This is a genomic window from Nitrosomonas oligotropha, from assembly GCF_900106555.1.
Taxonomy (GTDB): domain Bacteria; phylum Pseudomonadota; class Gammaproteobacteria; order Burkholderiales; family Nitrosomonadaceae; genus Nitrosomonas; species Nitrosomonas oligotropha_A.
Genome location: NZ_FNOE01000021.1, coordinates 1 through 49,168, shown reverse-complemented (window position 1 = coordinate 49,168; position 49,168 = coordinate 1). Strand labels below are relative to the sequence as shown.

The following is a 49,168-nucleotide window of genomic DNA, read 5'->3' as shown; positions in this document are numbered from 1 at the left end:
TCTTACCCGGGCGAGCTCGTTCATTTCGATACCAAGCGGCTTCCCTTCTTGAAAGGGCAATCCGCCAATGAACCTCGCGAGTATCTATTTGTGGCAATCGATGATTTCTCCAGGGAGCTGTATGCCGATATTCTTCCCGATAAAACCCAGCATAGTGCAGCTTGCTTTCTCACAAGCACTGTTGCCCAATGTTCTTACCAGATCGACTATGCTTATTCTGACAACGGCAAAGAATTTAAAGGAACTGACGGCCACGCTTTCGTCAAAGTTTGCAGGCAGCACGGTATCGGTCAGAAGTTTACCCGTATCAATCGTCCGCAAACCAACGGTAAAGCTGAGCGGGTTATCCGCACCCTGATGGATATGTGGCACAGCAAGATTCACTTTAAAGACTGCGCCGATCGGCACATTCAGCTTCTCCGTTTGATTAATTTCTACAATACCGTTAAGCCTCATAAGAGTTTGAATAATGCCACTCCTTATGAAATACTCACCGCTTATTTCAATCAACCTATCTGTAAACAACTCTGAGATTTCTTGCAGTCAAGTTAACCACCGGACGAATCGCAAAGTTAAAATGCGAAGAAGGAAAGACGCGCACTTATCTTTGGGATAGCGAGGATAAAGGCTTGGGTGTTATTGTCACAGCCTCGGGATCAAAATCATTCATATTCCAGGCCAAAATATACGGAAAATCTGCACGCATAACGATTTGTGATGTAAATAAGAAGAGCATTGAATATGCACGAAAAGAAGCGCGCCGCCTTAAATCTCTTATAGATCAAGGCTACGATCCCCGGCAAGTTACAGCCGACAATAAGGCAGCACAGCAAGCCGCCGTCGCTGCCAAGAAAGCACAAGAAACCCGTGAAATCGTAACAGTACGTCAAGCATGGGAAGAATATGTGACTGCCCGCAAGCCGCTATGGTCAGAACTACATATCCGTGACCATGAAAAAGTTATGCAGGCTGGCGGCGATCCACGCAAACGAAGTAAGAAACTGACAGAACCCGGATTACTCACGCCATTAGCGTCAGTCCGACTGGTAGATTTAACGCCGGAATTGGTGACCGAATGGGCAAGAAATGAAGCATTGATCCGGCCAACACGCGCCCGCCTTGCTCTCAGGTTATTGCGAGCATTTCTTTCATGGTGTGGCAGACACTCAACCTACAAAGCGATTGTGACAAGCAATCCAGCACAGAATAATGATGCTAGAGAGAGTCTAGGAAAAGCTAAAGTTAAACATGACGTATTACAGCGCGAGCAATTGCCCGCATGGTTTAAGACAATCAAACAAATTCAGAATCCAGTCATATCCGCATATCTGCAAACTCTTTTACTGACCGGTGCACGCCGCGAAGAAATCGCTTCTTTACGCTGGCGGGATATAGATTTTCAATGGAACAGTTTAACGATCAATGACAAAGTTGATGATTTTAGAATCATCCCGTTAACGCCCTATGTGACCAACCTGCTATCCACCCTCACCCGCCGCAATGAATGGGTATTTTCAAGCCCTACCGCTGCAAGTGGCCGCTTAACCGATCCATCCATAGCCCACCGGAAAGCCTGCACAATTGCTGGATTGGATTTAACTTTGCATGGACTACGGCGATCTTTTGCCAGTCTTTGTGAATGGATAGAAATGCCTGCCGGTATCGCCGCCCAAATTCAAGGGCACAAGCCGCAAGGTGTGCGAGAACAAAACTACATACGCCGCCCGCTTGATTTGCTTCGAGTATGGCACGTTAAGATTGAAGCTTGGATACTGCAAGAAGCTGGGATTAATTTTGCACCAACACAGGCAGGGTTACACGTTATAAAGAAATAAACATAACTACAAATAATTCTTGACTCCAATAATAAACGTAACTACATTAATATATGAAAGTGATTTGCGATGCTACCAAGGATGCAATAAACAAGGAAAAGCATGGCGTATCACTGACCGATGCAGCGCTTATTGATTGGGATTTCGCATTGACATGGCAAGACACACGGCGGAATTATGGGGAAATCCGCATGATCGCCTTAGCACCAATTGGCGAAAGATTATATTGCGCGGTTTATGTCGACCGTGAAGATGAACGGCGAATAATCAGCTTACGCAAAGCTAACCATAGAGAATTTGACTTTTATGAGCAAGAAATTAATTAGACCAACCGAAGCAGAAAACGCGCAGATTACAGCCGCCGCGCTTACCGATCCGGATAATTTACCTTTAGCGAATGAAGAATTGCGGCAATTCAGGAAAGCACGCGGAAGGCCACAAGGAAGCGGAAAAAAGGAACAGGTAACACTTCGCCTGGATACGGACATATTGGAGCAATTCAAGGCAACCGGCAATGGCTGGCAAACACGCATTAATGACGCGTTACGGGATTGGATAAAGCAGCATTAAGCTTAACAGAGCAATACCACCCCTAGCCCCGATCAGGCGAAAAGCGGAGACCTTCACCGCTTGGGGTGGAACTTCATGAAGGGCATTTTGAAGGGAATGCGTATGGATCAAGATGAACTGGCAAAAAAAACATTAACTGAAGTCATTCGCTCGAATGCGAAACAGCCAAGCAACAAAGACAATCCATCAAATCCCACAAGTCTTTTAGATCAATGGTACGCATTGAAATTATTGGATAAACTTCAGTCTCAGTATGAGAAAGGAGACAATCTTGGCTTAATGCGGGCCGTTCAAGTGTGTGCCCGCCATCGCTTGATCATGCCACAATGGGCTGCGCAACAACTTATTCACGGCATAGATAAAATATTGAGCTTCGAGTCAAAAGATTGGAATGATGTTCTAGGTAGTCCTTTTCCAAAAAACACGCAATTAGCCGCAAATAAGAAAAAAGAATTTATGAAATTTGCGGTATTTCAAGAAGCTAAAAACATGCTTGAGAATGATCCTACGCAACCAATTGATTCTGGTTTTTACGAAAAGGCAGGGGAAAAAATCGGAATAGGTAAAACCTTGTCAGAAGAATATTGCCATGATGTTGAGGTGATCACGGGCGGAACTTTAAGCCAATACAAAAAAATCTTGCTTGCTATTGCACGCGGTAATGATCTGCCGAAAATTACGATAACTTTTTATTAATCGATTTATTAAAAATCCCGCTAATTTACCCAAAAACTGCGGGATTACTTTCAAAAGACTTACGCGTAATCTCAAATCAATCTGCTTAAACAGCAATCCCGCTGACGGCAGCTTGATAATGAGGTTGCAATGAATCATCAAAACATACCACACCAGTTGGCAGAACTCGCGAGTCATCGCGATTTTATCCAGACCGCAGAAATTGCGCTAGTGACGAATCACAAACCCCAAACAGTTAGGAAAGCATACTGCCTGACCGGTGAATATTTCGGCATTCGACCTAAAAAACTTGGGAATCGTCTTTTATGGCCTGTCGCTGACGTTGCAAGACTGTTAAATGGAGGCGCAGCGTAATGGAAAATTTAAAATCCGCCCGATCCGCACACGCCGAATTGCTCACACGTCGCAGCAAGTTTCAAGACAAAAAGCAATCATGCGACAGTATGACCGCGGAAATACACGCGAAGCTTGCCAACCTTGAACATGCTCACATCCTTTTGGAGCGGCGCTACATTTGCGACGAGGCAAATATGCAGCAGGTGCAAGCTTCACGCGCAGAGATTGAATCAGAACGCGCAAAACTTGCTGAAGCTGAAAGGTTGAAAACGCTTGCGCAGGACGCAGTCAGGGAAATTGATCAGCAGATTCTACAAGCGGAACTGGCAACGGCAGCAGCGCAACGCGAATTTTGCGCAGAACAACGAAATGCTGCGATTGCAAAGATCAAGGATGACACAACGCTGCGCAAAAATCTAATTGCAGCAATGGTTGCGAACGCTGGAAGCGGAGCGCCTTACAGTTTTCAGGCGGCTGCATTCGCGGGACAGTTTATTCATCAATTGTTGCCTCAAATTTCCGAAGCCGAAGTGCGGGCAGAGCTAGACAGGTTCAAATCATCAAACAAACTTGAGTGACAAAAAAGCCGCCGGGAGAGTATTCCCGGACGGCTTTCCCATGACTACTTTTGGAGTTTTGCGAGATGAATCTTAACACAAAATTGCAGCACGATGGCGGCAGCTTGCATGAAATTATTGGCAGATTAACGAAAGCTAGACGAATTGGCGAGGGGCGTTATGTCGCTTGCTGCCCTGTTCACCAGGATCGGACGCCGAGCCTTGCCGTAACGCAAAAAACTGATGGAATTATCTTGGTTCACTGCTTTGGCTGCAACGCCGGTGGCGTTGATATTTGTAATGCACTGGGTATTGATCCTAGCACCCTATTCCCGCCGACCGACAATCCAAAGTACGAAAAACAAAGCCGCGGCGGTTTTTTCAGCGTGGCAAATGTTTCATGTCTTGCGTGGCGATTTGATCCGGCTATTAGTGGTTGCGAACGATCTGAAAAAGCTGAATGCGCTGTCTAGTGATGACAGGGATTTTGTTGCTGAAATTATTTTGCGCCTCAACGATGGTTTGACGTATTTGGAGGGTGCGCGATGAACTTACGCCAAAAAGCTGAAGCCGCGATAGACCCCACTGAGCCTAGTGCACTGATACCCGAACCGCTACCCGAATTGCCGGAAGTGAAACCGTTCGATTACTGTTTCTTACCGGCAAGCATTCGCGGTTACGTTGAAGATATTTCAGAGCGGATGCAATGCCCGCCCGATTTTGCGGCCGTAAATACCTACTTAATGTTTAGTGCTGTAACCGGCTGCAAAATTGGGATAAGACCAAAGAGGCGTGATAACTGGGTAATTGTTCCAAATCTTTGGGGCGCGGTAATCGGCGGTTCCGGTGTAATGAAATCGCCAAATCGTAACGAAGTTCTGAAACCACTAAAACAATTGCAAATAGAGATTGCGCAAGAAATCCATCAACGTAACGCCCAATTGATGAATTCAGGGGAAGAATCGAAGCTTCGACAAGCTGCCAAGAAGTCACAGGCAAGAAAGGCGCTAAAAAATGATCCCGATGCTGATATTTCAGGATTCTTGAAAAGCGAATCCGATACTTTGCCACAGACAGAAACAGCCCCAAGACTCATAACCAATGACGCAACGGCGGAAGCACTTGGTCAATTAATGATTGAGAATCCCAACGGGATTTTATTCGAGGCCGATGAGCTTATTGGATTGCTTAAAAGCCTTGATAAGCAAGGGCAGGAAGGCGCGCGAGCTTTTTATTTAACGGCAGCGGATGGCAATCAATCCTACACAATCGACAGGATCATGCGTGGTACTAATTTGCATATCGAATCCGCTTGTTTATCGATTATTGGCGGAATACAGCCGGGGTGTTGGCTGAATACGTGAGAGAAGCACTTGCAGGCGGCGCGGGCGCTGATGGCTTGCTGCAACGCTTTGGGCTGATGGTTTATCCTGATATATCGCCAAAGTATGAATACATTGACAGATTCCCGGATAAGCTGGTAAGGGATACCGTTAATGATCTTGTTAGAAAGCTTCATAGCCTTGACGCTGTAGCAATAGCCACCATTGGCGAATACTGCAAGACACCATATCTTCATTTTGATGATAGCGCACAAGAAGTTTTTATTGAGTGGCTGTGCAATCTCGAAAAGCGGTTACGATCCGATGAGGATCATCCAGCCATAGTGTCGCACCTGTCAAAGTATCGAAAGCTGGTTCCCGCATTGGCGTTAATCAATCACTTGTGTAACAGCGAGGAAAAGAGCGTATCAGAATCGTCTTTGCTACGCGCCTTAGCCTATTGCGAGTATCTGGAATCACACGCGCGGCGGGTATACAGCTACGGAACTCAGCCCGGCATTGATGCTGCAAAATCAGTTTTAACGAAACTGAAGAAAGGCAAACTAAATAGCCCGTTCACGGTTCGAGATATTTACCGGAAGTGCTGGGCTGGTATCGACACACCAAAGAAAGCTGAAGCCGCGATTAATGTTTTATTGGATTACAACCACCTGGCAAAAGTTGAGACTTTCACCGAGGGCAGACCAACAACATTATTACATTGGGTGCAATCATGAGCGGTTATCTTTCCAGATTGAAACAAATCGAAAATGAAAAAAATTTTCATAATTCCCCTGAAAGTGAACTGACAAAACCGCCAAAAGATGCTTCTGTCAGCTTTGTCAGTTCAAATTCAAGAAAAAGTGAAAAAAAATTTAATGATCCGCCAGATTCATCAAAAGAATCGGGATTACCTTCTGTCAGTTTTGCCAGTTCTATTTCAGAAGAAAACAAAAAAAATTCTGATATTCAATTACTGCAAATCGAAATGGTCCGGGCATGGCTTTTCAAGATTTGTGAACCTGAAACAGATCATTATCTGGTAATTGATAAATGCAAGGCTGATCCTGAAGTATTGGAATATTTCCTGAAACAAGCGCATGGGGGATTTGAATGAGCAACGCTATCAAAAAGGAGGTGCCAACTATCAGATAAATCTAAACCAATCCGCAAATTCATTTTAACGTTAAAACAGGAGTAGCAAATATGGGAGTTATAAACCTTCGGGCAGAAAAAAGAGAAATATCGGAATATTTGGCGACACAATTGGGCATGGCCAACGAGAGCGACAGGGAAACATTGATAACGGCTCTCAAAAGGGATAGCAACTCTTGGGTTAATTATCTGAACAGCGCACGAAAAGCAAAGCGGGTGAACTAGGAAAAGCCGGGACTGTGTAGACAGTGCCCGGTTACGCTGAATCAATTAATTTTATGGGATGTATGGAATTACTGTACCCACGATTACACCAGCCACGTAGGCACCAAGAGCAACCGCAACCGGATGGGAGTGATATGCAACTTGCCGTTGAAGAATTGAAGGTGAATAATGATTTTATGCGTGACTGACCTTGTACAAACAATTCCTTAATGTTAGTAACGAGTAATATCAAGAGAAAGTCTGGCTCTAATTGGAAAGTCTGAATGATTAATTAAAATAGGAGATTCAAATCATGAATTACGAGAAGAAAGAATGGCCTAGCAAATTAGATATCTCATCAAGAGATAGGTATACGAAGAAACATGGGGGTGTAATATGGAAAATCTCATCAGTTGACTTCATTCAAGATCATATATGCCTAGTAACCGTTAATAATGAAGAGCATAAAGAGACCGAAACTTGGACTGGAACAGGTCATGCGTTTATAGAAAAGTTTACACAGATCGAATGGCATGAATAAAATGGGTCCTGGGAAAGACTTTTTTTAATGAGGGCAATTCTGCTCCCAATCAAATTCTAGTCGACCAAAATTAGAGATGGGTTTCTTAAATGGAGTGACATAACAATAAAAACCAAAGAGATTGCGGGGTTTCTTGGCATCAGCCAGCAGATGTGCAACCGGCTTAAGAAGCGCGGGATGCCTTGTGATTCCTTGCAAGGCGCGATTGAGTGGCGCAAGCGGAATCTTGACGTAACACAAACTAAGTCATGGAGAATAGACGGAAACCAGAGAGCGAAACCGGTTTCAATTGAAATTCTAGGAGGTGATCGAGCGTTTGATAGTGAAACCGCTCGCAGAGCATTAACACATACCGTACCCGATTTGTGGTTTAACCAAGTTAACCGCTTGGACACAGCACTAAAAGAGCATGGCGTTACCTTATCAGCGGAAAAATTGCTTGAAGTGCAAGCGACACTATTTTTGCTTTATCAGATCGAAACAGATCGTTACCTGAAAATTGAAGCGGTTTATCAAATGCCAGATATTTTTATGATCAGACCCGAACACGAAAATTACGGCGCAATGATTAAGTCACTGGAACAATGCTTGAACAGACCCGCAGCGACAGGATAATTTAGAGAGAAGTAATTAAAAAGCTATGTATGTTACCGAACAGACATAGGTGAGATTTGCGATCATTATTATTAGTCGTATTAAACTACTTAAAAGGTGAAAAATCATGATTCAAAGAAAAACTTTAACGGTAGCGATTATTTTTTGTGCAGTTTTTTTCGCAAGCAATGCATTAGCTTCCGATGAATCTTTTCATCCGAACCATAAATTTGTTGATAGAGAGAGTATTGGTCCAAATTTTAAAACCGGCTTTGTTATTGATAAAGAGAAGGCAGAAAAAGTAAAAACTGCAGAAGAAGAGATGCAGCTTCCTTCAGGAATAGTTCCAAGTGATCCTTCCCCAAAGAATTCCAATATTCCTACTGGATCAGCTCGTCGGTTGACGCCGCCCTTTTAGTGGATCTTCACTGCTTATTTATACAGCTACGCTTGAATTACACAAACCCGCTTCGGCGGGTTTTTTATTGCTTGGCGTTGAAAGTTGGCGGTGACATTCTGGTGACATACAAAATAGAAACAAAAAAGCACTTAGGATTCTATTCACTAAGCGCTTGATTTTATTGGTGGCCAAGGGCGGAATCGAACCACCGACACAAGGATTTTCAGTCCTCTGCTCTACCGACTGAGCTACTTGGCCATTTGGAAAACGGCAGTAAACAGACAGATCCATTTACTGGCAGTTGTAATAGATATTCGATGAAATGAATGGCGCGCCCGGCAGGATTCGAACCCACGACCCCTTGGTTCGTAGCCAAGTACTCTATCCAACTGAGCTACGGGCGCTTTGTACAATCTAATTACTTCCAGCTTGTTTAAGCAACCGGGAGATTATATCAGATTGAAGCAATCACGGGATTCGAACTTATGTTTTTGCTGCTGTATTCGATGCCTTCAAACTGCAATCGGTCAAGCCGATTTTTCTATCAATCATCACAATTACTTTTTGCGGGGGCGATGATCGTGTATTTGGCCAGTCTTGTCAAGATTAAACTGCATCCGGGCGCAATTTCCGCTACATATCTTCTTCCGGTTCCGGGTCTTCTTTGCATGGCGCTTGCGCTGCCGGTACAGCACTTGATGCACCATTCACGCTAGCGGGAATTTTCGGTGTTTTACAATTCACATCGGCATTTTGCGCGCGATGCCGCAAAGCATGATCCATCAATACCAAAGCAAGCATAGCTTCGACAATCGGCGTAGCGCGAATGCCAACGCAGGGATCGTGCCGTCCATGCGTTTCGACGATAACCGGAGCGCCATTTTTATCAATTGAATGCCGTCCGAGGCGGATGCTGGACGTCGGTTTGATGGCGACATGCGCAACGATATCTTGTCCGGTAGAAATACCGCCCAGAATGCCGCCCGCGTTATTACTCAAGAAACCGTCCGGCGTCATTTCGTCGGAATGCTCCGTGCCTTTCTGCGTCACGCTGGCGAATCCAGCGCCGATTTCCACGCCCTTCACCGCGTTGATATTCATCATGGCGTAAGCGATTTCGGCATCGAGCCGGTCATAGACCGGTTCACCCCAGCCGACCGGCACGCCTTGCGCCACCACGCTGATTTTTGCACCGACCGAATCGCCGGATTTACGCAATTGATCCATGAACGTTTCCAGTTGATCGGTATAGCTGCTGTCAGCGACGAAAAACGGGTTTTGCTGGACATCGTCCCATTGCTTAAAAGGAATCTGAATGGGGCCCAGTTGCGCCATATAGCCGCGAATGACAATGCCATATTTTTCATGTAGCCATTTCTTCGCAATCGCGCCTGCCGCGACCCGGACCGCCGTTTCACGCGCTGATGCGCGTCCACCGCCACGGTAATCGCGGATACCGTATTTTTGCCAGTAGGTGTAATCCGCATGACCGGGACGGAACGTGTCCATGATTTTGCTGTAATCCTTGCTGCGCTGATCTTCGTTGCGGATCAGCAAAGCAATCGGCGTACCGGTGGTTTGCCCTTCAAACACGCCAGACAGGATTTCCACGGTATCGGATTCGCGCCGCTGCGTAACATGGCGCGACGTGCCCGGTTTGCGCCGGTCCAGTTCGAGTTGAATCTCTTCGGTGCTAATGGCTAACCCCGGCGGACAGCCGTCAACAATGCAGCCGATTGCGGGACCGTGCGATTCGCCAAACGAAGTGACGGTAAAAAGCGTGCCAAGTGTATTGCCAGACATATGATGCTATTTGGGTATTAAAAAAGATTGTGCGAGTCTATCATACGTACCCCTGCTTTTTGGCAATTTGCTGATCGCCTAACGGCGGTAACCATCAGTCACAAACTTGAGGCGTATCAACAATGAAATGCCATCATCATGCTATACCTGCGCTAAAATGCGGTTATTGTCCGGCACAGGCGAGTTTTGAGCCATTTTCATATCATTAGAACCAGGAGTTTGCATGAATACACCCCAAGTGAAAGAGTTTCTTATCAGTTTGCAGGACAGCATCGTCAAAGGGATAGAGCAGGTCGATGGCAAGCCATTCAAGCGCGATCAATGGGATCGTCCGGAAGGCGGCGGCGGCATGAGCAGCGTGGTCGAAGAAGGCAATGTGCTGGAGCGCGGCGGCGTTAATTTCTCCCATGTATATGGCGCGGGATTGCCCGCATCGGCTACCGCGGCTCGCCCGGAACTGGCTGGACGTTCGTTTGAGGCGATGGGCGTCTCGCTGGTGCTGCATCCACGCAATCCTTACGCGCCGACAGTGCATATGAACGTGCGTTTTTTCGAGGCACGCAAGGAAGGCGCTGACCCTGTGTGGTGGTTCGGCGGCGGCATGGATCTGACGCCCTATTACGGCTATGCGGAAGATGCGATCCATTTTCATCAAACCTGCAAGAATGCGTTACAACCGTTTGGGGACGATACCTATCCGCGCCTGAAAAAATGGTGCGATGACTATTTCTTCCTGAAACACCGCAAAGAGCCGCGCGGAATCGGCGGTGTTTTCTTTGACGATTTGAATCAGCCGGATTTCGATACCTGTTTCAAACTCACACGCAACGTCGGCGAAAACTTCCTCAACGCGTACCGCCCTATTCTGGAACGCCGCAAGGACACGCCGTACGGCGAACGCGAGCGCGATTTTCAAGCGTACCGGCGCGGGCGTTATGTAGAATTCAACTTGGTGTGGGATCGCGGCACGTTGTTCGGCTTGCAAACAGGCGGACGCACTGAGTCCATCCTGATGTCATTGCCACCGATCGTGAAATGGCGCTACGACTGGAAACCGGCGGCCGATACTCCGGAAGGCAAATTGTACACAGACTTTCTAATCGGAAAAGACTGGGTGTAAACCGCCTGTGAACAAGTTATCACTCAACAATCAGATTCTGCTCGGCGCACTTTTGGGCGTTCTGTTCGGTTTATGGTTCTCGATGCTGGAGCAGGAATCCGAGATCAGCCAGAGCGGATTGTATGCCGCAAAACTGGCTGGCACCTTGTTTACCGATTTATTGCGCATGGTTTTGATACCACTGGTTTTCACATCGATCGTGGTCGGTGTCGCGAATCTGCGTTCACACCAGCAAATGAATCGCGTCTGGCAAGTCACGCTGATTTTCTTTATGTCGACCATGGCGTGTGCGGTCGTGCTCGGCTTAACGGCTGCCAATATTTTCCGGCCAGGCAGCGAATTGCAGATCGCGATGTTTCAAGATGCGATGCAGGATTTTCAGGCCACCCAGATGTCGCTGCCGGAATTCTTCGCGCATTTCCTGCATTCATTGTTCCAAAACCCAATTGCCGCGCTGGCGCAAGGTAACGTGCTGGCGGTGGTGATATTTGCTTTATTGCTGGGTATTGCTCTGGTCATAGGCGGTGAACGCTACCGCAATATCCTGACCTTGATGCAGGAATTCCTGGAATTGATCATGATGCTGGTGGGCTGGATCATGCGGCTGGCGCCATTCGGTATCATGGCATTGGTGCTGCAACTGGTGGCCACGCAGGATACCGGTCTGTTAACCGTCATGATCAAGTTTGTGGCGGTTGTATTAGGCACCACGCTGTTGCACGGTGTGGTCGTGCTGCCATTAATCCTTTACCTGATGACCGGCGTCACACCGTATAAATTCTGGCTGGGTGGGCGTGAAGCATTGATCACTGCAATTGCCACCAGCTCAAGTGCAGCAACATTACCCGTTACGTTGCGCTGCGCCGAGCAGCACTTGCATGTCAAACGCGATGTCGCGGGATTTGTCATCCCGCTCGGCGCCACCGTCAACATGGATGGCACGGCGCTGTACGAAGCGATTGCTGCATTGTTCATCGCCAATCTGGTGGGCGTTGAACTCAGTTTGATGCAGCAGATGATCGTATTCGTCACCGCGATGCTGGCAGCCATGGGTGCGCCGGGCATCCCTAGCGCCGGCATGGTAACGATGGTGATGGTACTACAATCGGTTGGTCTGCCGGCCGAAGCCATCGCCATTTTGCTACCGATTGACCGGATACTCGATACTTTCCGCACCATGGTGAATGTAGAGGGCGATCTGGTGGGAAGTTTGGTGGTACAGCACTGGATCAAACGCGGCGGTTCCAGCACATAAATTTTTCCGCTTTTTGTCTTTACATCAAATCGATATCGCGAAAGCGCTGCTGTATTTCCAGCACTTTCGCGGCATTATTGATCAATGCTTCGACGCAATCCTGATCCAGCTTGGAATTGGACATTTGCCGCAACATGCCGAACGCTTTTTCATTACTCCACGGTGCTTTGTACGATCGCCGTGATGTCAGTGCATCGAAGACATCGGCTACCGCACTGATGCGGGCTTCGATCGGGATCTCCTCGCCTTTCAAACCATTCGGGTAACCACTGCCGTCGACCGCTTCATGATGAAACTCGGCGATATTGCGCAATATATTGGTGTGACCAAACGCGCCCAAACCAAAATCTTCCAGCACGGAATCGATGATCTCGCGCCCCTTCGCCGGATGCGTTTTCATGATATCGAATTCTGCTTCGTTCAGCCTGCTGGGTTTGCGCAGGATATTATCCGGAATGCCGATTTTGCCGACATCGTGCATCGGTGAAAACAAAAAAATATGTTCGATCTGTTCATCGGAGATACCATAACTCGGTGCAAGTTCGCGTGCGATCAGGCGAGCGTAGTGTGCGGTCCGGTCGATGTGCGAACCGGTTTCAAGATCGCGGTAATGCGTCATGCTGCGCGCCGCACGCACGGCGGCAAGTAAGGTGCGTATGGCGGAAAGCTCATTGATCACCATCAACGCAATCAAGTGGCCGTAAATATCGATCTGGCGCAGCGCTTTCGGTTCAAAGGGGTGTTCTTGCAGCGAATTAAAGAACAAAAAACCGACAAAAGCGCCGCTTTGGTACAGTGGCATGGTATAGCTGGATTTATAACCTGTGGCGGCTACCCGTTTGGTGTGTTCGTGCGTGCCTTTGGCAAAAATAGCCAGATCCTGCACCAAGCGCGGACGGCGGTGTTCGATGATGGCCAATAACGATGGTGCAGCGCTCAGCGGGGCCTCGTAGGTGGTCACCGGACTATCGTTGCCTTCGGTACTGTGCGTATACGTTTTGAGCATTTCCGTTTTTTCGTCGAACAATGCGATCGCCAAACGATCGACAAAGGGAAAATCCTGGCGGATGATTTGATGCAGAAAACGCAATTTCTCGGTTAACGGAAAATTTTCATGCAAATTCGCCAGCGTATCCTGGTGGGTAAACAAATCTTCTTCGGATTGCATAAACTTCTCCCAGAGAATGGTGAAGGCAATAACCATAACGCTGCCGCCCGGAATTTTCGAGATATGGCGGCTAAGCTATCTATTCCCGCGCTATTCTAAACGATTTAGCGTGAACTCGTAGCGCTGGTTTTTTCATAGAATTGATGAAATTAGAAGAAATTTTCCGTATCCCATTTTGCGATTGTTATGTGGCAATTTGCCGCGCGACAATATGCCACATTCCAAAAAGAAATCATTCTTCCTACAATTTGCTTAACGTGGTTACTCCGAATCAGGTGAGTATCGATAGCCGCGGCGAGAATAGCACATTAATTACATTATCCTCAGGAGGATGACAAGCGCATCGTAACAACATGCGCCGGCATAAACCCTATGAAAACACCTAAACGACTAGAACCATTGATTGAAGAAGGTTTGATTGACAGCGTGATTTGCCAGCTCATGAGCGGTAAAGAAGCGATGATTTATATGGTGCGCAGTGGTGAACAAATCCGCTGCGCCAAAGTATACAAAGAAAGCAACAAGTGCAATTTCCATCAACGCGCCTGCTACACCGAAGGACGCAAAGTTAAAAACAGCCGCCGCGCCCGTGCGATAGAGAACGGCAGTCATTATGGCCGTAGTGCGCGCGAAGAATCCTGGCAAAGTACCGAAGTCGACATGCTCTGCCGTTTGGGAATGGCGGGTATTCGCGTACCGAAATTCTATAACTTTTTCTCCGGCGTGCTCTTGATGGAGCTGGTTACCGATGCGGGCGGAAATGTAGCACCGCGATTGAATGATCTAATACTGACACCGAAACAAGCGCGCACCTATCACAAAATTTTAATCGAGCAAATTGTCACCATGCTGTGCTCCGGGATCGTTCACGGCGACTTATCGCCATACAATGTACTGGTCGATAGCCAAGGTCCGGTAATCATTGACCTGCCCCAGGCCGTTAACGCAGCCAGTAATTTCCAAGCGCGCCATATGATCAAACGCGACATCGATAACCTGACGACATTTTTGAGCCGCTTTGCACCGGAATTAGCACAATCCGACTATGCGGCGGAAATATGGTCATACTATCAACGCGGAAAGTTACCTCAGGCGCGCCTAACCGGAACCGTTAAACAACAAAACAAACCTGTTAACGTTGGCAATGTCCTGCAAATTATTGATACCGCCATCAAAAAAGAAATTGCCTGGCAGCGGCATAAACAAACCCGATGGAACAATCATTTGTCGCAGTGTTGAATTAAATTCTCCCAATCTAAAAAGACTGCAATCAATGTTCATTGACCTGCCCGTGTTTGCTTGTGCTATAATCCCGCTCCTGACGCGGGGTGGAGCAGTCTGGCAGCTCGTCGGGCTCATAACCCGAAGGTCGTAGGTTCAAATCCTGCCCCCGCAACCAGATATATCAAGCACTTAGCGAATAAAATCCTAAGTGCTTTTTTGTTTTATAAGTACGATGAAAGCTGATGCAAGCGTTTATGCTTTGCATCCATAGCAAACTCACCGCTTCAGGTTGTGTCCTATTCAAAAAACACTATCTTACTAACACTCATTGAATGAGCATTGATTTTACTTAGGACAAGAATCCTAGTAAATCAGGAGAAGTGATCTATTGTGTTCGATTGCTCCCGCGGTTATTGTTAGCGCCAGCAGGAAGATGTGTTGATTGTTCGATGGATAGAAGTGACACAAGACGACCTGATTTAAGAATTTTCTGGGAGGTAGTAAAAATGATGTTAAAAAAACTGGCACTGTCCATTATCACAACAGGTGCTTTTGTTATCGGAAGCGGTGCTCAAGCAGCAACCTACCATTTTGGGAACCTGCTATCCGGTGGCGGCCCCGCAGCGGTGCACCTTGCAGATTTGGATATTAATGATCTTGGTGGCGGACACTGGTCATTCTTTCTCCACAATATTAATTTAAGTGCATTTGGCTCTGGTGCGTTCGTTGGTGCAATGGCAGTTGATGGCTTAACGCCAAGCTCTGTAACAGTAGTACCCGGCGGCGGTGTGAGTACTGTTAGCAAAAACCCCGGTGGCGGCCCCGGCGGTAGCTTTGATTTTAGATATGATTTTGGCCGTGGAAGCGATAAGCTTAAAACTGGGGAAACAGTTTCATGGGATGCTTTTGGATTAGGCAGCTCGCATCTCCCAATTAACGGAGAGCTGGCTTTGCATGTGCAAGGCACAAGCTTCTCGCCAAATTCTGCTTGGTACGTCTCGCCCGTTCCAGAACCAGAAACCTACGCTATGTTGCTGATTGGTTTGGGTCTGCTAGGATTCTCGGCACGTCGCAGAAAATAATTGGCAAGATAATTATTTCGATTCCATTCAAAACGGGAGCCTAAGCTCCCGTTTTGTTTTCCATGGATTTGCAGTTGAATCACAGTAAAAACATAATCCCGCTGTTAAATCCAGTCAAACCAGAAAAGTGGTTTGCTAAACCGTATACGCAAAAATCCAGAACGTGTATGTACTTCTTCTCCAAGCTGAAACGAACAATATACGTTAGTTAAAAATCACCGCCCCATCCGCCAACCGTAATATTCCGATTCTTTCGAGAAATCATCCCAGACAAACAGCGGATCCGGAATCGGATAAGTGGGCAACCAGAAAGTCACCAGATCCAATGCACCATTGCCCGTACGGCCAACCGTATGAAAAACACCCCATAGCAATCCTTCAGTAACACCAATCAATGCATTTTGATCTCTTTGGCTCCATAAAGAGATATTTTTCGGCAATTCCATCCACCCGGTAGCTACATTAGCAACACCGCTTAGAATCTTCGTGCCGGCCCTGTTAAAATAAACATCAGCAGTTATTGCTTCACGCGCATGCGCTTGAAACGAAAAAAGTAATGACAGAACAACAAGCAAGGCAAATTTGGATATTGTGTGCATCATTAAAAATATTCCTTTGAAATTTTTAAACTATCATACTGTTAATTATTCAATTTAAAAAGGCTTCAACATTAATCGTCATATAATAAAAAACCGCTCCATATTTCAGTATGAAGCCTCAAATCGCCAATCCGATACTTGATCCAACTAGGGATGATTTTCTTTATGAATAAAAGACTCGCTATTACAGTAATAGCAACAGTCCTAATACTGAGTGGATGTAGCGCAGTAAAAGATAATCGCATCCGGCAGGAAGTATTAGCAGACAGCAATCTGCCGGAAGAAATACGCAGAGCGATCGATCTTAAAGAACTTGCCGTAGGCATGACACAAGAACAGGTCATCGCTTCCTGGGGATCTCCTTGCAAGTGGTGTTATAGAACCCGCAAAAGTTCGAGTGGAGACACCTGGGAATATCATATTCCCGGGGCGGACTCCGTCATTGTTGGATCTGATTTCGTTGGCATTGGAACCGGAACTTACTTGTACTTCGATAAAGACAGAATACTCAAATACTGGTCCAATCAGTAATATCCCAAGCTGCTAATACATAATCACCTTACAGCACCAATTGAGCGGCACTGGCGGCAATCATTTCGTCTTCTCACTTGAGAAAAGGATTTAATCCGTTACGCTCTTTCATTCAACCCTAACCGCTCCATCCGGTAACGCAGCGAGCGCACTGTAATCCCCAGAGTCTTGGCCGCTTTTGTGCGGTTGTACCGGTTTTCATTCAATGCTTTGACGATGGAATCTTTCTCCAGTCTATCGAGAAAATCCTGCAGCGGCAGGCTCTGCTCCAGATCGGTGGGGAGCCTGATCGTGGCAATTTGTGGAGTCTCTTTTGCTTTATGCGGTAACTGCAAATCTTCTTTTCCGATTTCCGTGTCAAAACACAGCGCAAGTGTTCGCTCCAGTATATTTTCAAGCTCACGCACATTGCCTGGATAATCGTAGCTCTTGAGCAAAGCCAGCGCATCTTTCTTCAAACTACAAGCTGACCGCCCCGCTTCCCGGCATAGCTTGACCAGCACAGCTTCCGCAATCAGCGGAATATCTTCGCGCATTTCCCGTAGCACCGGCATATTCAACTCAATCACATTCAGCCGGTAGTACAAATCCTGGCGGAATTGCCCGGTTTCGACGCACAGGTTGAGTTTTTTATGTGTGGCGCTAATGATGCGCACATCGACACTTTTCTCTTGTGTCTCACCGATTCTCCTGACTTGCTTTTCCTGTATCACCCTGAGCAGTTTGACCTGCATCGTCAATGGCAAATCGGCGACCTCATCCAAAAACAGAGTACCGCCATTCGCTGCCAGAAAAAAACCGTCATGATCTTTTTCCGCACCGGTAAAGGCACCCTTCTTATAGCCGAAAAACTCGCTTTCCATCAAATTCTCCGGGATCGCACCGCAATTGACGGCGACAAAAGGCTGTGTGTGACGCGCACTCCTCTCATGAATCATTCTGGCCGCCAGTTCCTTTCCGCTACCGGATTCACCGCTGATGTAAACCGCAGCCTGACTTCGGGAAAGTTTATCAATCGTTGCGCGCAGCTGAAGCATTGGCGCGGATTCACCTAATAACACACGCTGACTGACTTGCACTGCCGATTCAGTCTGCATCGGCGGCAGGCTCAAGGCCGATTTGACCAGATCCCGCAATTGTTTTAACGAAACCGGTTTGGGCAAATAATCAAAAGCACCAGCTTTAAGCGCAGCCACGGCATTTTCCGTGGTGCCATGTGCAGTGATCACGGCGACCGGCAAGTCCGCGCAATGCTGTGCAATATATTTAACCAACTCCAGCCCATCTCCGTCCGGCAAACGCATATCGGTCAAACATAACTGAAACTGCCGGGATTGCAGCAACTGCTTGGCGTCGCCAATACACTGCGCACTGGAAACATCCATTCCCATGCGAGCCAGCGTTAATTCAAGCAACTCGATAATATCGGGTTCGTCATCCACAATCAGAATATGCGGAGAAGCGGTTTTTCTATGGGAATTGACAGATCGTTCGCTATCTACAGACATGATTGATTACTTTGGCAAATAATACGGAAATGTCCGCCGCTGGGACCCTCAATGTAATCCAATGAGGCTTGATTGGTTTCGCACAATTCACGCGCAATGTATAAACCCAGACCGGTACCTCCGGCAGCCGTGGTAAAAAACGGCTCAAAAATCTGCTTCACCTGCTGCGGATCGATACCTGGACCATCATCCACGATATCCAAGTAGACATTATTTTCATTGGCCGCTACGGATAATTCGATGCGAACGCTATCCGCCTGTTTGCAGCAGTGTCTCCACGCATTGCGGCATAAATTCCAGAGCACCTGATTCAAGTGATCGCGATCAAAACTTACCCAGTGATGGTTGAGACTTCTCAACACGAACGCATTTCTGTCCATTCTTTCCGCATGACAAAACTCTTCCAGAAATTTTCCCATAAACTCATGCAAATCAATCAAATCAGGCTTTGCAATATTACGGCGGTTTAGCTGCAGCACATCCTGGACGATCTTGTTTAAACGCCGGGTATTATCACAAATGATGCGTACAAGGCGCGGATCTGTATTGCTCTCAAGCTGCTCTTCTTCCAGCAGTTCAGCCGCGTGATTGATAGCGGACAGCGGATTACGGATTTCATGCGCGATGTTAGCGGTCAAGCGCCCTAAGGCAGCAAGTTTTAATTGCTGTAACTGCGCCTGTATGCGCCCCATATCCTCGAGGAAAATAACAACACCGTTGCGGGAATCCGCTTGTATTGGAAGAAAACGCGTCCGCACCAGGGCATTACTATGGGCTAAGCGCAGCAAATCGAAACTGATACTGCTGTCACCCTGCCAGCTGGTAAGCCGGTTGGCCAACTCGGGTATACAATCGGATAATTTGAGCCGTTCCGCTTTATCCGCAGATGAATTCAGATCAAATAACCGCTCCGCATAGGCATTGCGCTGCCGGATATAACCATATTGATCGACAACCAATACCCCTTCCTGCAAGTCTTGAATAACCAATTGATTGACTTGCGCCATATTCGCCAGATCGATGCCGCGTTCTTTGGCCAGCTGCTCACTGGCCAAGGTATATTTGGCCAATCGATGCGCCAGCCAAGCAACGGCAAAATACGCCATGCTCAGTAAGCCGGCCTGCGAATATTGCGCAGCGTAATGATCGATCGTCCATAAGGAGTACGTTTCCTGCAGCAGCAGACTGATAGTCGCAATAGAAGCAAAAAACAGCGCCAAGCGCCCCCGGCTGATAAGACCCGCTCCAGCCAGCGACACCAGTAATAAAACACCCAAACCACTTTGCAAGCCGCCACTGGCATAAAGCATCAGCGAGAAAAACGCGATATCGCTGATGACCTGAATCGCCAGTTGCCGGTTAAAACCAGGCAATCGCAATCTGATCAGCAGCATGAACAGGCCACTGAAAAGCACATGGCCAATGCCGGCATATAAAAACAGCTGATAGTGGTAGGAACCAAGGCTAGCGAATTCGGATTGCCATGAAACAATCAATAGACCGCTGCCGATCGCAAAGCGAAAGCAATTGAAATAATAGAGAGAACGCCAGTATTGACCGGTAAAATCCGCCGCCGTTATGCCTGATTCAAGCGGCAAAGATAATGAATGTTTATGTAGTGATGGGTATAGTGAAGTTGACACAAAAATCAGCTCAAGTTGAAGATTTCATATACAAGTTACAATGTTCGTGACTACAAAAATATTTAGTATGGCTATGGATAGCTTCACTTTTCGGCAGATAAACACCGCATTGCGCACAATTCACCATATCCTCAACAGCTTCCGATGAAGCTTCATGCTCTTCCTGCTTGGGCCGGCGGCTTTTGATTATCCAATAAATCAGCAGTGCGATCAGCACGTAAAAAATTAATTTACCCATATTGATTTCTGATACTTCCTGTATGGCATCAATCTGATTTATTGAGTATATTACATTCGCATTGCAGCGTATTAATCACATACCAATCGGGATTTAATTGCCACAGCCGGATCAGCATAGCAATTTTTTACCGTGGCAAATGATCGATTAACCGGGGTTTTATTCCCTATCAATGGAATATAAAATAATAATTTGATCAGATCAAAATAATTTTGATGGGGCAGCGGATAAAACTCAGGAGTGGAAACACAGAGAAGTGTTGCGTTGCAAATACCGTATTTGACACAAGCCCGATCGATAGAAGAGAAAAAACACTTCCTTCAAAATCAACCAGGTGGTTACGGGTTAATCAACACAACTTCTCATGTTTCTTAATTAATGATTGCGTGTAATTGCGAAATCCGCCAATTGCATAAGGCATTTTTTGTTTTCCGAATCCGGCAAGGAAGCTATCGCAGCCGTTGCGGTTACAATTTCAGCCTCGGCGCATTTCCGCGCATAATCCAGTGCTGCGGTTTTTTGAATCACATCAAGGACGGGCTGGAAACCCTCTTCCCCGCCATTTTCAATCGCTCTGCGGATAACGCCGGCTTGTTCCGGGGTACCCACACGCATGGCATAAATTAGAGGCAGCGTTGGTTTTCCTTCGGCCAAATCGTCACCCAGATTCTTTCCGATATCTTGATTGTTGCCGGTATAGTCGAGCATGTCGTCAATCAATTGAAATGCTGTACCCAAATGCATACCGTAAATCGACATGGCATTTTCTTCTTCCGGCGTCGCACCGCCGAGAATCGCACCCAACCGGCTTGCGGCTTCAAACAACTTGGCGGTTTTATAACGTATCACTTGCAGATAGTTTTCTTCCGTTACTTGCGGATCGCGGCAATTGAGCAACTGCAGGACCTCTCCTTCGGCAATCGTATTGGTGGCATCCGCCAAGACCTGCATTACGCGCATGTTGTCGACTTCCACCATCATTTGGAATGCTCTGGAGTAAAGAAAATCCCCTACCAGAACACTGGCGGCATTACCAAACAATGCATTGGCGGTTTCTCTATTGCGCCGTAATTCCGACTCATCGACCACATCATCGTGCAACAGAGTAGCGGTATGGATAAACTCGACAACCGCCGCGAGGTTGTAATGAAATTCACCCTTATAACCAAACGCGCCTGCCGATAAAATCACCAATGCAGGGCGTAGCCGCTTACCTCCGCTATTAATTATATATTCACTAACCTGGCGAATCAGAAGGACATGAGAGTGCAATTTTGCGCGGATCACATCGTCAACGATGTTCATGTCTTGCGCGATGAAGCTTCTAATATTTTCGATTGACACAATAATACCTTGTAGAAAACGCTATGTTAGGAATGACGATGCCCAAGTGTCAAGCATAATGATAAATTGCATGAAATTTTCCACCACAATCAAAGGCTATTTATGTATAATTCGCGGTTCTGTAAAAGGGAAGCATGGAGTTAAATATGTATGCGGTCATAAAAACCGGCGGTAAACAGTATCGAATTCAAGTGGGTGAGAAACTGAAGGTGGAGCAACTGCAAGTGGAAAATGGCAGTGAGCTTGTTATCGATCAGGTATTAATGGTGGCTGATGGTGACAAAGTGTCCGTGGGCACACCGCTTGTCAGTGGCGCCAAAGTCAGTGCGACGGTTCTTGGTCAAGGCCGTCACGACAAAATCCGCATCTTCAAGATGCGCCGTCGGAAACACTACCAAAAGCATCAAGGTCACCGGCAGAATTATACTGAAATACAAATCACCGCTATTTCAGCTTAAGGCTTAAGGAGCAATAAATGGCACATAAGAAAGCGGGCGGAAGTTCCAGAAACGGACGCGATTCACATTCAAAACGGCTTGGTGTTAAACGCTACGGCGGTGAATTGATCTCAGCCGGATCGATTATCATCAGACAACGCGGCACGCAGGTTCACCCGGGAGAGAATGTCGGCATCGGCAAAGATCATACTTTATTTGCCAAAGTGACGGGAACAGTGAATTTCAGTATCAAGGGTGCATTACGACGCAAAGTAGCAAGCGTAATACCTGCATAAAAAAATACACCTGATTTACTTAAAAAGCCCTGTCGCAAACGATGGGGCTTTTTTGTTTGCAGGATGCCGTAAAAACAGCAAGGAATTATTAGCCAATTACTTATGAAGTTCATAGACGAAGCGGTTATCCAGGTATTGGCGGGCAAAGGCGGTGATGGCGTCGCCAGCTTCCGGCGCGAGAAATATATCCCCAAGGGCGGGCCCGATGGCGGCGATGGCGGCCGGGGCGGCAGCGTATTCGCCGTAGCCGACCGCAACATCAACACCTTGATCGATTACCGCTTCGCCCGCATTCATCGGGCCAAGAATGGCCAAAGCGGGCAAGGCTCGGATCGCTATGGTAAAGGCGCCGAAGACATCATCCTGCGCATGCCGGTTGGCACGCTGATTAAGGACATCAATACGGATGAAGTCGTCGCCGATCTGGTGCATGACCAGCAAAAAGTGCTTTTAGCCAAAGGCGGCAACGGCGGCATCGGCAATCTGCACTTCAAATCCAGCACCAATCGCGCACCGCGGCAATTTACCTTCGGTGAACCCGGTCAGGAACTCGAGTTGAAACTGGAGCTCAAGGTGCTCGCCGACGTCGGCTTGCTCGGCATGCCAAATGCCGGAAAATCCACTCTCATCCGCGCGGTATCCGCCGCACGCCCGAAAGTAGCCGACTACCCGTTCACCACGCTGCATCCTAACCTCGGCATGGTACGCGTCGACCAGAACCGTAGTTTCGTCATGGCCGATATTCCGGGATTGATCGAAGGCGCGGCCGAAGGCGTGGGACTGGGTCACCGCTTTTTAAAACACTTGGCGCGTACCCGGTTGTTGCTGCACGTCATCGACATGATGCCGCCAAACGAAGAAACCGATCTGGTGCACGAAGCGCGCGCACTGGAACAAGAATTGAAGAAATACGACGAAGCGCTGTATCAAAAACCGCGCTGGCTGGTCATGAACAAAACCGACATGATGCCGCAAGACCAACGCGACGAGATTTGCCAAGCATTTGTCAAAAAGATGGGCTGGCAAGACAAATACTTTATCATTTCGGCATTGACCGGCGAAGGCTGCCAGCTCCTGACGTATGCCATCATGGACTATCTGGAGCAACACCTGCCGCCGCAGCCTGAAGACCCTACTCCGGAAGACGAACTAGCGAATCCATGTTAAAGCAAGCACGCCGCATCATCATCAAAGTGGGCAGCAGCCTGGTCACCAATCAAGGCAAAGGGCTCGACCATACCGCACTGGCCGGTTGGGCGGCGCAAATCGCCGCGCTCAAGCAAATGGGCAAGGACATCATCCTGGTTTCCTCCGGCGCAATCGCCGAAGGCATGCAGCGGCTCAACTGGGAAAACCGCCCGACCGCGCTGTACGAATTGCAGGCCGCCGCCGCTGTCGGCCAGATGGGATTAGCGCAAGCCTATGCGTCCAGCTTCTCGCAATACGGTCTGCAAACCGCGCAAGTACTGCTGACGCACGAAGATCTGTCGAACCGCAAACGCTATCTGAACGCCCGCTCGACGCTGACCACGCTGCTCAAACTGAACATCATCCCGATCATCAACGAAAACGACACCGTCGCCACTGACGAAATCCGTTTCGGCGACAATGACACGCTGGCGGCGCTGGTCACAAACCTGGTCGAAGCCGATGCGCTAGTGATCTTGACCGATCAAGCCGGTTTGTACACCAGCGATCCACGCAAGGATCCCAACGCGAAATTGTTACCCGAAGTCCACGCCGGCGATCCGGCGCTGGAAAAAATGGCCGGCGGCGTCGGCAGCAGCATCAGCCGCGGCGGCATGCAAACCAAAGTGATCGCGGCCAAGCGCGCGGCGCGCAGCGGCGCGGATACGATTGTCGCCTCCGGGCATGAAGACAACGTGCTGGTGCGCCTAAGCCGCGACGAAGCTATCGGCACCCGTTTCGTCGCGAAATTGCCGGTACTGGCGGCGCGCAAACAATGGCTGGCCGACTATCTGCAAGTGCGCGGTTACGTCACGCTTGACCCTGGCGCGGTCAAAGCCCTGATCGATGACGGCAAAAGCTTGCTGCCGATTGGCGTGACTGGCGTCAATGGTGAATTCGAACGTGGCGAAACGGTTTCCTGCCTGGACGAAGAAGGCCGTGAAATCGCGCGCGGCTTGATCAACTACAGCGCAGTGGAAACGCAAAAAATCCTCAAACAACCCAGCAGCGAAATCGAAACGATTCTGGGTTATGTGGATGAACCGGAACTGATTCACAGGAACAATCTGGTTCTGCTGTAATACTGCCTTATCCGCAACCATGCCACTCGATTCCACCGCGCCACGCATCGCCGCCATCGACTGGCTACGCGGCATTGTCATGATCCTAATGGCGCTCGACCACGCTTCGTGGTTTTTCAATAGTCAACGCATTTTCGCCGACTCTGTATTACTGTTTGAACCCGGCACCCGCTTCGCCGCCGATCAATTTTTCACACGGTGGATCACGCATATCTGCGCACCGACGTTTCTATTCCTCGCCGGTACTTCGATCGCGATCAGCAATTTCCAGCGGCAGCAACAAGGCATGAATGACGCCATCATCGACCGTGAGTTATTGCTACGCGGCGCATTTATCGCGCTGCTCGACATCGTGCTGTTCTCGCTGATCGGCGGCAAACCGGTGCTGCAAGTGCTGTACGCCATCGGCATCAGCATGATGCTGATGGTCTACCTGCAACGTCTCGGTGCAGGTACGGTTTTCTGGTTGGCGGTTCTGATCATCGCGGGTGGTGAATTCCTGCTGACGCTGCTGTGGCAACCGGGCGACGACGTGCCGCTTTGGCTCGCGCTCACGTTCGCGCCGGATTTTGGCGCAACTTACACCGTGCTCTACCCTGCTCTGCCGTGGCTCGGCATGATGATGCTCGGTTGGGCATTCGGCGAACGGTTCATCGTCCATCCCTCCGCCTCCTGGCAACCGCAGCGCGTACTGATGACCGCCGGATGGTTTGCGTTGACGCTGTTCGTCATCATCCGCGGCCACGACGGCTACGGCAACCTGTTCATGCACCTCGAAGGCAACACCTTGATCGACTGGCTGCACGTCAGCAAATACCCGCCCAGCCTAGTTTATACGCTGCTGGAACTGGGTTTGATGGCCATCGTGCTGTCGCTGCTGATGCGGCTGGAATCGTTCAACAAAACCATCCATCGCAACAACCCGGTGCTGGTATTCGGTCAAACCGCTCTATTCTTCTACCTCGCGCACTTCGCCATATTAACGGCCCTGAAACCCCTGTTCGAACGCGGCAGCCTGGAACAAACTTACGCAATCACGCTGCTGGTGCTGATCATCCTGTACCCCATCTGCCGCGCGTACCGCACGCTGAAATGGCAGCATCCGCACAGCTGGTTGCGCTTTCTTTAAATACACCGGTTCTTGATTTATCAATGCGCACTTTGTGGCTATAATGAGCGCCCTGTTGAATTGGAGTAGCCGTAATCTTGTCATGCTGAAGCAACATCGGGAACATCGTGTCAGAAATACCGCTTCCCATTGACTCCGGAATCACACGTTACCGATTAAATCTTTTTAAAACACACACCTTCCCAATGCAAGGCCGTTCGATATATTCAAAATGGTTATTGTTAACCATTGCTTGTTATTTTTCCGCTTTTTTCATGGATACTGAAAATCTCTATGCCAATGAACTGAGAAAATTCCTGTCATATAAAAAACTGGAATTCGGTGGTTGGGTCCATGGTGGCGCCACGTTCAATCCGAGTCAATCGGGCGGATTTAACGGTCCGGTCATTTTTGCCGATCAAGCCAACCGCTTTCAGTTAAACCAATTGAATCTGTTCATGCGCCGCCCGGTAGTATCCGCAGGCAATCAATGGGATCTCGGCGGACGCTTTGATTTCATGTTCGGTACCGATGCCATTTTTACTCAAGCCTTCGGCGTACCAGCGTTCGATGTCAATACTGGTGAATCCTTGAAAAGAAGTAACTGGGATCTTAATTTATGCTGCACTTCCACACGCACATACGGTATCGCCTTACCACAAGCATTCTTAGAAGCTTATGTGCCGATCGGCAACGGTCTTAATATCAAGCTTGGTCATTTCTATACACCGACTGGCTTTGAGACCGTTCCGGCACCCGATAATTTCTTTTATACGCGTGCGTATACATTAAATATCGGCGAACCATTCACGCACACCGGCGTACTCTTCAATTACAAAATCAATTCCAATTGGCTGATTCTGGCCGGCCCGCTCACCGGCAGCGCCAACGGCGGGTGGGACGCAGGTTGGGATAAGCAGTTGGGAAACTGGAACGGCATTACCGGTCTCACCTGGACCAGCGACGATAACGCAACCTCGTTCCATCTTTCCGGCACTTATGGCAAAACTTCGGAACAAAGCAGCGAAATATGGGGATTTTATAATGTCGTACTGCAACACAAGATCACGCCGCGGACTCAGATAGTCCTGCACCATGTCTATGGTCATGCCGGCGGTGTTTTGCTGAACAATCCCAAATACGCCAACGTCGTCAAAGACGCCGAATGGTTCAGCGCAATTGCACATTTATATCACGACCTCACCGATAACGTATCGGTCGGCATACGCGGCGAATGGTTCCGCGATCAAGACGGCTTCCGCAATCCTTCGCCATTCCGTGTTGCAGCCGCCACCACCAACGTCAACGGCATACCCGCCAGTTACGCTGGTAACATCAATAGTGTAACGATTGCACCCGCCGACTACTATAACTTTACTGCCGGTTTCAACTGGAAAATAGCCCGAACACTTAAAATCCAATGGGATTTGATCAAAAAATTGAATATCCGCTCAAACATCCGCTACGACCGGGTCGATGCGTATAAAACAGCGGCCTACCGGCCGTTTTCCGGCAATAAGGATCAGATTCTATTTTCGCTGGATTTCATCTTACCGTTTTAGGGAGATTATGAAAAAAGACGGCGATCAATGTTCAAACATTCTACTCACGAGCGTTGCCGAGTAATCCAAGCATCATTCAGCTCGTTACTTTCTCCATTCAGTTTTCATTCAGACAAACCGGCGTACATTGGCTCCATCAGGGACACCTGAAACGAACAACTGAAAGGAGAATAAAAATGGAAACCCAAAGAATAAAATTATCTGGTCTTATGCTTGCCGTGTGTTTAGCCGCCACCTTGGCCGCCCCATCGCTCGCGCAAGCGGGCAGAGGTCATCATCGCCACCACCATCATCACCATGACCACGGGCATCACCGGCACCACCAGCATTTCATCGGCGGCGGATACAATTATGGCTATAGCCAGCCACGCGGATATTATCCGCCAGCGCAATACAACTATAATTACTACCCAGCACCGGTATACGTTGTCCCTCCGCAAATGATGATGGGCATTAATACCGGAAATATGGACTTTATGATACGCTTCTGACGCGCGTTGTGACTGGTAACAGGCATGAAAATACTATACCTGTTGCCAGCCTGATTTCTACCTCCAACGTATGGGATTGTTGTTTATGAATAGATGGTGGAAAATTTCAATCATTGCACTGCTAGCGATCAGTGCATTCACGCCCGCGACAGCTGGCAGGCATAGTGCGGCCAATGAACATCCCACGCAAAACGATCCGGCTACCAGCATCACGGAGCAGCGGGCGATCATCATCGCGCAGCAACATTTCAAAGGCCGCGTGCTGGCGATCAATCAGACCGATCATACTTACCGCATCAAAATTCTCAGCAACCAAGGCACAGTCCATATGGTTCTGATCAATGCGCTGGATGGCACGGTCATTTCAACGCATTAGCACGCGCACTGCAATCCCATGATTCAGAAAAATAAATTATTATGTACGCAGGAGTAAACGATGCGCATCCTGGTCATTGAAGACGAATTCCGCTTACAAAACCAGATCCGGCAGCAACTGGAAGCAGCAGGTTATATGGTCGACACGTGCAGCAACGGCGATGAAGGATTGTTTCTCGCCACCGAATACCCGCTCGACGCTGCCATCATCGATATCGGCCTGCCCGGCAAATCCGGTTTGGAGATTATCAAAGCGCTGCGCGAACGCGGCAGTTTGCTGCCGATTCTGATACTAACCGCGCGCAGCAGCTGGCAAGACAAGGTACAAGGACTGGAAACGGGCGCGGATGATTACCTGACCAAGCCATTCCAGATGGAAGAGCTGCAAGCCCGGGTCAAAGCACTGTTGCGTCGCTCTACCGGCATACCGCAAACCCTTCTGAAATGCGGTCCGATTACGCTCGATGTCACGGCCCAATCCGTTACCGTCAATGGAGAAAGCATCGAACTGACTTCGTTTGAATACCGCTTGCTGGAAGAATTGGTGCGTCACCACGGCGAAGTTCTTTCCAAACATACGCTCGCGGATTATCTCTACCCGCACGACGAAGACCGCGACAGCAATGTGCTCGAAGTCATGGTCGGCAGGTTGCGCCGCAAGCTCGATCCCGACGGCACGCTGAATCCGATCGAAACCATGCGCGGCCGTGGCTATCGCTTCACGCTGGAGTGCAACAAATCGTCATGATGTCGCTCAACCGGCGCATTTTATTCAGCGCGACGCTGGTGTTATTGATTTTTATCGTCGGCATCGCCTGGACGCTGGATCGCGCTTTTTATGATAGTGCCCGCGTCGGCGTCAAAGACCGGCTGTTTGCGAAAGTGCTGATGCTAATGGGTGACGCCGAAGTGGAAGATTCCGGCGAGCTGGATGTGCCGACTAACTTACTCGATGCCGAACTCGGTCACATGAATTCGGACACTTATGCCTTCATCATCGGTCCGGCCAACACCATCGTCTGGCGTTCCACATCATCGCTGAACAAACCGATCCCGGACATTGCTTTGCTGGAAAAAGGCAAAAAAGAATTCGCGCAAATCATGATTAACGATGAGCCGCATTTTATCTATCGCTATGGTGTGGCTTGGGAGACACCGTCCGGCGATCATCCGCTGACCTTCAATGTCATCACCGATACCGTGCTGTTTGAAGCGCAGATTGACCGTTATCGCGAAGATCTATGGGGTTGGCTCGGCGTCATGGCCGTTTTGCTGTTAGCCACGCAGATGCTGGTACTACGCTGGGGCTTGCAGCCGTTGCGCAAGGTGTCCGTAGAGCTTGCCGCGATCGAGTCCGGTCATCAGGAAAGGCTGAAAGGCGTTTATCCCAGCGAACTCCAGTTGCTGACCGACAGCATCAACTCTCTGATCGCACATGAGCACAAACAGCAAAAACGCTACCGCAACGGCCTCGCCGACCTGGCGCACAGCCTCAAGACACCACTCGCCGTACTACAGGGCGCCATTCATAGCGAAGACGATGAAGCTATCCGGCGCAAAACGATTCAGGAACAAATCGACCGCATGGATAACACGATCCAGTACCAGCTGCGTCGCGCCGCAACCGCCGGCAGCTCGCCGGGCATGGGATTGATTCTGTTACGCCCAATGGCCGACCGGATCGTGAACACCGTCACCAAAGCCTACCGCAACAAACAGCCTGCAATAACTGTCGCCATCGATGACAGCATCGGCCTGCGCATCGATGAAGGCGATTTGATGGAACTGCTCGGCAATCTGGTCGACAATGCCTTTAAATGGTGCCGCAGCAGCATCCATTTAGCGGCGGATTATCAGCAAAATCAGGTGGTGATCCAAGTCAAGGACGACGGCCCCGGCATCCAGCCGCATGAAATCGCCAGAATCCTGGAACGCGGTGTACGCGCCGATCAATCCACCCCCGGTCACGGCATCGGCCTGGCAATTGTGCGCGATATCATGCAGGTGTACGGTGGAGAACTATCGATCGAGAACAATCCAGACAGCGGTCTCTGCGTGACTTTGCGTTTAAAGAAAAGCAAATAACATTCACGGTCAGGCAAGGCGAAATCGGACGAAAAAGCCCAGTTTACAAATGTAAATGAACATGTTGAGACTGAGCTCAACACGTCATGACCGAGCGTAGTGGTTTTTAGAGCTGCGTAGGCTTTGAGCTGCGTTAGGCTTTGATCAGCGTCCACGCACCGATCAGGATAAACCCCGCTCCTGCGATATAGTGCAAATGTTTTTCGCTGATATAACCGGAAATAAAACTACCTGCCAGCACTCCGATCGCCGAAGTCGCAATCAACGCCAGCGACGCGCCGACAAATATCGTCAGTTTGCTGACTTCTTTGTCGGCGGCAAACAACATCGTGGCCAATTGCGTTTTGTCACCCAGTTCCGCGATAAACACCGTGGCAAAAACCGTCAGTAAAATTTTGTAATCCATTCGTTTCAGAGACCTGTAAGAATCTAATACCAGGTGATCGCTGATAAACTGCTTCACCACCCTTCCTATTTAGATCATACCGTTTATCTTCTTCGTTGTGATAACAAAACATCACGCCTTATTTCGCCCCATCCGGAACCGGGTCATACAAAAACAGGATAACTATGTAAAGCAACGTTAAAACTTGAAGGTCACCATGGTGTAACCGTAATTGGTGTCCTTCATGCCTGGACTGAATGGAACCTTATCAAAGTAATCGCCCTTGAATAAATGACTATAACCAAAGTCGAAGCTCATCCGCTTCATGTAACTCCACTGCGGGTCCCAGCCTAAACTGACATCGAGCATGTGGCCCAGAAAACCGCCGGCCCCACCGGTCGCATCTTGCAGGCCGCTGCCGACAAACGCGCCGCGTTTATCCGCTAGCCAGTATGCACGGTGCGACATCATCAGGCGCACGGTGGGTGTGGGAACGAGCGTGGCGCGGAAACCGACAGGCGACATCAGATTGGACGGGAAAAACGGCCCGAACATACCGGTCGGACCATACTCGACCCGTCGTTTTGCGTACAAAATGTCAAAGTTCTTATCCGGATCGCGATCTCCCGATGCAAAATCGAATAAATAAAGGGCCCGCAACGGCATCGGCGTATTGAAACTATACCCGACCTCGCCGTGATGACGATGGGCGAACACGCTCTTATTCCGGGTATCGCCGAACTGATACATGGATTCAATCTCATAATCCATATTGCCTTTCGCAGGCTTGGCGAACAGCCTGAAACCGGTGGTCGATAAATTCCGCTGCCTGAGATTATCGCTTTCGTTCAACTGCAAGAAATAACCGTCGAAGTTAGCCCAGCGCAGATCGCGGTTGGTGACGTAAGCACCGGAGAAGTAGGTTTCGGGGGTGTTCCAGTTTAATGATGTCGTAACCCGCTGCACCGGCCGGGCGCCAAATACGCGCAGACTCCATTTTTCATCCGTATTACCCATCATAAAGTGCAAACCATCGAACGCGGGCGACAAGGTACCCCAACGGTGTCCCCCTACCAGACGGGCTTCACCCAGATCCATCATGAAACGGCCGACTTCGAATTTCGCCGCATAGCCCGTACCCAAAAAGTTTTTGTCGTGCAGGCCGAGATGCAGCTGGGTAAAGTCAAAATGATCAGCCATAGTCGGGTTATGGTCTTGCCCGAAGTTAGCCAGCGGGGCGCGGATATCGGTCAACTCAAGCGTAAACTTCAGCGGATCGATGATATTCTTAACTTCAAACAAGAACCGGGTACGTTGATGAATCTGATCATTGAATCCCGGAATACTCTTGGTAAAACCGTGATCGTATACATCGTAACGAGTACGGTGTTCGATCGCCACATTGAGCCAATCGGGCGCCATAGCGGCAAGCGGCGTTTTGTGATCCTCCATCAATTTGGTCAGATTATCGAAGTCGAAGCGCGTATGTCCCGGTGATTCCAGCGCACTGAAGGGTGCGCCATTTTTTCCATTTGGCGGCAAGGTTTTGTTTTGAACGACAACAGATGGTTTCTTTGTCTTGTCCGCTTCCGCTGCAAATAAATTACTACTCCCTAATAAGGACCCAATAATGGCAAAAACCATCCAAAGGGTGCGTTGCGTATTTTTCCAAGTCATTCTTTTCCCCTTCCTATTTAGTTTTAATTGGCGTACAAAAAAATTTATTTCGGTAGGGATATTACTTGTGTATAAAAGATAGCAATATACGGATAAGCGCGTAAGTGCAAACACGCAAGGGTTACCCCTTATATTTTAGAAATTAATAGAGAAAAATCAGTTTTTAACGTAATCTTTTCTGTGCCAGGAAACCGAACTACATAGTTGATGCATAATTTGATCGAAACAATAGAGAACCTAAATTTCAGGACATTGTTTGATGCGATAGCGGATGCAATGCTGTTGACAGAGAACGCTGGTCATGTCGTGTTAGCAAACCCGGCCGCACAACAATTATTCGATTTTAAAGAAAACGAACTCGTTGGTTTGGCCATTGAAATGCTAATAGCTCCACGTTACCGGAAGCAGTACCGGTATTATCAAATGCTTTTTTTCAATAAACCAGCCAAACTTCCTATGGGCGTTGGCAATGAACTCATAGCACTCAACCGTTGTGGACAGGAAATGTTGCTGGATGTAAGTTTTAGTCCGCTAGAAATTCAGCAGCAGCTTTACGTCTTAATCACATTCACAGCTTCCAGGCAACACCAGAAAGCTGAAGATGCGCTGCGAGCGAGCGAAGAGCGTTTACGATTGGCCAAGCAGGCAGCTGGTTTTGGCATTTTTGACTATGACTTCAAACGAGGTATCGTTTATTGGGATAGGCAGATGCGCAAATTTTGGGGCGGGCATTTCGGTAGAATCATCAGTTACAAAGAATTTGTAACTGCGATACACCCTGAAGATCGTGCGGATAGACAAGCAGCAATTGATTATGCCATGGATCCTGCCAGTCACGGTGAGTACAAAGCGGAGTATCGCGTCGTTGATCCTGATGATAAGACTGAACGTTGGATTTCCGTAGTGGGGCGGGTGTATTTTGAAGCTGGCTGTGCAAATCGGCTGGTGGGCGTTGCCCGGGATGTGACAGAGCAGAAAATTCTCCAGAAAAAGCTGGGAATGCAGCGCGACGAAGCAGAAAAAATTCTCAAACAACAAGTGGCTGCACATACAGCTTCAGCTATTGCGCATGAACTTAACCAGCCACTGACCGCGATATCTGCGTATAGTGAAGTAGTACTGCATACATTACAAAACAATGACCTTAATGTGCAGAATCTAAAAAAAGCGCTGGAAGGTTGTGTGGAACAAACGCAGCGCGCTGGCCGCAGCCTGCACGAATTGATTGCTTTTTTACAAAAAGGCGAGTTGTTAACCGAATCGCTAGATTTGAATGATGTAATACGTGAAGCGCTGGATATCGCTTCTAACGACGGATATGAAAGATTTCGTTCGAAGCTGAATTTAGAAAAAGATCTTCCCGCTGTTCAATGCAATCACACACAAGTGCAGAAAGTTCTTGTGAATCTCTTTAGGAATGCTGTAGAAGCTATGCAAACCGTCGATGCACCAATTTTAACGATCACCACCAAAGTGCAAACTTTGAATGAAAAAAACATTGCGTTAGTTATAGTAAAAGATAGCGGGGCCGGTCTTGATCAAACTATGGCAAAGCGCATATTTGAGCCTTTTTTTACCACCAAGCCGTCCGGTATCGGCATGGGACTTACGATTAGCCGTGCATTGATCGAAGCCAACGGCGGTCAGCTCTGGATTGATCTCGACGCGAAACCAGGCGCCAAATTTTATTTTACTCTACCCTTTGTAGCATGATCATGCAGGAACTCACCGTTCTTATCGTAGATGACGATATGCAGCCGGGCGCGCTTCCCTCACACTGATGATCGAACAAGCCGGTATTCCCGTGCAATCCTTCGAGAATGTAAAAACCTTTCTGAATGCTTACAGGGCGGATTTTTCCGGTTGTATCATCATTGACGTGAAAATATCCGGAATGGACGATTTGCTTCAGGAAGAAGTCACCATGGTGTAACCGTAATTAGTGTCCTTCATGCCTGGGCTGAATGGAACCTTATCGAAGTAATCACCCTTGAATAAATGGCTATAACCAAAGTCGAAGCTCACCCGTTTCATGTAACTCCACTGCGGATCGAAGTTAACCCAGCGCAAATCGCGATTGGTAACGTAAGCATCGGAGAAGTAGGTTTCGGGAGTGTTCCAATTCAGCGATATCGGGTCACGCTGTACCGGACGGGCGCCAAATACGCGCAGACTCCATTTTTGATCCGTATTGCCCATCATGAAGTGCAAACCATCAAACGCAGGTGATAAAGTACCCCAACGGTGTTCTCCTACCAGGCGGGCTTCACCCAAGTCCATCATGAAACGGCCGACTTCGAATGTCAGATTATCGAAGTCAAAGCGCGTATGCCCGTGTGTTTCCAGCACGCTGCAAGGCGCACCATTGGCCCCATTGGCGGACACAGATTGGCGGACACAGTTTTGTTTTGAACGACAGCGAATGGTTTCTTTGTCTTGCCTGCCTTCGCTTTTTCCGCTTCCACCGCAAATAAGTGCGGGCTCCATAAAAAACACCCAATAATGAAAAAAACCATCCAACAAGTAACCATAACATTTTTCCAGGCCATGTTGTTATACCTCCTCTAGTAGTTTTCTCGAGTAAAACGGCGATTTAATCTATTCAGCTGTTTTGAATACTACGTGAGAACAACAGGTTGAAAAATCTGTGCGAGCACTTAAGCGCAAACCCTTATACGCTTTAGGGTTGGGTACTCAGGCGTGATAGCGATGAAACGAAGATCAACATCCAGCACGGTGCGAATATACGAAAGACGTTGCGGACAAGCGCGCTAGCCAGTTTGAAATCTGTCATTCGGCCAGGTGCAGCAGCCGATCAACACTGCACCTTAGCGATTAATTGCGCGGTTTTTTTAAAATTACAGGACATGATTGGAATGCGTGAATGAAGAATCCCGGCTGATCACAACCGGGATTCTGTTTGGTGCGCAAGGACTACCCGCGCAGGAGGTGATAGTGATCCGGTTAAAATGAAGCTGCCGGCCCTATCACCCATTGGCAATCGGAAATCAGGCACATGCCGCCGAAATCTTTTAGTTTCGGTTGAAGCGTCATGATGACCTTCTCTGCTTGGTCCTCTTCACAGGCAAGAACCATCACCGCATTATGCTCTTCCAACACATAATCATCCGGGTTGCGCTCACCGGTTGAACCCAACCCTCCCGCCTTCTTGATGACTGTGTAGCCACGCACATCGGCATCCCGAAGCAGCCTCAGCATATCATCCAGTGACTTTTCGTCAATGACGATCTCGATGCGCTTCATCGTCACTAAAATATCTGGTCTTAACACCATCATTTCTCTCCCAAAATTGTTTATGTCGTTATACTCAGGCTCAGCACATTAAGATCAGTTCCTGAGGCTATCCTGAGTCATTTCAATCACTGATACATTCCAGCCGGTACTTTTTTTGATGGAAACATTCCGCGTCGTGGAAGGCAGCGATTTATCATCGCATCGCTGCCCCATACCCAATATGCTTTCAATCATGCGTAACCAAACCAGCCGCGGAAATATCCATCACCACGGATAATAAGTCTCGTGCAAGTACTGGGCAGCCGCATAGTACATAGGAATACCGACCACCACGTTGAATGGGAAAGTCACCCCGAGCGACAGCGTCAGATAAAACGATGGATTCGCCTCCGGAATCGCAAGACGCATAGCCGGCGGTACCGCGATATAGGAGCAACTGGCTGCGAGTACGGTTACCAGCGTGATACCACCGATTGAGTATCCTAAGAGAAAGTGACCGACGAACAATCCGCATACCGCACCAATCAATGGCATCGCAATACCGAAACAGACCAGAAAAACACCGACGGTTTTAAATTCCGATAGCCTTTTCCCGGCTTCCATCCCCATATCGCACAGGAATATACACAGCGCCCCCATAAAGATGAGTTCAAAGAATGGTTCAATTTTCTTGTAGCTAGGATCGGAAACTACCCAGCCGATCGCCATCGAACCGAACAGCAGCAGAATACTACCGTTGGTAAAAGCTTCGATGATCAGATGTTTATACATTCCTTTGTCGGCTTTGGTGGCTCCACCCAAAATTTTCCGGGAATAGCCGGCCAGCACCAAACCGATCATGATCGCGGGTGATTCCATGATCGCCAGCATGATCACGGGATAGGCTTCATACGTCACGCCGATGCCCCCCAGGAACGCAACTGCCGTCATATAGGTTCCTGCGCTCACCGAACCATAGTGCGCGGAAATGGCTGCGGCATTGAGCGGATCGATTTTTCCCAGCGCCCGCAAAATAATATAAGCCACAATGGGCAATCCGCAACCAAATGCAAGCGCCGCCCATACGGCGGGAAGCGCGGATCCCATATCAGATCCTGCAAGAGCTTTGCCGCCATGAAGTCCGATACCGATCAGCAAATAAATGACGATCATCTTGTGCATATCGGGCGGAAATTTCAGATCCGATTTGATGAGGCAAGCAAACATACCTAGCGCGAAAAAAAGTATCGCCGGTACGAGAAGACTAGACAGAGACATGGTTACACTCCTCTTATACGAATAATTATTAAACGAGGGAGACTCTACGTGTTACATCGGGGAGTGTCGTATCGGCACTTGTTTTAGCTTTGACCGTACTCTCTTTACAACTCGCCTGCACCTGCCCGGCAGCGAATATTTGGCCAGGCAATAGGGATAGCGTAGCCAGAACAAGTCCGTAAGCTATTATTTTTCTACTCATTTCGTTTCTCCAAACAGTTAAAGGGTTTTAATATCATGTAGTGAAAACAACGCGCCGCTGAACGCGGTTAAGGCCTCCAACAATCCGCACGCTTGAAAAAAGCCCACCAGCAAACTTAAGCAATGCAAACGGAACGAAATGGTGGGCAAACTCGCGTCATATTTCCTACCTGGCAAATCCTACAAGAGAAAAACAGGGGGCAATATTCGTGCTGACACGTAAGGGCAACCCCTTACATATCAATAAATTGATAGAAAATTACAGGTTTTTATCGTAAGCTTTACTGCGGTACGCACTCGAATTCAACAGCAGGAAAACAATGTGAATAGCGCAGTGAAAAACTTAAATTTCCGGACAGTGTTCGATGCAGCGGCGGATGCGATGCTGTTGACTGAGAACACGGGACATATCGTCCTGGCCAATCCGACAGCACAACAACTGCTGGGTTACAGCGCGGATGAGATGAAAGGATTGGCCATCGAAATGCTGATCGCACCCCGCTATCGCAAACAGTACCGCTACTATCAACGGCTGTTCTTGAACCGGCCGGTAAAGCGCTCCATGAGCGTTGGCAATGAATTGATCGCATTAAACCGCGATGGCAAAGAAATATTGCTGGATATCAGTCTCAGCCCCATAAAAACGGGACAACAACTGTTCATCCTTATCCTATTCACGATCGCTAACCGGCGTCTCGATACTGAAGATGCGCTACGTTCCAGCGAGGAACGCCTGCGTTTGGCCAAGCAAGCAGCCGGCTTGAGCATTTTTGACTACGACTTCAAGCGCAATATCATTTATTGGGACAGGCAGATGCGCAAGCTTTGGGGCAAGCATTCCGAGAAAACCGTCAGTTACGAAGAATTCGTAGCCGCAATACATCCGGAAGATCGTGAGGCGCGGCAAGCGGCTATCGATAAAGCGATGGATCCCAACAGCAATGGCGAATTCAAAGCGCAGTACCGCATTATCAATCCCATTAATGGCGTTGAACGCTGGATATCCGCAAGGGGCCGGGTATATTTTGAAGCCGGGTACCCGCACCGCTTGATAGGCGTTACCCGCGACGTTACAGAGCAGAGAAATATCCAGAAAAAACTGCAAGTACACCGTAATGAAACCGAAAACATTCTCAAGCAGCAAGTGGCGGCACGCACGGCTTCCGCAATCGCGCATGAACTCAATCAACCGCTGGCGGCAATCTCCGCCTATAGCGAGGTAGTACTGCACGCACTGCAAAACGACAGCTTCAGCGCGGACAATTTAAAGCGCGCGTTGGAAGGTTGCGTGGCACAAGCCCAGCGGGCCGGACGCAGCTTGCACGAACTGCTGGCTTTTCTGCAAAAAGGCGAATTGATGACCGAACGGTCGAATCTGACCGATGTCATTCATGGCGCGCTGAGCATTGTATACAATGACGGCTACGGAAGATTTCATCCGATATTGCATTTGCAGCAGAATCTCCCCGCTGTTCAGTGTAATCGCACGCAGATACAAAAAGTCCTGGTCAATCTCTTCAGAAATGCTATCGAAGCGATGCGCAACATAGATTTCCCGATTCTGACGATCACCACCACGGTGCAAACTGTCAATGATGAGGATGTCGCGGTTGTGATCGTGCAGGATAACGGCCCTGGATTTGATCAAGTGGTAGCAAAGCGCATATTTGAGCCTTTTTTTACCACCAAGCCATCCGGTATCGGCATGGGGCTCTCGATTAGCCGCGCGTTGATCGAGGACAACGGTGGTCAACTCTGGGTTGATTCCGATGCAAAAACAGGCGCAAAATTCCATTTCACCCTCCCTTTTGGACCATGATCATGCAGGAACCCACCGTTTTTATCGTAGATGACGATGCAGCCGTGCGCGATTCTCTTACGCTGATGATCGAACAGGCCGGCATGCACGTGCAATCCTTCGAGAACGCAAAAACTTTTCTGAATGCTTATCAGCCGAATTTTTTCGGCTGCGTCATCATTGACGTGAAAATGCCCGGCATGGACGGTTTGCAGCTCCAGGAAGAACTGGCTTGGCGCAAGATTTTGCTGCCGGTCATTTTTCTTACCGGGCATGGCGACATTCCCATGAGTGTCAGGGCGATCAAAGGCGGTGCGATCGATTTCCTGACCAAACCGGTGATCCGGGAGAAACTCTTAATTTGCGTGCGTGCTGCGTTTACCGAAGCCAAAAAACGATTGAGTGACGCCACGCAAAACCGGGAAATAACCACATGCCTGACAAAGCTCACCCGGCGTGAACGGGAAGTCATGCTCCTCGCGGTGCAAGGACATTCCAATAAAGAAATCGGTTCTTATCTGGGCATCAGCTATCGCACGGTAGAAATCCACAAATCCAAGATCATGCAAAAGACTGGCGCCAATAATTTGCTGGATCTCGCGCGCATTGCACGCGAAAGTGAGTTGAGCGAATAAGCGGCTCGGCCAGACAATAAAAATCCATGGCTTTCCTGTTACGGGATTGCAGAAGATGCTGAACTCATGATGCGCGGCTAAATTGCTCGCGCAGACTCTCGATGGTGGCGGATTCGCTGCGAACCCGGAAAAAAGTGCCTTCATTGTCCGAATGCTCCGCCAGTACCTGGCAATTCGTGTAGATCGCGCCGCGTAGCTGCTGCGCCGACCAAGGCAGGAAAAGCTCGGCTTCAACCAGATTCTGCTGAAAAAACTCGACGATTTTCTGGCGCAATCTCGCAACATCATCGGCACGGCGCGCGCTCATCACGACGCAGTCCGGATAACGGGCGCGTAAGGTAGTTTCGCATTCGGCTTGCGCCATTGCATCGCCAACATGGTCGATCTTGTTGAATACGCGGATACGCGGCACGTCATGTGCGCCGATTTCTTCAAGCACGTGTTGAGTAACCGCGAGTTGGCGCTCAAATCCGGGGTCGCTGGCATCGATGACGTGGAGCAGCAAGGATGCATCGAGCGCTTCGTCCAGCGTGGATTTGAACGAAGCGACCAACCCGTGCGGCAGGTTTTTGATGAAGCCGACCGTATCGCTGACGAGCACGCGCGGCACGCTTTCCGGGTAGAGCGCCCGCACCGTGGTATCGAGCGTAGCGAAGAGTTTGTTGGCAACCAACACCTCGCTGCCGGTGAGCGCCCGCATCAAAGTGGATTTACCGGCATTGGTATAACCAACCAGCGCGACGCTGGCGAGTCCCTGGCGCTCTTGCCGCCGCGCGCGCTGGATCTTGCGTTCGGCTTCCAGTGCGACAATTTCCTGTTGCAATTCGGCAATACGGTCTCGGATCTTGCGCCGGTCCAATTCGGTGTGCGATTCGCCTGCGCCCCGCCCGCCGGTACCGCTGCGTTGCCGCCCTTGCGGTCCGGCAAGTTTGGCGGCTTCGCGCAGGCGCGGTGCCATATAACCGAGACGCGCGATTTCCACCTGGGCACGCGCCGCACGTGAGCGGGCATTGCGGTGAAAAATTTCAAGAATGACCATGGTGCGGTCCATCACTTCGCAACCGACCTCGTTTTCAAGGTTACGCGCCTGCGACGGTGAGATTTCGTGATCGACCAGGAGAGCGCTGATGTCGTGGTCATCAGGACGGATGGCTATTTCCTCAGGCTCATCCGATCCAGAATCGTTGTTCACGTAGCAGCGGATTTCCTCGCGTTTGCCAACGCCCAGGTACGCGGTCGTGTCGAAGCTGGCGCGCTTTTGCACGAACGTGTTGACGACTGTGTAACCCAGTGTCTTTGCAAGTTCGCGCAACTCGGCCAGCGACGACTCGAACTCGATATCGCTGACATTCGGCAATTGAACCGCCGCCGCGACAGCAAACTTGGGTTTTTCTTTGATTTCTATGGACATTGGGAAATTGCGCTTCTTGAGCAATGGAAGTGAATAATGTTGTAAAAAGCTGTAGTTGCTTGCACCGGAACCGATGCGGATTAGAAGGGCGAAACTAAAATCTTATTTTGCGGGATTTTAGCGGATCTCGACCGGCTTCGGTTTGGTAGCGGGAATTGTACGCTGATTTCTACATTGGGCCTCGCTTCCCATTGTTTGTTGCGGTCCTTCGGTTGCTGCTTACGAATCTCCCGCAGCACGATGCCAGGGATTTTGTGCTGGACGTTAGAGGTTTTGGTATGCCCCCACAGGGGGACTAAACCCGTAGAGACTAACCACATCAGAATTTCCGTAGTGAATGGATTGATCCTTAAATCAATCAATCCTTAAAAAAAGATCACTTTTTGTCTTGCTCTGGAAAATGTTTCTTTGCTTTTTCGAAAGCTTGTTGCATAGATTTTAGGGATTTTCTGAGTCCGGTTTGAATGTCTTCCCATGCGCCTTCTGAGCTGTTTTCAAACTGATCCCATTTTCTTTTCGCTTGGCTTAACTCCAGCTCGAGCTCCTCGAGGTATGGCCGAATATTATCCTGCGCCTCTTTCGCGCCAAGGTGCATTTGTAACTTGACTTCATCGACTAATGACTGCAAGTTTGTCAGCTCAGCTTGCAATTGTTCTTTCACTGTTTTTTCATTCATCACATTTTCCTCTTTTGAATATTATTAGGTTGATAGGATCATTCCGGCTTATTTGCGGCTTCGGTAGCATTTCACTCACTTAAAATAATTCGTTGTTTATTTTTCACATGATACAGGAATCATGAAAAACACATCCAGATCATACAGCGAATTATTTGTTTAAAAAGTACTGGATGTTTAGCGTTTCCTTAGATCTATTACTGTTGACGTCAAGCCGAAACGCAATCAAGTTATTTGCTTTCTGCGAAGCCAAAACCGGCAGCAGTAGACTTATTTGAAGCGTCGAAACGATCCTATGACGACACCGAAAATCTCAAACTGCATATCCGGACGAATATAAATGGGTCTGTAAGCACCCGATGAATTAGCCGGCATAAGCCTTGGCATTTTGTTCGCTCCATAATCCAGGATTTTGATGGTGAATTCACGATCCACCACTGCCAGCACAATGTCACCCATCCCCGGCGTTCTTGATCTATCCACCACCACCTTATCATCCGGCAACAAGCCCACGTCAATCATCGAATCCCCTTTGATCGTTACGAAGAATGTCGATGCCGCATGATCAATCAGAAACTCACTGACATCCAGGCGTTTTTCGACATGATCATCCGCCGGACTCGGAAATCCCGCCGCCACTTTGGTGGCAAAAAGCGGTAACAAGGTCGGTTGCGCGCTGATCTCGGGAATGAGCAGCTCATTCTCTTCAATATTCACAACCGAGGTATCCCGATCGCCATTCGCTCTTTTGCGTTGGAAAGCTTCCAAGAAACTTTTTATCGTTGCTGTCTGGCTTTCCGGTATGCGCATCGTTGTCGTCGGCTCGCCAAATTTACCCTGGCCACGCGGCCTGCCTGCATTTTCCCGTTTTCCGCCACGATTTGACATGTCTGAATCACTCCCGTTGAAATTCGTAGCGATATTCAAACATGCCTTGTATAGTGCTGTCAAATAGTCTCGTGCAAAGGCTGGCATCAAGCTTAGAATACCCGGTGCGCGGCATTCAATGCACCTTGGTAATCTTACGGTTCTACTTGGGATTGAACTGGGATTGATATCGCCGACGATGAGTTTTCACGCTTCATCGCAGCGATGGTATGGATTTTACCTCACCCCAAGGGGCGAGGTAGTTCACTAAACACTTAAATTGAAGGGATTCAAGCGTTACGTTGATTGCCTACGAGAAGTATATTGAGATAACAATCAACGCTACTGCCACTGCGCCGATAAAAGTCATATTGTAACCAAGTTTTTTAAATGTAATAGAATCTTCTCTGTCTAACATTTCCATGATTATCTCCGTCGTTTAACAATTAGTGGAGATTGCATTTTCAAGCAAACCTGCCTTCGATTTATTGATTCAGATCAAGAAATCCGTTCACGAAGGTCAATTTTCTTGATATAGATCAACAAAATGCAAAATATCGATTCATAAAAGACCAAAACCCAATTTTTATTCCGGTGCCGCCCACCCGCTTTTCTGATTTTTCCTGATCTTGTTGTTTGCCCCCAGATGAATCACGTAATCACTCGCACAGATTACGCGGATAGCTTGATGCGGCGGTGCCGCCAGCGGCGGCAGATGCGAGTAAATGATATAATTCCATACAAAATCTCACTGTAAATTATTGTATTTCAAATAACAAAAACGCATGGCCATCAAAAAATCCGAACTTTATTCTTCCCTGTGGTCGAGCTGCGATGAATTGCGTGGCGGCATGGACGCCAGCCAGTACAAGGACTACGTGCTGGTGATGCTGTTCATCAAGTACGTCAGCGACAAATACGCGGGGCAGCCGTTCGCGCCAATCACCATCCCGCCCGGCGCAAGTTTCAAGGACATGGTGACGCTGAAAGGCAAACCTACCATCGGCGACGACATCAACAAGACAATCATCGCGCCGCTGGCCAATGCCAATAAGCTCTCCAGCATGCCGGACTTCAACGATCCGGAGAAACTCGGCAGCGGCAAGGACATGGTCGACCGGCTCACCAATCTGATCGCCATCTTTGAAAACAAGGCGCTCGATTTCAGCAAGAACCGCGCCGAAGGCGACGACATTCTCGGCGATGCCTACGAATACCTGATGCGTCATTTCGCCACCGAAAGCGGCAAAAGCAAGGGGCAGTTCTACACCCCAGCGGAAGTCAGCCGCATCATGGCGCGCATCATCGGTATCGATCAGGCCGCCACCACCGCGTCGACCACGGTTTATGATCCGACCTGCGGCTCCGGTTCGTTACTGCTAAAAGTGAGCGATGCCGCCAAAACCAAGGTGTCGCTGTACGGTCAGGAAAAGGACGCCGCTACCAGCGGCCTGGCGCGCATGAACATGATCCTGCACGACAACCCCGGCGCGGAGATCAAGCAAGGCAATACCCTGGCCAATCCGCTGTTTCTCTATGAGCAAGGCAGCCTGAAAACCTTCGATTACGTCGTCGCCAATCCGCCGTTCAGCGACAAGCGCTGGGGCAACGGCGTCGATACCGGCAACGATCCGTACCGGCGTTTCGAGGACTTCGGCATTCCGCCGGATAAAAACGGCGATTACGCCTATCTGCTGCACATCATCCGCTCGCTCAAAAGCCACGGGAAAGGCGCGTGTATTCTGCCGCACGGCGTGCTGTTCCGCGGCAATGTCGAAGCGGCCATCCGCGAAGCCATCATCCGCAAGGGGCTGATCAAGGGCATCATCGGCCTGCCCGCCAACCTGTTTTATGGCACCAGCATCCCGGCGTGCATCATCGTCATCGACAAGGAAAACGCGCAAAACCGCAAAGGCATTTTCATGATCGACGCCGGCAAGGGCTTCATGAAAGACGGCAACAAGAACCGCCTGCGCGAAATGGACATCCACAAAATTGTCGACGTGTTCAACAAACAAACCGAGATCGCTGGCTACAGCCGCATCGTGCCGTTCTACGAGATCGAAAAGAACGAATTTAACCTCAACATCCCTCGCTACATCGACAGTTCCGAATCGGAAGACCTGCAAGACATCGAAGCGCATCTGCTCGGCGATATCCCCAAAGCCGACATCGACGCATTGCACGAATACTGGGATGTGTGCCCTACCCTAAAATCGGCATTATTTGCGCATGCCAAACGCAGCTCGGATTACCTGAGCTTGAAGGTCGGCAAGGACGCCATCAAGCCAACCATTTTCCAGCACGCCGAGTTTGCCGGTTACATGGCCGATATGAACCGCGTGTTCGGTCAGTGGGAAAACGCCACCACCGCCCTCTTGAAGGCGCTGCAACCCGGCTTTCATCCGAAGGAAATCATCCACTCGATCAGCGAAGCCTTGCTCGCCACCTACCAGGGCCGCGCGCTGATTGACCGGTACGACGTCTACCAGCACCTGATGAATTACTGGTTCGACGTGATGCAGGACGATTGCTACCTGATCGCTGCGGATGGCTGGCAGGCGGCCACCTACCGCATCGTCGAAGAAAAGAAAACCAAGGACGGCCAAGTCAGCAAAACCATCGACAAAGGCTGGGCGTGCGACCTGATTCCGAAAGCACTGGTCATTGACCGCTACTTCGCCGCGCAGCAACAGGCAATCGACCAGCTCAATATTGAACTGGAAACCGTGCAAAACCGCTTGGCCGAGATGGAAGAAGAACACGGCGGTAACGCCGACGAGGGGGGCGCATTGGCTGCACTCGAAAAGATCAACAAAGCCAATATCACCGCGCGCCTGAAGGAAATCAAAAACGACCCGGATTCGAGCGATGAAGCGGCCATCCTCAAGCAATACCTGCACCTGCTGGAACAAGAAGCGACCAGCAAAAGAGCCATCGCCAACGCCGAAATCGCGCTGGATGCCGAGCTGCTGGCGTTTTATCCCACACTCATCCAAGACCAGATCAAGCAACTGGTGGTCGACGACAAATGGATCGCCGCCATCGGCCGGGACATTCATACCGAGATGGATCGCATCAGCCAGCGACTGGCGCAACGCATCAAGGAACTCGCCGAACGCTACGAAACACCATTACCGCAGCAAAACCAGCAAGTGGTGGAACTGGAACAAGCCGTCAATGCGCACCTGGAAAAGATGGGGTTTGCATGGAATTGAAGCCGGGGTACAAGCTGACTGAGGTGGGGGTGATTCCGGAAGATTGGCAATTAACAGAACTACCACAAGTAATTTGGTACCAGGAAGGGCCAGGGTTACGTAAATGGCAATTTACTCAAAAGGGGTTAAAGGTAATAAATGTTACAAACTTACAGGATACTGGTTTTCTTGATTTGGATAAAACCGATAGATATATATCGAAAGAAGAGTTTGAAAGAACTTACAAGCATTTTTTAATAGATGAAAATGATTTTGTTATGGCAAGCTCGGGAAATTCATATTGTAAGACATCATTGGTAAGAAAATGTGATTTACCTCTGTTAATGAATACCAGTGTCATAAGATTCAAAGCGTTACCCGGAATCACTTCTGGGTTTATGCAAATCTACTTGAAGTCAAAATATCTTAAAGAACAAATTGATTTGCTTATAACAGGCGGCGCACAGCCAAATTTTGGTCCAGCTCACTTGAAAAAAGTATTCATTCCTCTACCTCCCAATACAGAGGAACAAACCGCCATCGCCAACACCCTCGGCGATGCCGATGCCCTGATTCAATCCCTCATTCGTCTCATCACCAAAAAACGCCAGATCAAACAAGGCGCCATGCAAACTCTACTCAACCCTTATGAAAATGGGCGATTGAAGGAGGGATGGGTGGTGAAAAAGTTGGGTGAAAGTTGTGAGATGTACTCAGGAGGAACACCCAATACATCAGTAACTGCTTATTATGGAGGCGATATTCAATGGATAACTTCGGGAGACTTAAATAAAGGAATAATCACAGAGGTAAAAGGCAGGATTACAAAAATGGGATTAACTAATTCTTCCGCTAAGACTATAACTCGAGATACTTTACTGATTGCTCTATATGGCGCAACTTCAGGTGTGGTAGCAATTTCAAAAATTAATGCAGCAATTAATCAAGCAGTACTAGCAATTATTCCTGATGAAAGTTTAAAAAGCGTTTTTCTATTTTATATGTTGACGTATTTGAAAGATTGGATAATTGCCACGTACACGCAAGGAGGTCAACCAAATCTAAGCGGCAATATTTTAAAATCAATAGAATTCTATTGCCCTGATGTTGATGAACAAGCCCGCATCGCCACCACCCTCTCCGATATGGACACCGAAATCGCCACACTCGAAGCCAAGCTCGCCAAATACCGGCACATCAAGCAAGGCATGATGCAAAACCTGCTGACCGGCCGCATCCGGCTGGCACAACCGGGCAGCAACGCCGGAGCGGTTGCGTGACCGCCGATCCGTCCGGTAGCGGTGCTGTCACCAAGCCCGAACGCGCTACGCAAAACCGCGTGGTGGCATTGTTCTGTGAGCAATTGGGCTACCGCTATCTCGGCAATCTCGAAGCTAAGCCGGACAACAGCAACATTGAAGCGCCGCAACTCACAGAATACCTGTCAGCGCGCGGTTACGACCGCGATCAAATCAGCAAGGCGCTGGATAAATTGCAGAGCGCGGCCAATCACCACGGCCAGGATTTGTACCACAACAACAAGGCGGTTTATCAACTGCTGCGCTACGGCGTACAAACCAAAACGGAAGCCGGATTACCTACTGATACCGTCTACCTGATCGACTGGCAACATCCCGAACAGAACCGTTTTTATATCGCCGAAGAAGTCACCGTGTTTGGCGAAAAGGAAAAACGCCCGGACATCGTGCTGTATGTCAACGGCATTGCCATCGGCGTGCTGGAACTGAAAAACAGCCGGGTATCGATTGGCGATGGCATCCGCCAAAGCTTGGTGAACCAGAAGGCGGAATTCATCGGCGCATTTTTCAGCACCATCCAGTTCGTATTTGCTGGCAACGATTCGGAAGGCTTGCAATACGATGCCATCGGCACGCCGGAGAAGTTTTTCTTGCAATGGAAGGAAGACGAAGCGGACAACAGCAGCTACAAGCTGGACAAATACCTCGCCAAAATGTGCCAGCCGTCACGGCTGATCGAATTGATGCACGACTTTGTGCTGTTCGACGGCGGCGACAAGAAATTGCCAAGGGTGCATCAGTATTTCGGCATCAAGGCCGCGCAGGCGCATGTGCGCCGCAAGGAAGGCGGCATTATCTGGCACACGCAGGGCAGCGGCAAAAGCATCGTGATGGTGCTGCTGGCCAAGTGGATACTGGAAAACAATCCGCACGCGCGCATCGCCATCGTCACCGACCGCGATGAGCTGGATAAACAGATCGAGCGCGTGTTCAGGGATGCCGGGGAAACGATTTACCGCACCGGCAGCGGGCGCGATTTGATGGCGCAATTGGGGCAAGCCGCGCCGCGCTTGCTGTGTTCATTGGCGCACAAGTTCGGCAAGCGCAACGTCGATAATTTCGACGCGTTCATCGAGCAACTGCAAAGCCAGCCCTGCCATGCCGTGGGCGAATTGTTCATTTTCGTCGACGAGTGCCACCGCACGCAAAGCGGCAAACTACACAAAACGATGAAGGCATTGCTGCCCGGCGCGGTGTTCATCGGCTTTACCGGCACGCCGCTGCTGAAGAAAGACAAAGCCACCAGCCTGGAAGTGTTCGGCAAGTACATTCATACCTACAAATTCAACGAAGCGGTGCAGGACGGCGTGGTGCTCGATCTGGTGTATGAAGCGCGCGACATCGACCAGCGGCTGAGTTCGCAGCATAGAGTCGATGAGCGGTTTGCCGCCAGGACTCGGGAGTTGAACGATTTCCAGCGAGCCGAACTGAAAAAGAAATGGGGCACGATGCAAAACGTGCTCAGCTCCAAATCACGCATGGACAAGGTGGTCACCGATATCGCCGGGGATTTCAGCGTCAAGCCGCGCTTGGACAGTGACATGGGCAATGCCATTCTGGTGGCGTCGAGCATTTATGAAGCGTGCCGGTATTATGAGCTGTTCCAGGCCACCGAGTTGAAAGGAAAATGCGCGGCAGTGACGTCGTACAACCCGCAAACCCGCGACATCAGCACCGAAGAAACCGGCGCGAATACCGAGACCGACAGGCAGGTGATCTATCACACTTATGTGTAAGAAATCTCAGAGTTGTTTACAGATAGGTTGATTGAAATAAGCGTTGAGTATTTCATAAGGGGTGGCATTATTCAAACTCTTATGAGGCTTAACGGTATTGTAGAAATTAATGAAACGGAGAAGCTGAATGTGCCGATCGGCGCAGTCTTTAAAGTGAATCTTGCTGTGCCACATATCCATCAGGGTGCGGATAACCCGCTCAGCTTTACCGTTGGTTTGCGGACGATTGATGCGGGTAAACTTCTGACCGATACCGTGCTGCCTGCAAGCTTTGACGAAAGCGTGGCTGTCAGTTCCTTTAAATTCTTTACCGTTGTCAGAATAAGCATAGTCGATCTGGTAAGGACATTGAGCAACAGTGCTTGTGAGAAAGCAAGCTGCACTATGCTGGGTTTTATCGGGAAG

The 49,168-nt window shown here is 49.0% G+C and carries 49 protein-coding genes, 3 tRNA genes and 2 pseudogenes; 36 read left to right on the top strand and 18 right to left on the bottom strand.

Annotated elements, in window-relative coordinates; all coding sequences use genetic code 11:
* The 13 genes and pseudogenes from BLU57_RS11345 to BLU57_RS11280 form a co-directional block, all read left to right on the top strand.
* On the top strand, positions 1 to 531 hold a 531-nt coding region (locus BLU57_RS11345), incomplete at its 5' end, for an integrase core domain-containing protein (protein WP_218131662.1).
* Positions 528 to 1,835 (top strand): tyrosine-type recombinase/integrase, encoded by a 1,308-nt coding sequence (locus BLU57_RS11340; RefSeq protein WP_176776431.1) that lies wholly within the window; start codon positions 528 to 530, stop codon positions 1,833 to 1,835. The genes BLU57_RS11345 and BLU57_RS11340, both read left to right, overlap by 4 nt.
* Before the next feature lie 53 nt (positions 1,836 to 1,888).
* Positions 1,889 to 2,161: a BrnT family toxin gene (locus BLU57_RS11335; RefSeq protein ID WP_090320817.1), complete on the top strand. Its 273-nt coding sequence runs from the start codon at positions 1,889 to 1,891 to the stop codon at positions 2,159 to 2,161.
* Complete coding sequence (locus tag BLU57_RS11330) at positions 2,142 to 2,405, top strand: BrnA antitoxin family protein (RefSeq protein WP_090320814.1); 264 nt, start codon at positions 2,142 to 2,144, stop codon at positions 2,403 to 2,405. Before BLU57_RS11335 ends, BLU57_RS11330 begins: the two co-directional genes overlap by 20 nt.
* Positions 2,406 to 2,480: 75 nt before the next feature.
* The gene (locus BLU57_RS11325) at positions 2,481 to 3,101 is read left to right on the top strand and encodes a hypothetical protein (protein ID WP_090320811.1); all 621 of its coding nucleotides are present in this window, start codon (positions 2,481 to 2,483) and stop codon (positions 3,099 to 3,101) included.
* Positions 3,102 to 3,454: 353 nt separating this feature from the next.
* A complete protein-coding gene (locus tag BLU57_RS11315; RefSeq protein WP_090320805.1) occupies positions 3,455 to 4,015 on the top strand; it encodes a hypothetical protein in 561 nt (186 codons plus the stop codon).
* A 65-nt stretch (positions 4,016 to 4,080) separates the two neighbouring features.
* Positions 4,081 to 4,224 (top strand): annotated as a pseudogene (locus tag BLU57_RS16880) (CHC2 zinc finger domain-containing protein); the annotation flags it as partial.
* A gap of 13 nt (positions 4,225 to 4,237) precedes the next feature.
* A complete protein-coding gene (locus BLU57_RS16630) occupies positions 4,238 to 4,543 on the top strand; it encodes a hypothetical protein (protein ID WP_256206259.1) in 306 nt (101 codons plus the stop codon).
* Positions 4,540 to 6,053, top strand: a pseudogene (locus tag BLU57_RS16875) (YfjI family protein). The gene BLU57_RS16630 and the pseudogene BLU57_RS16875 overlap by 4 nt, the downstream one beginning before the upstream one ends.
* A complete protein-coding gene (locus BLU57_RS11295; protein WP_090320793.1) occupies positions 6,050 to 6,433 on the top strand; it encodes a hypothetical protein in 384 nt (127 codons plus the stop codon). Before BLU57_RS16875 ends, BLU57_RS11295 begins: the two are co-directional and overlap by 4 nt.
* 555 nt (positions 6,434 to 6,988) lie before the next feature.
* On the top strand, positions 6,989 to 7,216 hold the full coding sequence (locus BLU57_RS11290) for a hypothetical protein (protein WP_090320790.1): 228 nt from the start codon (positions 6,989 to 6,991) through the stop codon (positions 7,214 to 7,216).
* 192 nt (positions 7,217 to 7,408) lie between these two features.
* Positions 7,409 to 7,831: a hypothetical protein gene (locus BLU57_RS11285; RefSeq protein ID WP_143026971.1), complete on the top strand. Its 423-nt coding sequence runs from the start codon at positions 7,409 to 7,411 to the stop codon at positions 7,829 to 7,831.
* Between the two features lie 106 nt (positions 7,832 to 7,937).
* A complete protein-coding gene (locus BLU57_RS11280; RefSeq protein ID WP_090320784.1) occupies positions 7,938 to 8,228 on the top strand; it encodes a hypothetical protein in 291 nt (96 codons plus the stop codon).
* Between the two features lie 164 nt (positions 8,229 to 8,392).
* Here the strand turns inward: BLU57_RS11280 and BLU57_RS11275 are convergent.
* The 3 genes from BLU57_RS11275 to aroC form a co-directional block, all read right to left on the bottom strand.
* Positions 8,393 to 8,468, bottom strand: a tRNA-Phe gene (locus BLU57_RS11275).
* 69 nt (positions 8,469 to 8,537) lie between these two features.
* Positions 8,538 to 8,614: transfer RNA gene (locus tag BLU57_RS11270), tRNA-Arg, on the bottom strand.
* A gap of 229 nt (positions 8,615 to 8,843) precedes the next feature.
* Positions 8,844 to 10,013 (bottom strand): chorismate synthase, encoded by a 1,170-nt coding sequence (gene aroC / locus BLU57_RS11265; protein ID WP_090320781.1) that lies wholly within the window; start codon positions 10,011 to 10,013, stop codon positions 8,844 to 8,846.
* A gap of 223 nt (positions 10,014 to 10,236) precedes the next feature.
* Between aroC and hemF the strand changes: the two genes are divergently transcribed.
* Both hemF and BLU57_RS11255 read left to right on the top strand, forming a co-directional pair.
* On the top strand, positions 10,237 to 11,133 hold the full coding sequence (gene hemF, locus BLU57_RS11260; protein ID WP_090320778.1) for an oxygen-dependent coproporphyrinogen oxidase: 897 nt from the start codon (positions 10,237 to 10,239) through the stop codon (positions 11,131 to 11,133).
* A 7-nt stretch (positions 11,134 to 11,140) separates the two neighbouring features.
* The gene (locus BLU57_RS11255; protein ID WP_090320775.1) at positions 11,141 to 12,388 is read left to right on the top strand and encodes a dicarboxylate/amino acid:cation symporter; all 1,248 of its coding nucleotides are present in this window, start codon (positions 11,141 to 11,143) and stop codon (positions 12,386 to 12,388) included.
* Between the two features lie 19 nt (positions 12,389 to 12,407).
* On the opposite strand, the gene BLU57_RS11250 is transcribed toward BLU57_RS11255, so the two are convergent.
* Positions 12,408 to 13,556 (bottom strand): HD domain-containing phosphohydrolase, encoded by a 1,149-nt coding sequence (locus BLU57_RS11250; protein WP_090320772.1) that lies wholly within the window; start codon positions 13,554 to 13,556, stop codon positions 12,408 to 12,410.
* Between the two features lie 372 nt (positions 13,557 to 13,928).
* Here BLU57_RS11250 and BLU57_RS11245 point away from each other — a divergent pair, with 372 nt between their 5' ends.
* The 3 genes from BLU57_RS11245 to BLU57_RS11235 all read left to right on the top strand — a co-directional run bounded on the left by BLU57_RS11245 (position 13,929) and on the right by BLU57_RS11235 (position 15,862).
* On the top strand, positions 13,929 to 14,795 hold the full coding sequence (locus BLU57_RS11245) for a PA4780 family RIO1-like protein kinase (RefSeq protein WP_090320769.1): 867 nt from the start codon (positions 13,929 to 13,931) through the stop codon (positions 14,793 to 14,795).
* An 83-nt stretch (positions 14,796 to 14,878) separates the two neighbouring features.
* Positions 14,879 to 14,955 (top strand) — tRNA-Met (locus tag BLU57_RS11240).
* Between the two features lie 274 nt (positions 14,956 to 15,229).
* Positions 15,230 to 15,862: an FxDxF family PEP-CTERM protein gene (locus BLU57_RS11235; protein WP_256206258.1), complete on the top strand. Its 633-nt coding sequence runs from the start codon at positions 15,230 to 15,232 to the stop codon at positions 15,860 to 15,862.
* A gap of 215 nt (positions 15,863 to 16,077) precedes the next feature.
* Here BLU57_RS11235 and BLU57_RS11230 read toward each other — a convergent pair whose 3' ends face one another.
* On the bottom strand, positions 16,078 to 16,464 hold the full coding sequence (locus tag BLU57_RS11230) for an exosortase system-associated protein, TIGR04073 family (RefSeq protein WP_256206257.1): 387 nt from the start codon (positions 16,462 to 16,464) through the stop codon (positions 16,078 to 16,080).
* A 162-nt stretch (positions 16,465 to 16,626) separates the two neighbouring features.
* On the opposite strand from BLU57_RS11230, the gene BLU57_RS11225 reads away from it, so the two are divergent.
* Positions 16,627 to 16,992, top strand: coding sequence for a hypothetical protein (locus BLU57_RS11225; RefSeq protein ID WP_090320766.1), 366 nt, complete (start codon positions 16,627 to 16,629; stop codon positions 16,990 to 16,992).
* 98 nt (positions 16,993 to 17,090) lie between these two features.
* On the opposite strand, the gene BLU57_RS11220 is transcribed toward BLU57_RS11225, so the two are convergent.
* The 4 genes from BLU57_RS11220 to ispB form a co-directional block, all read right to left on the bottom strand.
* On the bottom strand, positions 17,091 to 18,500 hold the full coding sequence (locus BLU57_RS11220) for a sigma-54-dependent transcriptional regulator (protein ID WP_090320764.1): 1,410 nt from the start codon (positions 18,498 to 18,500) through the stop codon (positions 17,091 to 17,093).
* Positions 18,491 to 20,098, bottom strand: coding sequence for a two-component system sensor histidine kinase NtrB (locus tag BLU57_RS11215; RefSeq protein WP_256206256.1), 1,608 nt, complete (start codon positions 20,096 to 20,098; stop codon positions 18,491 to 18,493). Before BLU57_RS11215 ends, BLU57_RS11220 begins: the two co-directional genes overlap by 10 nt.
* Before the next feature lie 55 nt (positions 20,099 to 20,153).
* Entirely contained in the window at positions 20,154 to 20,381 is a 228-nt protein-coding gene (locus tag BLU57_RS16625) for a PP0621 family protein (RefSeq protein WP_090320758.1), read from the bottom strand.
* Positions 20,382 to 20,756: 375 nt separating this feature from the next.
* Positions 20,757 to 21,725: an octaprenyl diphosphate synthase gene (gene ispB, locus BLU57_RS11205; RefSeq protein WP_090320755.1), complete on the bottom strand. Its 969-nt coding sequence runs from the start codon at positions 21,723 to 21,725 to the stop codon at positions 20,757 to 20,759.
* A gap of 146 nt (positions 21,726 to 21,871) precedes the next feature.
* Here ispB and rplU point away from each other — a divergent pair, with 146 nt between their 5' ends.
* The 10 genes from rplU to BLU57_RS11155 all read left to right on the top strand — a co-directional run bounded on the left by rplU (position 21,872) and on the right by BLU57_RS11155 (position 30,349).
* Positions 21,872 to 22,183: a 50S ribosomal protein L21 gene (gene rplU, locus BLU57_RS11200; protein ID WP_090320752.1), complete on the top strand. Its 312-nt coding sequence runs from the start codon at positions 21,872 to 21,874 to the stop codon at positions 22,181 to 22,183.
* A gap of 17 nt (positions 22,184 to 22,200) precedes the next feature.
* Positions 22,201 to 22,458 carry a 50S ribosomal protein L27 gene (gene rpmA / locus BLU57_RS11195; protein WP_090320750.1) on the top strand — a complete coding sequence of 86 codons (258 nt, stop codon included), beginning with the start codon at positions 22,201 to 22,203 and terminating at the stop codon, positions 22,456 to 22,458.
* 102 nt (positions 22,459 to 22,560) lie between these two features.
* Positions 22,561 to 23,625, top strand: a complete 1,065-nt coding sequence (gene cgtA / locus BLU57_RS11190) for an Obg family GTPase CgtA (protein WP_090320746.1) — start codon at positions 22,561 to 22,563, stop codon at positions 23,623 to 23,625.
* A complete protein-coding gene (proB, locus tag BLU57_RS11185; RefSeq protein ID WP_090320743.1) occupies positions 23,619 to 24,728 on the top strand; it encodes a glutamate 5-kinase in 1,110 nt (369 codons plus the stop codon). Before cgtA ends, proB begins: the two co-directional genes overlap by 7 nt.
* Before the next feature lie 19 nt (positions 24,729 to 24,747).
* Positions 24,748 to 25,857 carry an acetyltransferase domain-containing protein gene (locus BLU57_RS11180; protein ID WP_090320740.1) on the top strand — a complete coding sequence of 370 codons (1,110 nt, stop codon included), beginning with the start codon at positions 24,748 to 24,750 and terminating at the stop codon, positions 25,855 to 25,857.
* 254 nt (positions 25,858 to 26,111) lie between these two features.
* Entirely contained in the window at positions 26,112 to 27,398 is a 1,287-nt protein-coding gene (locus tag BLU57_RS11175; RefSeq protein ID WP_256206255.1) for a porin, read from the top strand.
* 176 nt (positions 27,399 to 27,574) lie between these two features.
* On the top strand, positions 27,575 to 27,889 hold the full coding sequence (locus BLU57_RS11170; RefSeq protein ID WP_090320734.1) for a hypothetical protein: 315 nt from the start codon (positions 27,575 to 27,577) through the stop codon (positions 27,887 to 27,889).
* Positions 27,890 to 27,974: 85 nt separating this feature from the next.
* On the top strand, positions 27,975 to 28,265 hold the full coding sequence (locus BLU57_RS11165; protein ID WP_090320731.1) for a PepSY domain-containing protein: 291 nt from the start codon (positions 27,975 to 27,977) through the stop codon (positions 28,263 to 28,265).
* 60 nt (positions 28,266 to 28,325) lie between these two features.
* Positions 28,326 to 29,012: a response regulator transcription factor gene (locus tag BLU57_RS11160; RefSeq protein ID WP_090320728.1), complete on the top strand. Its 687-nt coding sequence runs from the start codon at positions 28,326 to 28,328 to the stop codon at positions 29,010 to 29,012.
* Positions 29,009 to 30,349, top strand: a complete 1,341-nt coding sequence (locus BLU57_RS11155) for an ATP-binding protein (protein WP_090320724.1) — start codon at positions 29,009 to 29,011, stop codon at positions 30,347 to 30,349. The genes BLU57_RS11160 and BLU57_RS11155 overlap by 4 nt, the downstream gene beginning before the upstream one ends.
* A gap of 133 nt (positions 30,350 to 30,482) precedes the next feature.
* Here the strand turns inward: BLU57_RS11155 and BLU57_RS11150 are convergent, their stop codons facing one another.
* On the bottom strand, positions 30,483 to 30,755 hold the full coding sequence (locus tag BLU57_RS11150) for a TMEM165/GDT1 family protein (protein WP_090320721.1): 273 nt from the start codon (positions 30,753 to 30,755) through the stop codon (positions 30,483 to 30,485).
* 177 nt (positions 30,756 to 30,932) lie between these two features.
* On the bottom strand, positions 30,933 to 32,411 hold the full coding sequence (locus BLU57_RS11145; RefSeq protein WP_090320718.1) for an alginate export family protein: 1,479 nt from the start codon (positions 32,409 to 32,411) through the stop codon (positions 30,933 to 30,935).
* A gap of 207 nt (positions 32,412 to 32,618) precedes the next feature.
* Between BLU57_RS11145 and BLU57_RS11140 the strand changes: the two genes are divergently transcribed.
* Entirely contained in the window at positions 32,619 to 34,124 is a 1,506-nt protein-coding gene (locus tag BLU57_RS11140) for a PAS domain-containing sensor histidine kinase (protein ID WP_176776429.1), read from the top strand.
* Positions 34,125 to 34,191: 67 nt separating this feature from the next.
* Complete coding sequence (locus BLU57_RS11135) at positions 34,192 to 34,344, top strand: response regulator transcription factor (protein ID WP_176776425.1); 153 nt, start codon at positions 34,192 to 34,194, stop codon at positions 34,342 to 34,344.
* Here the strand turns inward: BLU57_RS11135 and BLU57_RS11130 are convergent.
* From BLU57_RS11130 to BLU57_RS11120, 3 genes are all read right to left on the bottom strand, one after another.
* Positions 34,320 to 34,898 (bottom strand): alginate export family protein, encoded by a 579-nt coding sequence (locus BLU57_RS11130; protein WP_256206254.1) that lies wholly within the window; start codon positions 34,896 to 34,898, stop codon positions 34,320 to 34,322. The genes BLU57_RS11135 and BLU57_RS11130 overlap by 25 nt on opposite strands.
* A 477-nt stretch (positions 34,899 to 35,375) precedes the next feature.
* On the bottom strand, positions 35,376 to 35,708 hold the full coding sequence (locus BLU57_RS11125; RefSeq protein WP_371113163.1) for a P-II family nitrogen regulator: 333 nt from the start codon (positions 35,706 to 35,708) through the stop codon (positions 35,376 to 35,378).
* A gap of 222 nt (positions 35,709 to 35,930) precedes the next feature.
* Positions 35,931 to 36,923 (bottom strand): sodium-dependent bicarbonate transport family permease, encoded by a 993-nt coding sequence (locus BLU57_RS11120; RefSeq protein WP_090320715.1) that lies wholly within the window; start codon positions 36,921 to 36,923, stop codon positions 35,931 to 35,933.
* A gap of 523 nt (positions 36,924 to 37,446) precedes the next feature.
* On the opposite strand from BLU57_RS11120, the gene BLU57_RS11115 reads away from it, so the two are divergent.
* Together BLU57_RS11115 and BLU57_RS11110 are read left to right on the top strand one after the other, a co-directional pair.
* On the top strand, positions 37,447 to 38,943 hold the full coding sequence (locus BLU57_RS11115; protein ID WP_256334402.1) for a PAS domain-containing sensor histidine kinase: 1,497 nt from the start codon (positions 37,447 to 37,449) through the stop codon (positions 38,941 to 38,943).
* Positions 38,944 to 38,945: 2 nt separating this feature from the next.
* Entirely contained in the window at positions 38,946 to 39,557 is a 612-nt protein-coding gene (locus BLU57_RS11110; protein ID WP_256206252.1) for a response regulator transcription factor, read from the top strand.
* A 64-nt stretch (positions 39,558 to 39,621) separates the two neighbouring features.
* Here BLU57_RS11110 and hflX read toward each other — a convergent pair whose 3' ends face one another.
* From hflX to BLU57_RS11090, 3 genes are all read right to left on the bottom strand, one after another.
* Positions 39,622 to 40,968 carry a GTPase HflX gene (gene hflX / locus BLU57_RS11105; protein WP_090320708.1) on the bottom strand — a complete coding sequence of 449 codons (1,347 nt, stop codon included), beginning with the start codon at positions 40,966 to 40,968 and terminating at the stop codon, positions 39,622 to 39,624.
* Positions 40,969 to 41,344: 376 nt separating this feature from the next.
* Positions 41,345 to 41,644: a sll1863 family stress response protein gene (locus BLU57_RS11095; RefSeq protein ID WP_090320702.1), complete on the bottom strand. Its 300-nt coding sequence runs from the start codon at positions 41,642 to 41,644 to the stop codon at positions 41,345 to 41,347.
* Between the two features lie 270 nt (positions 41,645 to 41,914).
* A complete protein-coding gene (locus BLU57_RS11090) occupies positions 41,915 to 42,532 on the bottom strand; it encodes a LexA family protein (RefSeq protein ID WP_090320700.1) in 618 nt (205 codons plus the stop codon).
* 764 nt (positions 42,533 to 43,296) lie between these two features.
* Here BLU57_RS11090 and BLU57_RS11085 point away from each other — a divergent pair.
* The 3 genes from BLU57_RS11085 to BLU57_RS11075 are packed head-to-tail and all read left to right on the top strand — an operon-like array spanning position 43,297 to position 48,763.
* Positions 43,297 to 45,729: a type I restriction-modification system subunit M gene (locus tag BLU57_RS11085; protein WP_090320697.1), complete on the top strand. Its 2,433-nt coding sequence runs from the start codon at positions 43,297 to 43,299 to the stop codon at positions 45,727 to 45,729.
* Entirely contained in the window at positions 45,720 to 46,988 is a 1,269-nt protein-coding gene (locus BLU57_RS11080) for a restriction endonuclease subunit S (protein ID WP_090320695.1), read from the top strand. Before BLU57_RS11085 ends, BLU57_RS11080 begins: the two co-directional genes overlap by 10 nt.
* Positions 46,985 to 48,763: a type I restriction endonuclease subunit R gene (locus BLU57_RS11075; protein WP_090320692.1), complete on the top strand. Its 1,779-nt coding sequence runs from the start codon at positions 46,985 to 46,987 to the stop codon at positions 48,761 to 48,763. The genes BLU57_RS11080 and BLU57_RS11075 overlap by 4 nt, the downstream gene beginning before the upstream one ends.
* Before the next feature lie 6 nt (positions 48,764 to 48,769).
* Here the strand turns inward: BLU57_RS11075 and BLU57_RS16870 are convergent, their stop codons facing one another.
* Positions 48,770 to 48,994, bottom strand: a complete 225-nt coding sequence (locus tag BLU57_RS16870) for an integrase core domain-containing protein (protein WP_371113164.1) — start codon at positions 48,992 to 48,994, stop codon at positions 48,770 to 48,772.
* Positions 48,995 to 49,168: the final 174 nt, after the last annotated feature.

Excerpts from the sequence above, each read along its gene's own strand:
- rpmA (WP_090320750.1), top strand. The coding sequence starts at position 22,201 with ATGGCACATAAGAAAGCGGGCGGAAGTTCCAGAAACGGACGCGATTCA.
- BLU57_RS11120 (WP_090320715.1), bottom strand. The coding sequence starts at position 36,923 with ATGTCTCTGTCTAGTCTTCTCGTACCGGCGATACTTTTTTTCGCGCTA.
- BLU57_RS16630 (WP_256206259.1), top strand. The coding sequence starts at position 4,238 with ATGGAATTATCTTGGTTCACTGCTTTGGCTGCAACGCCGGTGGCGTTG.
- BLU57_RS11325 (WP_090320811.1), top strand. The coding sequence starts at position 2,481 with ATGAAGGGCATTTTGAAGGGAATGCGTATGGATCAAGATGAACTGGCA.
- BLU57_RS11165 (WP_090320731.1), top strand. The coding sequence starts at position 27,975 with ATGAATAGATGGTGGAAAATTTCAATCATTGCACTGCTAGCGATCAGT.
- BLU57_RS11110 (WP_256206252.1), top strand. The coding sequence starts at position 38,946 with ATGCAGGAACCCACCGTTTTTATCGTAGATGACGATGCAGCCGTGCGC.
- BLU57_RS11155 (WP_090320724.1), top strand. The coding sequence starts at position 29,009 with ATGATGTCGCTCAACCGGCGCATTTTATTCAGCGCGACGCTGGTGTTA.
- rplU (WP_090320752.1), top strand. The coding sequence starts at position 21,872 with ATGTATGCGGTCATAAAAACCGGCGGTAAACAGTATCGAATTCAAGTG.
- BLU57_RS11245 (WP_090320769.1), top strand. The coding sequence starts at position 13,929 with ATGAAAACACCTAAACGACTAGAACCATTGATTGAAGAAGGTTTGATT.
- BLU57_RS11315 (WP_090320805.1), top strand. The coding sequence starts at position 3,455 with ATGGAAAATTTAAAATCCGCCCGATCCGCACACGCCGAATTGCTCACA.
- hflX (WP_090320708.1), bottom strand. The coding sequence starts at position 40,968 with ATGTCCATAGAAATCAAAGAAAAACCCAAGTTTGCTGTCGCGGCGGCG.
- BLU57_RS16625 (WP_090320758.1), bottom strand. The coding sequence starts at position 20,381 with ATGGGTAAATTAATTTTTTACGTGCTGATCGCACTGCTGATTTATTGG.
- BLU57_RS11085 (WP_090320697.1), top strand. The coding sequence starts at position 43,297 with ATGGCCATCAAAAAATCCGAACTTTATTCTTCCCTGTGGTCGAGCTGC.
- BLU57_RS11090 (WP_090320700.1), bottom strand. The coding sequence starts at position 42,532 with ATGTCAAATCGTGGCGGAAAACGGGAAAATGCAGGCAGGCCGCGTGGC.
- BLU57_RS11125 (WP_371113163.1), bottom strand. The coding sequence starts at position 35,708 with ATGATGGTGTTAAGACCAGATATTTTAGTGACGATGAAGCGCATCGAG.
- BLU57_RS11225 (WP_090320766.1), top strand. The coding sequence starts at position 16,627 with ATGAATAAAAGACTCGCTATTACAGTAATAGCAACAGTCCTAATACTG.
- BLU57_RS11145 (WP_090320718.1), bottom strand. The coding sequence starts at position 32,411 with ATGACTTGGAAAAATACGCAACGCACCCTTTGGATGGTTTTTGCCATT.
- BLU57_RS11180 (WP_090320740.1), top strand. The coding sequence starts at position 24,748 with ATGCCACTCGATTCCACCGCGCCACGCATCGCCGCCATCGACTGGCTA.
- BLU57_RS11290 (WP_090320790.1), top strand. The coding sequence starts at position 6,989 with ATGAATTACGAGAAGAAAGAATGGCCTAGCAAATTAGATATCTCATCA.
- aroC (WP_090320781.1), bottom strand. The coding sequence starts at position 10,013 with ATGTCTGGCAATACACTTGGCACGCTTTTTACCGTCACTTCGTTTGGC.
- BLU57_RS11170 (WP_090320734.1), top strand. The coding sequence starts at position 27,575 with ATGGAAACCCAAAGAATAAAATTATCTGGTCTTATGCTTGCCGTGTGT.
- cgtA (WP_090320746.1), top strand. The coding sequence starts at position 22,561 with ATGAAGTTCATAGACGAAGCGGTTATCCAGGTATTGGCGGGCAAAGGC.
- BLU57_RS11250 (WP_090320772.1), bottom strand. The coding sequence starts at position 13,556 with ATGCAATCCGAAGAAGATTTGTTTACCCACCAGGATACGCTGGCGAAT.
- BLU57_RS11135 (WP_176776425.1), top strand. The coding sequence starts at position 34,192 with ATGATCGAACAAGCCGGTATTCCCGTGCAATCCTTCGAGAATGTAAAA.
- BLU57_RS11175 (WP_256206255.1), top strand. The coding sequence starts at position 26,112 with ATGGATACTGAAAATCTCTATGCCAATGAACTGAGAAAATTCCTGTCA.
- BLU57_RS11220 (WP_090320764.1), bottom strand. The coding sequence starts at position 18,500 with ATGTCTGTAGATAGCGAACGATCTGTCAATTCCCATAGAAAAACCGCT.
- BLU57_RS11280 (WP_090320784.1), top strand. The coding sequence starts at position 7,938 with ATGATTCAAAGAAAAACTTTAACGGTAGCGATTATTTTTTGTGCAGTT.
- BLU57_RS11130 (WP_256206254.1), bottom strand. The coding sequence starts at position 34,898 with ATGGAGCCCGCACTTATTTGCGGTGGAAGCGGAAAAAGCGAAGGCAGG.
- BLU57_RS11235 (WP_256206258.1), top strand. The coding sequence starts at position 15,230 with ATGGATAGAAGTGACACAAGACGACCTGATTTAAGAATTTTCTGGGAG.
- BLU57_RS11140 (WP_176776429.1), top strand. The coding sequence starts at position 32,619 with ATGCATAATTTGATCGAAACAATAGAGAACCTAAATTTCAGGACATTG.
- proB (WP_090320743.1), top strand. The coding sequence starts at position 23,619 with ATGTTAAAGCAAGCACGCCGCATCATCATCAAAGTGGGCAGCAGCCTG.
- hemF (WP_090320778.1), top strand. The coding sequence starts at position 10,237 with ATGAATACACCCCAAGTGAAAGAGTTTCTTATCAGTTTGCAGGACAGC.
- BLU57_RS11080 (WP_090320695.1), top strand. The coding sequence starts at position 45,720 with ATGGAATTGAAGCCGGGGTACAAGCTGACTGAGGTGGGGGTGATTCCG.
- BLU57_RS11095 (WP_090320702.1), bottom strand. The coding sequence starts at position 41,644 with ATGAATGAAAAAACAGTGAAAGAACAATTGCAAGCTGAGCTGACAAAC.
- BLU57_RS11150 (WP_090320721.1), bottom strand. The coding sequence starts at position 30,755 with ATGGATTACAAAATTTTACTGACGGTTTTTGCCACGGTGTTTATCGCG.
- BLU57_RS11335 (WP_090320817.1), top strand. The coding sequence starts at position 1,889 with ATGAAAGTGATTTGCGATGCTACCAAGGATGCAATAAACAAGGAAAAG.
- BLU57_RS11330 (WP_090320814.1), top strand. The coding sequence starts at position 2,142 with ATGAGCAAGAAATTAATTAGACCAACCGAAGCAGAAAACGCGCAGATT.
- BLU57_RS11295 (WP_090320793.1), top strand. The coding sequence starts at position 6,050 with ATGAGCGGTTATCTTTCCAGATTGAAACAAATCGAAAATGAAAAAAAT.
- BLU57_RS11160 (WP_090320728.1), top strand. The coding sequence starts at position 28,326 with ATGCGCATCCTGGTCATTGAAGACGAATTCCGCTTACAAAACCAGATC.
- BLU57_RS11230 (WP_256206257.1), bottom strand. The coding sequence starts at position 16,464 with ATGATGCACACAATATCCAAATTTGCCTTGCTTGTTGTTCTGTCATTA.